The sequence below is a fragment of the Arenimonas sp. genome, from assembly GCF_041913985.1.
GTDB lineage: Bacteria > Pseudomonadota > Gammaproteobacteria > Xanthomonadales > Xanthomonadaceae > Arenimonas.
On sequence record NZ_JAYSEG010000015.1, the window covers coordinates 1 to 56,468 of the forward strand.

The window sequence follows — 56,468 nt, forward strand, 5'->3', positions numbered from 1 at the left end:
ATGGTAGTGTGGCCTAAGCCATGCAAGAGTAGGTCATCGCCAGGGGCTTTTCCCCTAAAACCCCCGCCAATCGGCGGGGGTTTTTCTTTGCGTCGCCGAAAGTGGCGCAAGAAAAAGGCCGCCCAGCGGGGCGGCCTTGGTCGCCGGGACAGCGCCCGGCTCAGCGCAGGGCGTAACCGAACTGCTGGCGGAACTGCTCGGCGAACTCGTCGTAGTCGAAGCGCTGGTTCTGCGGACCCAGGTGCTCGATCTTCAGTGCGCCCATCAGCGAGGCGATGCGGCCGGTGGTGGCCATGTCCATGCCGTTCATGAGGCCGAAGATCAGGCCGGCGCGGTAGGCGTCGCCGCAGCCGGTGGGGTCGACCACGCGCATGGCGTTGGCGGCGGGGATGTGCAGTTCGCCACCCTGGGTATGGACCTCGGAGCCCTTCGGGCCGCGGGTGATGATGTAGGCCTTCACGCGCTCGGCGATGTCCTTCTCGCTGAGCCCGGTCTTCTCCTGAAGCAGGTTCGACTCGTAGTCGTTGACCGTGACGTAGGTGGCCTGCTCGATCATGGTGGTCAGCTCCTTGCCATTGAACAGCGGCATGGCCTGGCCCGGATCGAAGATGAAAGGGATGCCAAGTTCGGCGAACTCGCGGGAATTCTGCAGCATCGCCTCGTAGCCGTCCGGTCCGACGATGCCAAAGCCCACGCCCTGGACGTCGCGCACGTGGTTCTCGTAGGAACGCATCATGGCGCCGGGGTGGAAAGCGGTGATCTGGTTGTCGTCCAGGTCGGTGGTGATGAAGGCCTGGGCGGTGTAGAGGTCTTCGATTTCCTTGACGTGGTCCAGGCGGATCTCGCAGGCCTCGAAATGCTCCCGGTACGGCCCGAAGTCCTGGCCGACGGTGGCCATGGGGATGGGGTCGCCGCCGAGCAGCTTGAGGTTGTAGGCGATGTTGCCCGCGCAGCCGCCGAACTCGCGGCGCATGCGCGGCACGAGGAAGGACACGTTCAGGATGTGGACCTTGTCCGGCAGGATGTGGTTCTTGAACTGGTCCTGGAACACCATGATGGTGTCGTAGGCCAGGGAACCGCAGATCAGGGCAGAAGGCATCGTCTCGACCTCATGGGCTGGGGCGGTGGGACCGCCCCCCGCAAAGGCGCACATGGTAGCGTGGCAAGGGCTGGAAGGCACGGAATAACGGGTTTTTTCCTTGCCGCCACGTAGGGTGGTTGTTACGCTAGCCCACCCCCGAAACCCCACTCTCCACGGGCCTCCCCCAGATGTTCAAGAAGCTCCGCGGGCTGTTTTCGAACGACCTCTCGATCGACCTCGGCACCGCCAACACCCTCATTTTCGTCCGTGGCCAGGGCATCGTGCTCAACGAGCCGTCCGTGGTCGCGGTGCGCCATGGCGCCGGTGGCCGCGAAGTCGCCGCCGTGGGCGCCGAGGCCAAGCGCATGCTGGGCCGCACCCCGGGCAACATCACCACGCACCGCCCGATGAAGGACGGCGTCATCGCCGACTTCACCCACACCGAGGAAATGCTCAAGCAGTTCATCAAGAAGGCGCACACCTCGCGCTTCCTGCGCCCGAGCCCGCGCGTGCTGATCTGCGTTCCCTGCGGTTCGACCCAGGTCGAGCGCCGCGCCATCAAGGAATCGGCCGAAGAGGCCGGTGCCCGCGAGGTCTACCTGATCGAAGAGCCCATGGCCGCCGCGATCGGCGCCGGCATCCCGGTCGACGAGGCGCGCGGTTCGATGGTGATCGACATCGGCGGCGGCACCTCGGAAGTGGCCGTCATTTCGCTCAACGGCATCGTCTATTCGCAGTCGGTGCGCATCGGCGGCGACCGCTTCGACGACGCCATCATCAACTACGTGCGCCGCAACCACGGCACGCTGATCGGCGAAACCACCGCCGAGCGCATCAAGATCGAGATCGGCTGCGCCTTCCCGCAGGCCGTGGTGAAGGAGTTCGAAGTCTCCGGCCGCAACCTCGCCGAAGGCGTGCCGCGCATGATCGTCATCAACTCCAACGAAGTGCTCGAGGCCCTGCACGAACCGCTCAGCGGCATCGTCAGCGCCGTCAAGCAGGCGCTGGAACAGACCCCGCCGGAACTGTGCGCCGACGTGGCCGAGCGCGGCATCGTGCTCAGCGGCGGCGGTGCGCTGCTGCGCGACCTCGACAAGCTGATCTCCGAGGAGACCGGCCTGCACGTGCACGTCGCCGACGACCCGCTCACCTGCGTCGCCCGCGGTGGCGGCCGTGCGCTCGAGCTGATCGACATGCACGGCAACGAGTTCTTCTCGGCCGAGTGAGCCTGCATGCAGGCGCATTCCTCCTACGGATGACGCCGTGGCCTACCCTGGAACCCCGGCGCCCCGCCTGACCGAGGGCGCCGGCGGCACGCTCCCGCTGCTCGCCTACCTGGCCCTGGCCACCGTGCTCATGGTCGCCGACCAGCGCGGCGGCTTCGCCTCGCAGGCGCGTGTGCACCTTTCCGCGCTCGCCGAGCCGGTCTGGTGGCTGGCGTCGTCGCCCGGCCGGCTGGCCGAGGGCGTGCACGACCTGGTCACCACGCGCTCCCGCCTGTTGGCCGACAACGAGCGCCTCACCCGCGAACTACAGGTCAACGCCAGCCGCCTGCACCGCCTGGCCGCGGTTGCCGAGGAAAACCAGCGCCTGCGCGAACTGCTGGGCGGCACGCGCGGCTACCGCCTCGAAGCGAAGCTGGCCGGCATCATCGACGTCGACCTCGATCCCTCGCGCCAGCGCATCCTGCTCGATGCCGGCAGCGACGACGGCGTGCGCGTCGGCCAGGCCATGATCGACGCCGGCGGCGTGCTCGGCCAGGTCATCGAAGTGACGCCGCGCAACGCCACCGCCCTGCTGCTCACCGACCCCGAGCACGCGGTGCCCGTGCAAGTTGCGCGCTCCGGACTGCGCACCATCGCCTTCGGCACCGGCCGCACCGACGCGCTGCGCCTGCCCAACATCCCGCAGAGCGCCGACATCCGCGTCGGCGACCGGCTGGTCACCTCCGGCATCGGCGGCCGCTTCCCGGCGGGCTTCCCGGTGGGCACCATCGAACAGCTGCAGCCGGACGACACCCGCCTGTTCGTGGTGGCCCAGGCCCGGCCCGCGGCACGCCTCGACCGCGGCCTGGAAGTGCTGCTCGTGAACAACACCCTCGACGCCGTCGACGACGGTCCGCCGCTGCCGCCGCCGCCGGCGGAGGCCGAAGCAGAAGACGCCGACGGAGCCGAAAGCAGCGCCGCGACCCCACCCGCCGAACAGGGCACCACGCCGTGAACCGCGCCCCTTCCGGCTGGCTCGTCTACGGCGGCCTGTTCGTCGGCCTGCTGCTGATGGCCGTGCCGCTGCCCGCCGGCATCGAGCTCGCGCGTCCCTACGTGCTGGCCATGGTGCTGTGCTACTGGTTGCTGGAAACGCCCGACCAGGTCGGCCTGGGCACCGCCTTCCTCGCCGGCCTCGCCGCCGACCTCGTCTCGGGCACGCTGCTCGGCGAACAGGCATTGCGCCTGGTCATCCTGGCCTTCCTCGTGCAGCGCTTCCGCGCCCGCCTGCGCTTCTTCCCGCTGTGGCAGCAGGCGCTGGCCGTGTTCGCGCTGCTGGTGAACGACCACCTGGTGGACCAGGCCATCCACGCCGCCGGCGGCGACGGTTGGTTGCCCTGGGCGACGTGGCTGGCGCCGCTCGTGGGCTTCGCGCTCTGGCCCTGGCTGTTCCTGCTGTTCGACGAGCTGCGCCTGCGCTCGCGCGACCGCACCGGCTGACGCCATGCGCAGCCTGCGCCGCACCAAGCTCAAGAACCTGCATGCCGAGGCGGACCAGTTCCGCCGCCGCGCCTTCGTTGGTTTCCTCGCCATCGCGGTGGCCATGCTCGGCCTCGCTGCTGGCTACTTCCGCCTGCAGGTGCTGCAGCACGAGGAATACCAGCTGCGCTCGGAAGCCAACCGCATCAAGCCGCGCCCCATCGTTCCCGCCCGCGGGCTGATCTACGACCGCAACGGCCGCCTGCTGGCCGACAACGTGCCGGCCTACCGGCTCGAGATCGTCGCCGAGCAGGTGCGCGACCTGGACGCCACGCTCGCCGGCCTGTCGGAGCTGGTCGAGCTGGACGAGGAAGACCTGGCGCGCTTCCGCGAAACCCGCCGCGCCACCCGCAGCTTCCGCCCGGTGCCGCTGAAACTGCGCCTGAGCGAAGGCGAACTGGCGCGCCTGGCGGTGAACCGGCACCGCTTCCCGGGCGTCGAAGTGGTTCCCTACCTGACGCGGCGCTACCCCTACGGCGACCTGTTCGCGCACGTGATCGGCTACGTCGGCCGCGTCGACGTGGCCGACCTGGAGGCCATGGGCGACAGCCGCAACGCCGCGCTCACCCACATCGGCAAGGCCGGCATCGAGCGCTTCTACGAAGACCGCCTGCGCGGCGAAATCGGCTACGAGGAAGTGGAGACCAACGTCGAAGGCCGCGCACTCGGCGTGCTGCGCCGGCACGACGCCAAGCCGGGCAACGACCTCACGCTTACCGTCGACGCGCGCCTGCAGCAGGCCATGGTGGATGCCTTCGAGGGCCAGCACGGCGCGGCCATCGCCATCGACCCCAAGACCGGCGAGATCCTGGGCATGGTCAGCCTGCCCAGCTACGACCCGAACCTGTTCATCAACGGCATCGGACACAAGGACTGGCAGGCGCTGCAGGCGCCGGCCCGGCCGCTGTTCAACCGCAACGTGCTCGGCGGCGTGCCGCCCGGTTCCACCATCAAGCCGTTCATGGCGCTGGCGGCGCTGGAAGCCGGCATCCGCACGCCGCAGTACGAAACCCTGTCGACCGGCGAATTCTTCCTTCCGGGCCAGTCGCGCGGTTACCGCGACTGGCGCCCCGGCGGCCACGGCCGGGTGAACCTGCGTGAATCGCTGGCCCAGTCGGTGAACTCCTATTACTTCGAACTCGCGGTCGAACTCGGCGTGGACCGCCTGGACGAATACTTCGACCGCCTCGGCTTCGGCCACCCCACCGGCATCGACCTGGCCGGCGAAATCCCCGGCGTGCGGCCCTCGCGCGCGTGGAAGCGCCGCCAGCTCAACCAGAACTGGTTCCCGGGCGACACCGTCAACGCCGCCATCGGCCAGGGTTACTGGGTCACCACGCCGCTGCAGATGGCCCAGGCCACCGGCCTGCTCGCCAACGGCGGCGTGCGGCATCGCCCGCACCTGCTCAAGGCCACGCAGGCCGGCTTCAACGCGCCGCTGGTGCCCGAGCCGCAGCCGCCGGGCGTGCTGCTGGTGAAGAACCCCGCCGACCTGGCCGCCGTCAACGAAGGCATGGTCGCGGCGATGCATGGGCCCACCGGTTCGGGCCGCGGCGCCGCGCAGGGCATGAGCTACCAGATGGCCGGCAAGACCGGCACCGTGCAGCGCGTCAGCCGCCGCGGCACCGAGCGCATGGACCCGAACCAGCTGCCCTACCACCTGCGCCACCAGGCCTGGTTCATCGGCTTCGCGCCAGCGGAAGCGCCGACGGTGGCGGTGGTGGTGCTGGTCGAACACGGCGGCTCGGGCGCGCGCGCCGCGGCGCCCATCGGCCGCCGCATCCTCGACGCCTGGCTGCTGCCGCCGCCCGAGGACACCACCAAATGATCGCCTTCCTGCGCTGGCTGCGCGAACTGGCGGCGCGCCTGTTCGACAAGGTGGACCTGCCGCTGCTGCTGGCCCTGCTGGCGGTGATGCTGATCAGCCTGGTGGTGCTGGCCAGCGCCTCGGGCGAAAACGCCCGGCTGGTGATGTCCCAGGGCGCGCGTTTCGGCATTGGCCTGGGCGCCATGGTGCTGCTCTCGCGCGTCACGCCCGGCAAGCTCAGGCTCTGGACGCCGGCGGCCTACGCGGCCAGCCTGGTGCTGCTGGGCCTGGTGTTCGTGTTCGGCTCCGGCCGCAGCGCCAACCTGTGGCTGAACCTGGGCGTGTTCTACCTGCAGCCCGGCGAACTGCTGAAGCTGACCGTGCCGATGATGCTGGCCTGGTACCTGCACTCGGTGCCGCTGCCGCCGCGCTGGTCCACCCTGGGCGTGGGCGCGGGCATCATCGGCCTGCCGGTGGGCATGATCATCCTGCAGCCCGACCTGGGCACCGGGATGCTGGTGGCGGCCTCGGGCGTGTTCGCGCTGTTCCTGGCCGGCATCGCCTGGTGGCGCATCGGCCTGTTCGCGGGCCTGGGCCTGGCGTCGCTGCCCGTGGGCTGGCATTTCCTGATGCCCTACCAGCGCGACCGCATCCTCACCTTCCTTGATCCCGAATCCGACCCTCTGGGCGCCGGCTGGAACATCATCCAGTCCAAGATCGCCATCGGCTCGGGCGGCTTCTCGGGCAAGGGCTGGGGGCAGGGCAGCCAGTCGCACCTGGATTTCCTGCCCGAACACACCACCGACTTCATCTTCTCGGTGCTGAGCGAGGAATGGGGCTGGCTGGGCGTCGTCACGCTGCTGGCGCTGTACCTGTTCATCGTCGGCCGCTGCCTGTGGATCGCCACCCAGGCCCGCGACGGCTATGCGCGGCTGCTCGCCGGCACGGTGGCCATGACCTTCTCGGTCTACGTGCTGGTGAATGGCGGCATGGTCGCCGGCCTGCTGCCGGTGGTGGGCGTGCCCATGCCCCTGCTCAGCTTCGGCGGCACCTCGGCGGTGTCGCTGCTGGTCGGTTTCGGCATGGTGATGTCGGTGCACGCGCACCGGAAATTCATGGCGTCCTGAGCGGGCGCCCGCGCCGGGCCGTGGTAAATTGCCGGCAAAACCAGACGGTTGTGTCCATGCGCCGAAACACGCTTCGCCTGTTCCCCCTGCTGTTGGCCCTGGTGGCCGCCGCGCCCGCCGCCATCGCCCAGACCGGCCCCGCGCCCGACCCGGCACTGCGCGCCGCCTTCGTCGCCGAAGCCACCGCGAAGTACGGGCTGGAAGCGTCGGAAGTCGAGGCCTGGCTGGCGAAGTCGAACCACCGCCAGAGCATCGTCGCGGCCATGTCGCGCCCGGCGGAGAAGGTGAAGCCCTGGCGCGACTACCGCCCCATCTTCATCAGCGACCGCCGCATCGCCGACGGCCAGGCCTTCCTGGCGCGCCATCGCGACGAACTGGCGAAGGTCGAGGCCGCCACTGGCGTGCCGGCCGAAGTGATCGTCGCCATCATCGGCGTGGAAACCAGCTACGGCGGCAACACCGGCAGCTACGCGGTGCTCGACGCGCTCTACACGCTCGGCTTCTTCTACCCGGCCAGCGGCGACCCGGCGCAGTTGGAGCGCGAAGCCGCGCGCGGCCGCTTCTTCCGCGACGAGCTCATGCAGGTGATGCTGCTGGCCAAGGAAGAGCAGCTCGACCTGGCCTCGCTCAAGGGCAGCTACGCCGGCGCCATGGGCTACGGCCAGTTCATGCCCTCGAGCTACCGCGCCTACGCCCGCGACGGCAACGGCGACGGCCGCCGCGACCTGTTCGGCGCGCTGCCCGACGTGTTCGCCTCGATCGCCAACTACTTCGTCGCCCACGGCTGGCAGCGCGGCGAACCCGTGGTGGCGCTGGCGCAGGCCCAGGAGGGCGCCGCGCCCTTCGTGCCCGACACGCTGGAAGCGAAGTACAGCCTGGCCGAGCTGGGCGAGAAGGGCTACCGCCCGGCGCTGGCGCAGGGCCACGACCTCAAGGCCACCCTGGTCACGCTCGAAGGCAGCGCCGGCACCGAGTACTGGCTGGGCTTCCGCAACTTCTACGCCATCACCCGCTACAACCGCTCGCCGATGTACGCGCTGGCGGTGTACCAGCTCTCGCGCGAAATCGCCGCCGGGGCGGAGGCCGCCACCGCCCCATGAGCCGCGCGCTGGCCCTGCTTGCCCTGGCCCTGCTCGCCGGTTGCGCCGGCAAGCCGGTGAAGCCGCCGGCGCCGGATGCGCGCGAGGGCGTGTCGCATCGCGCCGCGGCCAAGCCGCGCGCCGGTGGCGAACCGGCCGCCGCGGTGGCCGCCACCCAGGCCGCCTGCCTGCAGGTGCGCGAGCACCGCGACGAGGACTACACGCCCGGCGGCCTTTACGCCCCCGGCGTTTCCGACAGCGCGCCCGAGCACGCGCTCGACATCTCCGGCCTGGTCGAACCCACGCCGCGCCGCGAGCCCCCGGCCGCCTACGGCAACCGTTCGCCCTACACCGTGCTGGGCAAGAGCTACCGCGTGATGCCCAGCGCCGACGGTTACGTCGAGCGCGGCGTCGCGTCCTGGTACGGCCAGAAGTTCCACGGCCGGCAGACCTCGAGCCGCGAGGTCTACGACATGTGCAGCTTCAGCGCCGCGCACAAGACGCTGCCGCTGCCCAGCTACGTGCGCGTCACCCACCTCGACACCGGCGAAAGCGTGGTGGTGCGGGTGAACGACCGCGGCCCCTTCCACTCCGGCCGCATCATCGACCTCAGCTACGCCGCCGCGGTGAAGCTCGGGCTCGACCGCACCGGCACCGCGCGCGTCGAAGTGCGCGCGCTCACGCCCGAAGGCGGGGACGCCGGCCCGGTGCTCGGCGCCGGCAGCACGCCGATGCCGCCGCCGCGCGCGCCGGAACCGCCGCCCGTGGCCGGCTCCGGCCGCCACGTGGTGCAGGTCGGCGCCTACCGCGAACGCGACAACGCCCGCCGCATCGCCCGCCAGCTCGAGGACGCCGGCATCGACGGCGTCGAAGTCGAAGACGCGCGCGTGAACGGCGACAAGGTGTGGCGCGTACGCGTGGGTCCGCTGGCCGCGGAAGCCGCCGCCACCGTCATCGACCGCATCCGCGGCCTGGGCCTGCCCAGCCCGCGGGTATTCAGTGAATAAGGGCTAGCATGCCCCTTCGTTCCCGGCGGGCCGCGCGCCCGCCCATGATTTGGAGTCTCCCCCGGATGTCCGCTTCCCGTTTCCTGTCCTTCGCGCTGGCCGCCTTCGTCGCCGGCGCCGCCTTCGCCCAGACCCCGGTGCCGTCGCCGCAGCCCGCGCCCTCGCCGGCGCCCGCCGCGAACGCCCCGGCGCCGACGCCGCCGGCCCCGGTGCCGCAGGGCGCCAAGGCCTGGATCCTGATGGACCACGTCAGCGGCCAGGTGCTGGCCGGCGAGAACATCGACCAGCCGCTCGAGCCCGCGTCCATAACCAAGGTGATGACCTCCTACGTGGTGGCCGCCGAAATGGCCGCCGGCCGCGTCAAGGCCGACGACCTGGTGCGCATCAGCGAAAACGCCTGGCGCTCCGGTGGCGCCGGCACCGACGGCAGCTACAGCGCGCTGGCGGTGAATTCGCAGGTCAAGCTCGACGACGTGCTGCACGGCCTGGTCATCCAGTCCGGCAACGACGCCGCGATCGCGCTGGCCGAGCACGTCGGCGGCAGCGAAGCCGCCTTCGTGGACATGATGAACAGCTACGCCGCCAAGCTGGGCATGACCGGCTCGCGCTTCGAAAATGCGCACGGCCTGTCGTCCCCGGGCCACGTGATGACGGCGCGCGACATCGCCATCCTCTCGCGCGCGCTGATCTCCCGGTTCCCCGACCACTACGCGCTCTACAAGATCAAGGAATTCAGCTACGGCGGCATCCAGCAGTGGAACCGCAACGGCCTGCTGTGGAAGGACGCCAGCGTGGACGGCCTCAAGACCGGCCACACCTCGGCCGCCGGCTACTGCCTCGCCGCCTCGGCGATGCGCGGCGACCAGCGCCTCATCTCCGTGGTGCTGGGCATCGACACCACCAGCCGCAACGAAGGCTTCCGCCTGCGCGAAGAGGGCAACCTTGCGCTGCTGAACTGGGGCTTCCGCTTCTTCGAAACCCACAGCGTGTACGCCGCCGGCGCCAAGGTGGCCGACCAGAAGGTCTGGCGCGGCGAAGCCGACAGCGTCGAGCTGGGCGTGGCGGAGCCGCTGCTGGTCACGCTTCCGCGCGGCCGCTACGGCGAACTCAAGCCCACCATGGACGTGCCCAGGCAGCTGAGCGCGCCCATCGCCAAGGGCCAGGTCATCGGCACCGTGCGCCTGAGCCTGGACGACAAGGTCGTGGCCGAGCGCCCGCTGGTGGCGCTGCAGGACGTCGCCGAGGGCGGCTTCTTCAAGCGCATGAGCGACGATTTCTGGCTCTGGTGGGAAAGCGAATAAACACCGGCTAGTCTGGATCCCGGACCGGTAGCTGCAGGGGAGTGGACCGGATGAGGGACGAAGGCCAGGACGACGGCACCCCGCGCCTGGCGCGGGAAGTGGCCGACACCGCCCAGCGGGTCGTCACCGGCGGCGTGTTCTACCTGCTGGCCTGGGTGGTCGTGTCGGTGGCCGCCGGCCTGCCGTCGAAGCATCCGGCCGCCACCGTGCTGGTGGGCCTGGCCTTCACGGCCCTGGCGCTGATGCGCATCTGGCCGCGCCCGCCGGGGGCCGGCGCCACGCGCCGCAAGCTCGAGGCCTGGCTGGACCGCGAATGGGGCGTCGTGCTCGCCACCGCCGCGCTCTGGGGCGCGGTGCTGGCCTGGGCGCTGCTCGACGCGCACTTCGAGCCCGGGCGCAGCGCCGCCCTGCTGTGCACCATCGCCTTCGCCACCGCCTTCGCGCACAACTACAGCCTGCGCCGCGAACGCGCGCTGCTGGGCGTGTCGCTGATCTACCTGCCGGCGGCGTTCCTGCTGCCGTACACCGACGAAGGGCTGGCGGTGTCGGTGACGATCGGCGCGTATTCGGTTTACCTCGCCGTGGTGCTGCTGCGCAGCTACCGCGAATACCAGCAGCAGCTCGACCTCTACGACGCCCTGCGGCACCAGCGCGACCAGTACGAGCGCCTGAGCCGCATCGACCCGCTGACCGGCCTGGCCAACCGGCGATTCTTCGGCGGCGCGCTCGAGCACCTGGTCGGCGAATCGCGCCGCCATGGCCGGCCGCTGTCGATGCTGGTGATGGACCTGGACCACTTCAAGCGCGTCAACGACGAATTCGGCCACGACGCCGGCGACGCCTGCCTGGCGCGTTTCGCCGACCGCATGCGCGAAGTGTTCGCCGCGCCCGGCGCGCACCTTGCGCGGCTGGGCGGCGAGGAATTCGGCGTGCTGCTGCCGGGGCTCGGCGCCGGGCCCGCGGCGGAGGTGGCCGAGGCCATGCGCGCCAGCCTGGTCGAGCGCCCGCTGCAGCTGCGCGAAGGGCCGCTGGCCCTGACGGTGAGCATCGGCGTGGCCGGTTTCGACCCGGCCGCCGGTGAAGACGGCAGCGAGCTCTACCGGGCCGCCGACCGGGCCATGTACCGGGCCAAGGGCGACGGCCGCAACCGCGTGCGCGTGGACGGCACCTGAGCCCGGCGCGGGCTTGGGACAGGGGCCCCGCGCCCCCATAATGGACGGCATGAGCATCCGTTCCGACAACCCCGAACACGGCTTCCAGTTCCCCGGCGTCTTCGAGATCAGCGCCATGGGCTCGGCCGAGGCCGACCTGCACCTGGTGGTGCCCATGGTGCTCGAGGCCCTGGGCCTCACCGTGTACCGCGAGCGCCTCACGATCAAGCCGTCGGCCAAGGGCAACTACGTGTCGGTGACGATGGTGTTCGAGGCCCACAGCCGCGAGGACTACGACGCCGCCCACGGCGCCCTGCGCGAGCACCCGGCGGTGAAGTGGACGCTGTAGCGCCTGCCTGCGCCGCCCCGGCCGCCAACGCGGCGCCGATGCGCGAGTGGCGGGTGCGCGAGCTGGGCCGCCAGCCCTACGAGCCGGTGTGGCGCGCCATGCAGCGCCTCACGGACGCCCGCGGCCCCGACACCCCCGACGAGCTCTGGCTGGTCGAACACGACCCCGTGTTCACCCTGGGCCAGGCCGGCAAGCCCGAGCACGTGCTGGCTCCCGGCGACATCCCGGTGCTGAACGTGGACCGCGGCGGCCAGGTCACCTACCACGGCCCCGGCCAGCTGGTGGCCTACCCGCTGGTGGACCTGCGCCGCCTGGGCCTGGGCGTGCGCGAGCTGGTCTGCCGCATCGAGGGCGCCGTGATCGACACGCTGGCCCACTACGGCATCTCGGGCGAGCGCAAGGAAGGCGCCCCGGGCATCTACGTCGGCGGCGCCAAAGTGATGGCCCTGGGCCTGCGGGTCCGCAAGGGCTGCAGCTTCCATGGCCTGGCCTTCAACATCGCCATGGACCTCGAGCCGTTCCGGCGCATCAACCCCTGTGGTTACCAGGGGTTGGAAGTGACCTCGGTGCTAGAATTGGGCGGCCCCGGCGACCCCGCCGTGATCCAGCCCGTGCTGGTCGAGGCCCTGTCCCGGCGCCTCGGCCTGGCCGCCACCGGCGCCCCGCCGCCGGACCTCACCCCCGCCTGATCCGACCCCGCCCATGTCCGATTCCGCCAGCAAGTCCATTCCCCTGCAGGTGCTGGGTTCGCCCCTGGTCGAAGGCCAGAAGCAGCTGGGTGGCGACAAGATCGGCAAAAGCCCGGTCAAGTTCGACGAAAACGCCCCGGTCCTGCGCAAGCCCAGCTGGATCCGCGTGCGCATCCCGTCCGGCAACGCCGTGCAGAAGCTCAAGAGCAAGCTGCGCGAGAACCGCCTGGTGACGGTCTGCGAGGAGGCCAGCTGCCCGAACATCCACGAGTGCTTCAGCCACGGCACCGCCACCTTCATGATCCTGGGCGAGGTCTGCACCCGCCGCTGCAGCTTCTGCGACGTCGCCCACGGCCGGCCCAAGCCGCCCGACGCCAGCGAGCCGGCCAACCTGGCCCGCACCATCGCCGACATGGGCCTGCGCTACGTGGTGATCACCTCGGTCGACCGCGACGACCTGCGCGATGGCGGCGCCCAGCACTTCGTCGACTGCATCCGCGAGGCGCGCGCGCTGTCGCCGAACCTCAAGATCGAAATCCTCACGCCCGACTTCCGCGGCAAGGGCCGCATGGACCGCGCGCTGGAGATCCTGGCCACGAACCCGCCGGACGTGTTCAACCACAACCTCGAGACCGTGCCGCACCTCTACCCGAACGTGCGCCCGGGCGCCGACTACCAGTGGTCGCTGGAGCTGCTCAAGCGCTTCAAGGCCCAGCACCCCGACGTGCCGACCAAGTCCGGCATCATGCTGGGCCTGGGCGAAACCATGGAACAGGTGCTCGAGACCCTGCGCGACCTGCGCGCGCACGACGTGGACATGGTCACCATCGGCCAGTACCTGCAGCCCACGCCGCACCACCACCCGGTGATGCGCTACTGGACCCCGGAAGAATTCAAGCAGCTGGAAGTGGCCGGCCAGGCCCTGGGCTTCACGCACGTGGCCTCCGGGCCGATGGTGCGTTCGTCCTACCACGCCGACCGAATGGCGGCTGAAGCCGGTTTCGTCGCCGACCTCCCCTGAACATCCCCGGGGCTATGCTCGGGCTGCAAGGTGCTGCTATCACTATCGGCACAGGCCCCGGGCCGACCCCGGGGCGCAAGCTGGGCCCCTGAAGAACGGACCTGACCATGCTCAAGCACAAGCTGATCGCCCTCTCCGCCGCGCTGCCGCTGGCCATGGCCATGGCCGCCGGCTCCAGCGCGCCCGCGCCCGGCGCGTCGGCCTACCTCGAGCCCACGGTCGAACAGGCCGCGGCCGCGCGCCTGGTGTACGGCATCCTGTCCGACAGCCGCTACGTCTACCGCGCGAAGCCGCTCGACGACGCCCTCTCGGCCGAGATCCACCGCCGCTACCTGGAGTCGCTCGACGACCAGAAGCTGTTCTTCACCCAGGCCGACATCACCCGCTTCGACGCCTTCCGCCTGCGCCACGACGACGCCATCAAGGCCCAGCAGTTCCAGCCGGCCTTCGACGTGTTCGCCACCTACCAGCGCCGCGTCGCCGAGCGCGTGGCCTATGCGCGTTCGCTGCTGGCCAAGCCCTTCGACTTCAGCACCGACGAGACCTGGCTCTACGACCGCGAGGGCGCCGACTGGGCGGCCAGCTCCGCCGAGCTCGACAGCGCCTGGCGCAAGTACGTCAAGAACGACGCGCTGCGCCTCAAGCTCGCCGGCCGCAGCCAGGAAGAAATCCGCAAGACCCTCGACAAGCGCTACGCCGGCCTGGCCGAGCGCGTGGCCGAGCTGCGCGGCGACGACGTGTTCGAGACCTTCATGAACGCGTACGCCAGCTCGATCGACCCGCACACCAGCTACATGTCGCCGCGCAGCGCCGAGAACTTCAACATGCAGATGCGCCTCTCGCTCGAGGGCATCGGCGCGGTGCTGCAGCGCCAGGAAGAGTTCGTGGTCATGCGCACCATCGTGCCCGGCGGCCCGGCCGCGCTCAGCGGCAAGCTCAAGGTCGGCGACCGCGTCGTCGCCGTGGGCCAGGGCACCAGCGGCCCGATGACCGACGTGGTGGGCTGGCGCATCGACGACACCGTGGCGCTGATCCGCGGCAAGAAGGGCACCCAGGTTCGCCTGGACGTGCTGCCGGCCGACGCCGGCGTGGACGCCAAGCCCGAGCGCGTGGTGATCACCCGCGACAAGGTCAAGCTCGAGCAGCAGGCCGCCCAGAAGCGCATCGTCGAGGTCGGCGACCGCCGCATCGGCGTGGTCGAGCTGCCCACCTTCTACCTTGATTTCGAAGCCCGCCGCCGCGGCGACAAGGACGCGCGCTCGGCCACCGCCGACGTCGCCAAGCTGCTGCGCGAACTGCGCGCCGAGCAGGTGGACGGCGTGGTGGTGGACCTGCGGGACAACGGCGGCGGTTCGCTGCTCGAGGCGGTCGAGCTCACCGGCCTGTTCATCGACGCCGGCCCGGTGGTGCAGGTGCGCGAGACCGGCGGCCGCGTCAACGTCGAGGCCGACGACGAAGCCGGCGTGGCCTGGGACGGCCCGCTGGCCGTGCTGGTCAACCGCGCCTCGGCCTCGGCCTCGGAAATCTTCGCCGCCGCCATCCAGGACTACGGCCGCGGCCTGATCATCGGCGAGCCCACCTTCGGCAAGGGTACCGTGCAGAGCCTGATCGACCTCGACCGTTTCCCGCGCAAGGACGACGTCAAGTTCGGCCAGGTGAAGCTGACCGTCGCGCAGTTCTTCCGCGTCGACGGCGGCACCACCCAGCACGCGGGCGTGGTGCCGGACCTGCAGTTCCCGGTCACGCTCGACGCCAGCGACTACGGCGAGAGCACCTACGACAACGCGCTGCCGGCCACCCGCATCGCCCAGGCGCCGCACGGCAACCTCGGCAACTTCGCCGCGCTGTCGCCGCAGCTGGTGGCCAACCACGAGGCCCGCGTCGCCAAGGACCCCGAGTTCCAGTGGTGGGCCGAGGACGTGGCGCGCTTCCGCGCCGAGCGCGAGAAGAAGAGCATTTCGCTCAACGAATCGGTGCGCCGCGCCGAACGCGACCGCCTCGCGGCCGAGCGCAAGCAGCGCCAGGCCGAGCGCGTGGCCGCCGGCCTGGCCAAGGACGAAGCCGAACGCGTGGTGGACGACGGCCTGAGCTACAACGAGCGCAGCGTCGCCCAGCAGGCCGCCGAGGAAGAAGCCGCCAAGAATGGCCCGGACCCGCTGCTGCGCGAGTCCGCCGCCATCCTGGCCGACGCCCTCGACCTGCTCTCTGCCGACCGCCAGCTCACCGCCCAGGTGCTGCCGGTGACCCGCCAGGCCACCGTCTGGGCCGAATGAGCCCCGGCGCAAGAAGCGGATAGCCGGCCCCCCGGGCGCCGGCTAGCCTGCCTGGCATGGACACGACCCCTCCGCCGATCGACCCCCGCCTCGAACAGGCCCGCCGCCTGCTCGACCGCGAAGACCTGGGCCTGGCCGAGCTCGCCGACGCCGTCGGCCTCAGCGCCACCCACCTGCAGCGCCGCTTCCGCCAGCAGTTCGGGCTGAGCCCGGCCGAATACCGCGCGCAGCGCCGCCTGTCCGGCCTCAAGGCCGGCCTGCGCGCCGGCCACGACGTCACCCGCGCCCTCTACGACGCCGGCTACGGTTCGCCCAGCCGCGTGTACGAACACGGCGCCGCGCGCCTGGGCATGGCGCCGCAGGCCTACCGCCGCGGCGGCGAAGGCCTGGAGCTGCGCTGGTCGCTGGTGCCCACGGCGCTGGGCCAGGCCCTGGTGGCGGTGACCGAGCGCGGCGTCTGCGCGGTGCTGCTGGGCGAAGACGCCGGCGCGCTGGAAGCCGACCTGCGCGCCGAGTTCCCGCGCGCCACCTTGCAGCGCGTGGACGCCGGGCGCGACGAATTCCTGGCGCCGCGCGTGCGCGCCGTGGCCGAGGCGCTGTCCGAGCGCGCCGGCGCCGTGCCGGTGGAGCTGATCGGCACGGCCTTCCAGCAGCGCGTGTGGGAAGCGCTGATGCGCATTCCCGCCGGCGAGACCCGCAGCTACGCCGAACTCGCCGATTCGCTCGGCATGCCGCGCGGTGCCCGTGCCGTGGCGCGCGCCTGCGCCGGCAACCGGGTGGCGGTGCTGGTGCCCTGTCACCGCGTGATCCGCGGCGACGGCAGCCTGGGCGGCTACCGCTGGGGCCTGCCGCGCAAGCAGGCCCTGCTCGATTCGGAACGACGCGGCCACGACGCCGCCGGGAAACGCAGCGCATGAGTTCGCCGCAAACCACGCCCCCGTCCGCGCTCGCGGTCGGGCTGGCGCTGGCCTCGGTCTACCTGGTCTGGGGCTCGACCTACCTCGCCATCCGCGTCGGGCTCGAAGGCTACCCGCCCTTCCTGATGGGCAGCCTGCGCTTCCTGGCCGCCAGCCTGGCCTTCTACGCCTTCCTGCGCTGGCGCGGCCACGCGCCGCCGACCCGCGCGCAGTGGAAGAACGCGGCCTTCATGGGCCTGTTCATGATGCTGCTGGGCAACGGCCTGGTGAATTTCGCCGAGCAGACGGTGTCCTCGGGCCTGGCCGCGGTGGCGGTGGCGTCGATGCCGCTGTGGGCGGGCCTGTTCGGCGTGCTGCGCGGCCAGCACCCGAGCCACGGCGAATGGCTGGGCCTGGCCATCGGTTTCCTGGGCGTGGTGTGGCTGAACTTCGACGGCGAGATGCAGGCCAGCCTGGGCGGCATGCTGGCGCTGCTGGCGGCGCCCGTCGCCTGGGCCTTCGGTTCGGTGTGGAGCCGCGGCCGCGACCTGCCGGCGCCCTTCATGAGCACCGCGGCGCAGATGCTCTGCGGCGGCGTGGCCATGGGCGTGCTGGGCCTGGCCATGGGCGAGCGCATCACCGAAGTACCGCCGCTGTCGGCGACGCTGGCGGTGGGTTACCTGGCGGCGTTCGGCTCCATCGTCGGCTTCAGCGCCTACGTCTGGCTGCTGCACCACGTGCGCCCGGCGCTGGCCACCAGCTACGCCTACGTCAACCCGCCCATCGCGGTGCTGCTGGGCGCGCTGCTGCTGCACGAACGCGTCGGTGCCGACGCCATCGGCGCCATGGCCGTCATCCTGGCCGGCGTGGTGATCATCACCCGCGCCAAGGCGCGCGCTTCGTAGGTTGCATAAAAAGCCTTCAACACGGATGACACGGATAGAAGGCGGATAAACGCGGATAGAGCGGATTGGAGTGGTCCGCGGCAGCTCATGGAGCGCGCGCTGATTGGCTGTTACGGAAAACCACTTCCAATCGCTTTTGCCCTATCCGTGTTTATCCGTGTCAATCCGCTCTTATCCGTGTTCAAAAACCAATCTCACCCACCCACGCGCAGGGGCAGTTCGCGCAGGCGCTGGCCGGTGAGGGCGAACACGGCGTTCGCCACGGCCGGGGCGATGGGCGGGGTGCCGGGTTCGCCGACGCCGCCGGGGCGTTCGGTGCTGGGCACGACGTGGGTTTCCACCACCGGCATCTGGTCGAGGCGCAGCACGCGGTAGTCGTGGAAGTTCGATTCCTGCACGCGGCCGTCCTTGAAGCGGATGCGGCCATGCAGCGCCGCGCCCAGGCCGTAGACGATGCCCGACTCCATCTGCGCGGCGATCATCAGCGGGTTCACCGCCACGCCGCAGTCGATGGCGCAGACCACCCGGTGCACGCGCACCGCGCCGCGCTCCACCGACACTTCGGCCACCTGCGCCACGTAGCTGCCGAAGGACTCGTGCACGGCGATGCCGCGGGCGCGGCCCTCGGGCAGCTTCGAGCCCCAGCCGGCCTTTTCGGCGGCGAGGTTGAGCACGCCGAGATGGCGCGGATGGTCCTTGAGCAGGCGGCGGCGGTAGGCCAGCGGGTCTTCGCCGGCGGCGGCCGCCAGCTCGTCCACCAGGCTCTCCATCACGAAGGCGTTCTGGCTGTGGCCCACCGAACGCCACCACAGCACGGGGATGCCGGTCTTCGGCGAGTGCAGCTCCACGCGATGCGCGGGCGTGCCCTTCACGTACGGCGAATCGGACACGCCCTCCACCGAGGAGCCATCCACGCCGTCCTTGATCGAGCCCTCGAAGGGCGTTCCGGCCATGATCGACTGGCCCACCAGCACCTGGTGCCAGGCGGCGGGCAGGCCGTCCTTGCCCAGCGCCACGCGCGCGCGCTCCAGGAACATGGGGCGGTAGTAGCCGCCGCGGGTGTCATCTTCGCGGGTCCAGACGGTCTTCACCGGCATCCCCGCGGCCTTGGCCACGTGCACGGCCTCGCTGACGAAGTCGCTGGTGGGGTTGGCGCGGCGGCCGAAGGCGCCGCCCAGGAACGTGGTGTTGATGGTCACCTGCTCGGGCTTGAGCCCGGTGATGCGCGCGGCGGCGGCCTGGTCGCCGGTCTGGAACTGCGTGCCGGTCCAGACCTCGCAGTGGTCGGCACCGATGCGCACGGTGCAGTTGAGCGGCTCCATCGCGGCGTGCGCGAGGTAGGGCACGAAGTATTCGGCCTCGATCACCTTGCCTGCGCCGGCCAGCGCCTGGTCCACGTCGCCGGCCGTGGCGGCGACGGCGCCCGGCGTGCCGGCGAGCCCGCCGAACTGCCTGCGCAGCGCGTCGCTGTCGAGCGTGGCGTTCGGGCCCAGGTCCCAGTCCACCTGCAGCGCGTCGCGGCCCTGCTTGGCGGCCCAGAAATGTTCGGCCACCACGGCCACGCCCGAGGGCACCTGCAGCACCTTGAGCACGCCCGGCACCGCCAGCGCGGCGCTGCCGTCGAAGGACTTCACCGAGGCGCCGAACACCGGCGCGCGCGCCACCACCGCGGTCTTGAGGCCCTCGAACTGCACGTCGATGCCGAACACCGCGCGGCCGGTGATTTTCTGCGGCGTGTCGAGGCGGCGCGTGGACTTGCCGATGAGCTTCCAGTCCTTCGGCGCGCGCAGCGCGATTTCGCCCGGTGCCGGCAGCGCGCTGGCGGCTTCGGCCAGTTCGCCGTAGCTGGCGCTGCGCTCGCCGCAGACGACGCGGCCGTTCTCGGTGCGGCAATCACCCGCCGCCACGCCGAAGCGCGCGGCCGCCGCCTGCACCAGCAGCGTGCGCGCGGTGGCGCCGGCCTGGCGGTAGCGGTCGAATTCCGACCATGTGGTGGTGGAGCCGCCGGTCATCTGCGCGCCGAAGGCGGTGTGCGCGTAGGCCGGGGCGGCCGGCGCGTGTTCGACGCTGATCTTCGTCCAGTCGGCGTCGAGCTCTTCGTTGATGAGCATCGGTAGCGTGGTCCAGATGCCCTGGCCCATTTCCGAATGCGCCAGCAGCACGGTGACGCGGTCGTCGCTGCCGATGCGCAGGAAGGCGTTGGGCACCAGCGGGGCACCCGCGGGCGCCTGCGCGAAGGCCAGGCGGCGGCCGCCGGGCACCACGAAGGCCACGACCAGCCCGCCGCCCACCAGGGCGCCGGCCTTGAGGAAGTTGCGGCGGGACAGGGTGTTGTTCTTGTTCACGGGAAGTCTCCGTCGAACGGGCGCGCCCGGGGGCGTCGCGCGCGGATCAGGGTTCGCCGAGCTCGGCGGCGCGGTGGATGGCGGCGCGGATGCGCGGGTAGGTGCCGCAGCGGCAGAGGATGCCGGCCATGGCCTCGTCGATCTCGGCGTCGTTGGGGTTGTTCACCACGCGCAGCAGGGCCGCCGCGGCCATGATCTGGCCGGACTGGCAGTAGCCGCACTGCACCACGTCCAGCTCGGCCCAGGCGCGCTGCACCGGGTGGCTGCCGTCGGCCGAGAGGCCTTCGATGGTGGTGACCGCGCGGCCCGCCACCGCCGACACCGGCAGCACGCAGGAGCGCGTGGGCTGGCCGTCGACGTGCACGGTGCAGGCGCCGCACTGCGCCATGCCGCAGCCGTACTTGGTGCCGGTGAGTCCCACCAGGTCGCGCAGAACCCACAGCAGCGGCATGTCGGGGGTGGCGTCGACCTCGTGCTCGACGCCGTTGACGGTCAGTTTCATGGGCGGCCCTCGCGGCGGCTGGGGAAGGCCCCGAGCCTACTCCTGGGGCGGGTTGCCACCAAGTGAAGCCGGGGTGAGCCAGGCCTGCCTTTGCGCCGGGGTGTCGAGGTCCTGCGCCAGGCCGTTGGCGGGTACGGCGTGAACCTGGTCCGAGTGCTGGCGCAGCAGGTCGCGGGCGCCGCGGTCGTCGGCGCCGGTGGCCAGCGTGGCGAACCAGGACCGCGGCAGCAGCGCCGGCACGCCCAGCACCCCGTCATAGGCGCTGGCGGCGGCGCGGCGCGGGTCGACGCGCCAGGCGTCGCGCAGGGCCAGCAGGTGCGCGAGGTCGAGCGCGGGCTGGTCGCACAGCAGCACCAGGGCGCCTTCCACCTGCTTGCCCAGCGCCTTCACGCCGGTGGCCAGCGAGGTGCCCAGGCCGGCCTGCCAGCCGGCGCAGTCCACCCGCCGCAGCGGCAGGTCGGCGGCTTCGGCGTGCACGGCGTCGGCGTTCGCGCCGCACACCAGCCAGGCTTCCGTGGGCGCGGTGGCCAGGCCCAGGCGGGCGGCGCGGCGCACCAGCGATTCGCCGTCCAGGCGCAGCAGCTGCTTGGTTTCGCCCAGGCGGCGCGACCCACCGGCGGCGAGCACGATCAGGGCGTGGCGGGGCGGGTTCATGGCGGCGCGTGGAAGTGGCGCTGCAGGTCGGCGGCGATGGCCAGCGCGATGGCCTCGGGGCCCTCGCCGCCGAGGAACAGGCCGGCGGGCGCGTGCAGGCGTGGCAGCAGCGCCGCGCGCTGCGTGCCGTCGAGTTCCGCCAGCAGTTCGTCGCGGCGGCCGGGCGGGCCGAGCAGGCCGACGTAGGGCACGGCCAGCGTGGACAGCGCGCGCAGGGCCTCGAGGTCGGCGCTGGCGAGGTGGGTCATCACCAGTGCGGCGTCGGGCGCGCGTGGCGACGCTTCGAGCGTGGCGGCCGGTTTCAGCGCCAGCAGCGCGTGGGCTTCGGGCAGGCGGGCGGCCCGCAGCAGGCCTTCGCGGTGGTCGGCCACCGTGGTTTCCCAGCCCAGGGTGTGGGCCAGGCGCAGCAGCGGCGGCGCTTCGGGGCCGGCGCCCAGCAGCAGCAGGCGCCGCACCGGTGCGATGCGCAGGGGCAGGAAACCCTCGGGCGCGGTGCCGTCGAAGCGGAGCGCGCCGAGCGTGGCGGCTTCCACGCCCACGGCCAGCGACAGGGCGCCGCCGGTGGCGTGCGCCGCCAGCAGCGCATCGAACAGCGCGTCGCCAGGGCCGGGCAGCGGCCAGGCCAGCACGCGCATGCGGCCGCGGCAGCCCGAGCCGGAGCCGAACAGCAGGTCGTCGTCGTCGCGGGTGTCGAACACGGCCACGCCGGGCTGGCCGCGCGCGATCGCGTCCTGGCACAGCGCCTCGAGCGCAGGCTCCAGGCAGCCGCCGGAAATCGTGCCGGTGCGGGTGCCATCGGCGGCCACCAGGGCCAGCGCGCCGGCCTTGCGGTAGGTCGAGCCTTCGGTGTCGGTCACCAGGGCCAGCGCGAAGGGCGTGCCCGCGGCGCGGTGCGCCTGCGCCGCCGCGAGCGCGCCGCGCAGACCGCCGGGCGCGCTCATGCGTCGGTCTCCGGCGCGTCGAGCGCGGCCAGCAGGGCGTCCCAGGGCAGCAGCGCGCAGCGGTGGCGCGAAGGGTAGGGCGCGGCGCCGATCAGCGCGGCGAGTTCGCCGAGCCCGGACTCGTCGCCGCGCGCCAGCGCGTCGCGCAGCGCGTCCGCGAGTGGTGCCACGTCCCGCGGCGGACGGCCCGCCACGCGGCCGGCCATCAGCGAAGCCGAAGCCAGGCAGAGCAGGCAGCCTTCGCTGTCGTGGCGAAGCTCGGCGATGGCGCCGTCGTCGCCCAGGCGCAGCGAGACCGCCACGCGGTCGCCGCAGAGCGCATTGCTGGCGCTGGCGCGGCGCGCGCGGCCGTCGAGCCGACCGGCCTGGCGCGGCTCCCGGCCGTGCGCCAGCACCTGGTCGCGGTAGAGCGCGGAGAAGGCGTCGGAACCCATGCCTCGATTAGGGCATGGCCCCGCGTGACGGACAAGTTACGGCCGTCACGGCAGTGGATCGGCGGGCAGCGCCGGCGCGGGGCAATCGCGTCCGTCGGCCGTGCCAGCGTCACCGAGCCAGTCGCCGATGGGTCTCGAAAGCCAGTCCAGTCGCGCCGGCAGCGTGAAGTGGTCTTCCTCCGGCAGCTCGGCGTAACGCAGCCGCTGCGAGGCCATGGCCAGCGAACGCGCGGCGGCCACCGGCACCAGCTGGTCGCGCGCACCGTGCAGTAGCAGCACGCAGGCGCGCGTGGCGGCAACGGGCCTCGCGGTGTCCAGTGTCCGCAGGTCCACGCCGAGACGCTGGCCCGCGCGGTCGAGCGCCTGCCCGAGATCGTCGTCGTCCACGGTGGCCCGAAGCCACCAGCCCAGCGCGCGCCCGCGCCAGCCGCCACCCGCGCCTGATTTCAGTCGCCCGGCGTAATGACGGATGGAATCGGCGGCATTCGCGAAAGGCTCCATCGCCACCACGCCGGCCACGCTCGCATCGGGCTGCGCGGCGGCATGAAGCGCGGTGACCGCGCCATAGGAAACACCGAACAGGTGCACCGGTTCCGCGATGCGCTTCTGCGCTCGCAGGTGCCCGAGCAGGGCCATCACGTCGGCGGCCTCGTGCGTGCCATAGCCCGCGGGCGCCTCGCCGGACAGGCCGTGGTTGCGGAGGTCCAGCAGCACCGTGCGGTAGCCCCGCTGCGAGAACGCCAGGCTCCAGGGCAGCAGGCTGCCGGCGTCCATGGACCAGCCATGCAGCAAGACCACCGTGCCGCGCACCGGCGGCGGCAGGGCCGGCGCCGGGTGCTTGAATTCAAACGTGAAGCCCATGCCCTCGGGCAGACGAATGAATTCATACGCGAGTTGGTAGTCGGCGGGCTCAACCACCGCGAACGCCAGCCGGGGCCCCTGCGCCGGCTGGAATTGCTCCAGCGGGCTGCCGACGCGCGCCAGCCAATGCAAGTAGTTGTCACCACTGAAGACGGTGTCCGCCCGCGCGGGGTGGGTGATCCAGTCTTCGAGGGCGCGCGCCACGGCGATGGTGGGCGTCAGGGCGACGATGGCCGCGGCCAGCGCCGCGGTCCAGGCAAGGTGGATGCGCATGGCGCGAGTGTGCCGCGCGGCGTGAGTGCCCCGCAAACCTCAGCGCGGCGGCGCGGCGCCGTCGGTGGCGGGCACGGCGTCGTCGCAGTGTTCGGCGGCGGCCCGGGCGGGCTGCCGGCGCGCGCGGCGCCAGCCGTCGGCGGCGTAGATCGCCAGCGCCAGCCAGATGCAGGCGAAGCCCACCGCCTGCGTGCCGCTGAAGGTTTCGCCCAGCAGCAGCACGCCGCTGAGGAGCTGCAGCGTCGGCGCGATGTACTGCAGGATGCCCACCAGCGAGTACGGGATGCGCCGCGCGCCGTAGGCGAAGCCAATCAGGGGCAGCGCGGTGAGAGCGCCGCCGAGCACCAGCAGCGCGTCGGCGCCGAGGTTGCCGTTGAGGAAGGCCGCTTCGCCCTGCCACTGCGCCCAGCCCAGCCAGGCCAGCGCCGGCAGCAGCAGGAACAGGCTCTCGATCGCCAGGCCCGGGATGGCATCCACGTGCGCGGTCTTCCGGATCAGGCCGTAGAAGGCGAAGCTGAAGGCCAGCGCCAGCGCGATCCACGGCGGCTCGCCGTGCAGGAAGGCCAGCCACAGCACGCCGGCCCCGGCGATGGCCACGGCCGTCCACTGCGCCGGATTGAGCCGCTCGCGCAGCACGAGCACGCCCAGCAGCACGTTCACCAGCGGATTGATGAAATAGCCCAGGCTGGCTTCGACCACGCGGCCGTTGGTGACCGCCCAGATGTAGATGCCCCAGTTGAAGCTGATCAGCAGGCTGCTGGCCAGCAGCAGCCGGCCCACGCGCGGCCGCGAGAGCGCGTCGCGCAGCCAGGTGCTGCCGCCGAGCAGGCTGAGGTAGCCCACCACGAACACCGCGCACCAGACGATGCGGTGCGCCACCGTCTGCAGCGAGGGCACGTGCCTGAGCAGCACCCAGTACAGCGGGAACACGCCCCAGAGCACGTAGGAGGCGATGGCGGCCGCGAGGCCCTTGCGGTCGATGGCGGCGGATTGGCTCACGTTGCCTCCGGGGGCTGGGCGGGCATTATCCGCCCGGGCCCCGCCCCATGGCTGCAACGGTGTGTCGTCAGGCCGTGCGCAGCGCCGTGGTCACCTGCATGCGGGCGGCCCGCAGCGCCGGCAGCAAGCCGCCGATGAAGCCGATCAGCATCGCGATCACCAGGCCGTTGAGCACCAGCCGCGGCGTCACCGCGAACTCGAACACCACCTGGGTGAAGCTGGCCTGGCTGAGCGTGGACACCGACAGGCCATTGAACAGCGCGTAGGCGGCGATCGCGCCGACGAGGCCGCCGACCAGCGAGAGCAGCACCGCCTCGACCATCACCGACGCCAGCACCGGCAGGCTGCCGAAGCCGATCGCGCGCAGCGTGGCGATTTCGCGGGTGCGCACCGACACCGCCGCGTACATCGTGTTGAGCGCCGCGAAGACCGCGCCCAGGCCCATGATGAAGGTGACGACGAAGGCCAGGCCCTCGATCGTCTGGCGCACGCCGCGGGTTTGCGCGCTGTAGTAGGCCTGCTCCTCGGTCACGTCGACCGCCAGCCGCGGGTCGGCGGCCAGCGCCGCGCGCAGCGTTTCGATGGCCTCCGGCGATTCGAGCCCGACCCGGACCGCGCTGACCGCATTGCCGCGGTTGAACGACGACTGCGCCGTGCCCAGGTCGACCCAGACTTCGCTGTCGTTGGCGTCGCCGGCTTCGAAGTGGCCGACGATGGTCCAGTCCGAGCCGCGCATCCTGAGGGTGTCGCCCAGGTCCGTGCCGGCGAACTGGCCGGCGACGCCGGCGCCGACGATCACCTCGCGCTTGCCAGGCGCGAACTCGCGGCCGGCGGTGATGCGCAGCTGCGGGCGGATGGCGAACGAGGCCGGCTCGACGCCGCGCAGGGTCACGTTGGCGACGGCGGACGGGTCGTCCTTCCGGCCCAGCTCGGTGATGACCATCAGTTCGCCCGCGGCCAGCGGCTGGCCGTCCGCGCCCTTGCGGATGCCCGGGGCCAGTTTGATCAGCTGCATGCTGTCGCCGCCGAAGCCGGAATTGAGCTCGGCGCCCGACTGGCCGCGCAGCACGATGGCGTTGTCGGCGCGGCCCGCCGACTGCAGCGTCGAGGAGAAGCCGTTCGCCATGGCGAGCAGGGCGGTGAACACCGCCACGACGCCCGCCAGGCCGATCACGATGACCAGCGAAGGACCCCAGCGCTCGGGGATGCTGCGCACGTTCATCAGCGTGATGGAGAGGATCTGGTTGAGCATGGGAGGTCTCCTCAGCGGCCCGCGAGGGCGTCCACGATGCGCAGGCGGCGCGCCCGCAGCGCGGGCATCAGCCCGACCGCGAGGCTCAGCACCACGATGGCCGCGATGCCGGCCAGCCACACCTGCGCGGTCAGGATGATCGGCGGCAGGAAACCGCCGGCCGCCTGCGTGATGCCCTGGCTGAGCACCCAGGCGATCACCAGGCCGAGCACGCCGCCGATGGCGCACAGCGCCAGCGTTTCGGCGAGCACGAAGCCCAGCACCGCGTCGTCGGTGAAGCCCAGCGTCTTGAGCACCGCGAACTGCGGCACCCGCTCGCGCACGCTCTGCGCCATGGTGTTGCCCACCACCAGCAGCAGGGTGAAGAAGACCGCGAACAGGATCCAGCGCAGCATCAGGCCGATGTCGCCCAGCTGCTTGAGGAAGTTCACGTTGAAGTCCTTCTCCGACATGGTGCGGGTTTCGTCGGCGGTGTTCTCGAAGCGCTGGTCGATGGTGCGCGCGATGGCCTCGGCCATGCCGGGGTCCTCGATCTTGATCGAGAACATGCCGGCCAGGCCGCCGCCGAACAGCGAGGCCTCGGCGAAGTAGGCGTGGTTGATGTACATGCCGCCGGTCTGGCCCTGCCACTGCTCGTCGACGCCGTCGTAGATGCCGACGACGTCGAACTCCCAGTCCTTGCTGCCGTTCTTCTCCGGGAAGATGTTCGAGGCCAGCGGGATGCGGTCGCCCACCTTCCAGCCGGTGCGGTCGGCCACCTGGCGGCCGATGATGATGCCGGTGCGCGTGCGCGCGAAGGCCTGCCAGTGTTCCTCCGGCATCACCCACTCGGGGTAGACCTCGTGCAGGCGCTCCGGGTCCACGGCGAAGGTGAAGATCTCGGTGTTGTCGGCCTTGTTCACGCCGCCGAACCATTGCTGGTACATGGCGCGCTGCACGCCCGGGATCGAATCGATCTCCGGCACCATGCGCATCGGCAGCGAGTTGGTGAACGACACCCGCGACTGGGTGACCAGGCGGGTGGTGCCGACGAAGTCGGCGCCGCTGCTAAAGACCACGATCACGGCCTGCAGCAGGCCGAACAGCGTGAACGCCGCCACCACCGACAGCAGGGTGAGCCAGGTGCGCCCCTTGCGGTGGAAGAGGTTGGCGATGACCAATCCGGTGCGGGTCATGGGGGCGTCCTCAGTGCGCCGGCGCGGCGTCGGCCAGCAGGCCCTTGTCCAGGTGCACGGTGCGCGCGGCGAACTCCGCGGCCTTCGGGTCGTGGGTGACCATGATGATGGTCTTGCCATGCTCGCGGTTGAGCACCTGCAGCAGGCGCAGCACCTCGTCCGCGGTGTGGCGGTCCAGGTCGCCCGTGGGCTCGTCGCAGACCAGCAGGGTCGGGTCGGTCACCAGGGCGCGGGCGATGGCCACGCGCTGCTCCTGGCCGCCGGAGAGTTCGCTGGGCTTGTGCCCGGCGCGCTCGGCCAGGCCCACCAGCGTGAGCGCCACCTGGGCGCGCTTGGCCCGCTCGGCAGCGCCCATCTTCGTCAGCAGCAGCGGCAGCTCGACGTTTTTCTGGGCGCTGAGCACCGGCAGCAGGTTGTAGAACTGGAACACGAAGCCCACGTGTTCGGCGCGCCAGCGCGCCAGTTCGCCGGCGCCAAGCTGGTCGATGCGCCGGCCGTCCACGCTCACCGAGCCGCCGCTGGGCGTGTCCAGGCCGCCGATCAGGTTGAGCAGCGTGGTCTTGCCCGAGCCCGAGGGCCCCATCAGCGCCACGAAGTCGCCGCGCGGGATGTCGAGGTCGATGCCGTGCAGGACCTCCACCGACTGCTTGCCGCGGGTGTAGCGCTTGGTCAGCTGGCGGATCTGTACGAGCGACTCAGTCATGGCACACCTCTGTTGTATTCCAACCCTGTAGGAGGGGCTTCAGCCCCGACCGCCCTTCCTCACTCCGAAACCACCACCGCCCCGCCATCGAGCAGCTCCGGCGGCGGCGACAGCACCACCTGCTCGCCCACGGCCAGGCCCTTGGAAACACGACGGCGTCCGTCGCGCACCTCGGCCACCTCCAGCGCGCGCAGGCTGGCGCGGCCGTCGCGCACGACGAAGGCCACGGTGCGGCCGTCGCGCGTGGCCACGGCTTCCGCCGGCACCGACACGCCCACCGGCGCCGCGGCAGCGGCCCCGGCCGGCGGCGCCTCCTCGAGGAAGGCCACGCGCACGCCCATGTCGGGTACCACGCGGGCGTCGCGCTCGAGCAGGGCGATGCGCACCTTCACCGTCGCCTTGCTGCGGTCGGCGGTGGGCACGATGGCGATCACTTCCGCCGGGATCTTCCAGTCGGGGTAGGCATTGAGCACGGCCTGCACCTTCTGGCGCGGCTTCACGCGGCCGATGAAGGCCTCGTTGACGTCCACCTGGATCTCGAGCGACTCCATGTCCACCACGGTGCCGATGCCGGTGCGGGTGAAGCCGCCGCCGGCCGAGATCGGCGAGATCATCTCGCCCGGCTGCGCCGCCTTCACCGTCACCACGCCGGCGAACGGCGCGCGCACGATGGTGTTGTCCACGCCGATCTCGGCCAGGGCCAGCGACTCCTCGGCGACGCGGATGTTGCTCAGCGCGGCCTCGCGCTGCGCGGCCAGCGCGTCGCGTTCGGCCTGGGCCTGGTCCAGCGCCGCGGCGGCCACCAGCTTGCGCGCGGCCAGGTCGCGGCTGCGCACCAGGGTCTGTTCGGCCAGGGTCAGCTGGGCGGCGGCGCGGCTGGCTTCGTTGCGGGCGGCGGCGAGCCGGGCCGCCGCCAGGTCGCGCTGGGCGCGGGCGTCGGTGGCCTCCAGCCGCGCCAGGATTTCGCCGGCTTCGACCGCCTGGCCTTCCTCGATCAGCACTTCCTCGACCTTGCCGGTGATCTTCGAGGACACCGTGGCGATGCGCCGCGCGGTGACGTAGCCGCTGGCGTCGAGCACCGAGGCCGCGCTGGCCGCGCCGGTGGACACGGCCTCGGCGCGCGCCACCTTCACCGCCACCGGCGCCGGCCGCAGCGTCCACAGCCCGCCCGCGACCAGGGCCAGCAGCACCACGCCGCCGGCCACCCAGGGCCAGCGGCCGCCGCCCGTGCGCGGCGGCGGCGGGGCGGAACGGTCGATGCGCAGTTCCTTGATCAGGTCGGACGAAGCGGGCATGGGCGGGGCCGAAGGCAATGGACGGCCGCAAGTCTACCCGCCCCCCCGCGGGGGCCAAGGTGCCGGAAGTTACTTTTTCCGGCGCACCGCGCGTCAGCGGCCGAAGCGCGCCTTCAGCAGGCCCCAGGCCGCGCGCAGTCCCTGCGCCTCGCCACCGGCCGGCTTGCCGGGGCGGTCGCTGTCGTTCCAGGCGTACACGTCCACGTGCGACCAGGCCTGGCCTTCGGGCACGAAGCGCTCGAGGTAGAGCGCGGCGGTGATCGATCCGGCCATGCGCGAGGCGCCGGAGTTGGCCAGGTCGGCCACGTTCGACTTCAGGTAGCTCAGGTAGGGGCGCCACAACGGCATGCGCCACAGCGGGTCGCGGGCGGACTCGCCGGCGGCCAGGTAGTCGGCGGCCAGGCGTTCGTCGTTGGCGTACAGCGCCGGCAGGTCGGGGCCCAGGGCGATGCGGGCGGCGCCGGTGAGCGTGGCGAAGTCCATCAGCAGCGCGGGCCTGGCCTCGGCGGCGTAGGTGAGCGCGTCGCACAGCACCAGGCGGCCTTCGGCGTCGGTGTTGTCGACTTCCACGCTCAGGCCCTGGCGGGTGGCCAGCACTTCGCCGGGGCGGAAGGCGTTCGGGCCGATGGCGTTTTCCACCGCCGGCACCAGCAGCTGCAGGCGCACCGGCAGCTTCAGCGCCATCACCAGCTGGGCCAGGCCCAGGGCGTGGGCGGCGCCGCCCATGTCCTTCTTCATGTTGCGCATGCCGTCGGCGGGCTTGATGTCGAGGCCGCCGGTGTCGAAGCACACGCCCTTGCCGACGATGGCCAGGCGCGGGTGGGCGTCGTCGCCCCAGTTGAGTTCGATGAGGCGCGGCGCGCGGTGGCTGGCGCGGCCGACGGCGTGGATGGCCGGGAAGTTCTGGTCGATGAGCGCGTCGCCCACCACGCTGCGGCACTGGCCGCCATAGGCCTGGGCCAGGCGCACGGCCACGGCCTCGAGTTCGGCCGGGCCCATGTGCTCGGTGGGCGTGTTGACCAGGTCGCGCACCAGGGTGGCGGCCTTGAGCAGGGCGAAGGCTTCGGATTCGCCGGCGTCGGCGCTCTCCAGCACCAGCCGGGCCGGCGTGCGGCCGGGCTTGAGGTAGCGCTCGAAGCGGTAGGCGCCCAGGCCCCAGCCCAGCAGGGCCTGGCCGGCCTCGGGCTTCACCGGGGATTCGGCGGAAAGGCGGTAGCTGCCGGCCGGCAGCAGCGAGGGCAGGTGCGACAGCGCCAGCGGGTCGTGCGCGTCGCTCACGCCGGCCAGGGCGAAGGCCGGGCGGCCGTCGGCGCCGGGCACCAGCAGCGGCGCGCCGGACTTGGGCGAAAAGGCGTGCGCCTCCAGCCAGGCCGCCACCGCCGCCGGCTGCGCGCCGCGCCAGGCCTCGAAGGCGCCGGGGTCCACCAGCACCAGCGGCAGGGCGGCCGGGGCGGTGTCGGGGCTGGCGAAGCAGGCGGGCAGGCTCATCGGGACTCCAGGGCAGCAGCGGGGTGGGACTCCAGCCAGTCGGCCAGTCCCGAAAGGGTAGCGAACTCGAGGTCGGGCCGGGGCAGCCCCAGCGGCCAAGAATCTTTCTTGCGGTTGATCCAGCAGCTGCGCATGCCGGCGCGGCGCGCGCCCACCACGTCCAGCAGCGGGTCGTCGCCGACGTGCAGCACCTCGTGCGGTTCCACGCCCAGGCGTTCGCAGGTGGCCATGAAGATGGGCAGCTCGGGCTTGGCGTGGCCCTGTTCGCGGGCGCTGACGAAGGCGCGGAAATGCGCGCCGATGCCGATGCGCTCGAGGTCGGCGTTGCCGTTGGTGAGCGCCGCCACCGGCCAGCGCGCGGCCAGGCGTTCGAGCGCGGGCAGGGCGTCGGGGTAGAACACCACGTCGTTGCGGCTGGCGTAGAAGGCCTCGAAGGCGGCGTCGGCGTGGGCCACGTCGTCGCCGGACTCGGCCAGCGCGCGCCGCAGCGAAATCATCCGCTGCTCGGTGAAGTCGTGCACCAGGTGCGGGTGCTCGGCCGCCACCTGTTCGCGCAGCCGGCGCATGCGGTGGATGGGGAAGCGCTGCGCGGTGCGCGGGCAGCGCTCGCGCAGGAAGGCGTCGAGCGCCTGTTCGGCGCGCTCGATCAGCGGCCAGATCGGCCAGAGGGTGTCGTCAAGGTCGAGGCTCAGGGCCCGGGGCAGCGTTTCCACCTACGAATGATAGCCCGCGGGCCGGTGCCCCGGCCGTGAAAGCAGGCTATTCGAGCAGCAGCGACCAGCGGTTCCAGGCCTCAACCCGGCTGGCCACGATCTTCAGGCACACCAGCATGGGCACCGCCACCAGCAGGCCGGCCACGCCCCACAGCCAGCCCCAGACCATCAGCCACAGGATGATGGCCAGCGGGTTGATGCGCATGGTGCGGCCCAGGACCATGGGCGTAAGCACCTGGCTTTCGAAGCCGTTGAGCACCAGGAAACCGGCCGCCGGCAGCAGGGCCGCGCCCAGGGTGTCGAACTGCGACAACCCCACCAGCGCCAGCAGCAGCGCCATCAGCAGCGGGCCGACGATGGGCGTGAGGTTCAGCGCCGCCGCCAGCGTGCCCCACAGCACCGGGTCGGGCACGCCCAGCTGCCACAGCAGCAGGCCGGTGGCCACGCCCAGCGCGGCGCTGGTGGCGCTCACCGAGAGCATGTAGCGCGAAAGGTCGCTCTGGATCTGCTGCACGATTTCCTCGGTGAGCTGCTTCTGCGCCCGCGTGGGCCGCAGCATCAGCAGCTTGCGCAGCACGTCGTCGCCGTACACCAGGAAGCTGAAGGTGAGCAGGATCACCGCCAGCACCGGGCCCAGCACGCGCGGCGTGGCTTCGATCAGGTCGGGCTGCGGCGGCTGCACCACCACGGTTTCGCCGGCCTTTTCGCCGGCGCCGGTGAGCCGGCCCAGCGATTCGCGGGCGCGGCTGGCCTGGTTGAAGGTTCCCACCATCTCGCGCAGCTTGGGCGCGGCCTCGCGCATCACGAACGGCACCTTGCGCACCCACTCCGCCGCCGGCGCCGACAGGAACACGCCGGTAGCGCCGAGCGAACCGAGCAGGGCCAGCACCAGCAGCAACGCCGACACGCCGCGCGGCAGCCAGCGCAGCGGCGCGCGCCGCATCAGCGGGCTCAGCAGCAGCGCGAAGAAACCCGCCAGCACGATCGGCAGGATCAGGCTGCTGGCCAGGTAGCAGGTGTAGAGCACCCCGCCGATGACCAGCGTCCAGAGCAGCCGCGCGTTGCCGCGCGCCGCCTCGGCGGGCGTGTCAGGCCGCGCCGCGGGCGGTTTCGGCGTCGTCGCCGGCTTCGCTTTCGTCGGCGGGTTCTTCGGCATCTTCGGTGTCTTCATTCGGTTCCTGCAGGCCGGCGGCCGCGGTGATGCCGGCCACGATGCCCGGCAGCACCGCCTCGAGCACCATCGAGAACAGCGGCCCGCCCAGCACCTTGCCGGCCAGCGAGGGCCCGGCCTTGGGTTCGCGGAAGCCCACCGCGAAGCCCAGCGCCAGGCCCGAGAGCACGATGCGGCCCGGCGTGGCGGTGCGCTTCACTTCCGCCGCCAGGTGCGCGCGCGCTTGAGCGATGGCTTCGCGGCGGCGCTGGCATTCGACTTCCGCGGCCTGCGCGGCGGCGATCTTGTCGGCCAGGCTCACGGCGGCGCGTCCTGGTCGGGCAGGCCCTGCAGGCCCAGCTTGATCTGGCGCCGGGTGCCTTCGAAATCGGCGTGGCGCAGCAGCGACTTCGCCCGCAGCACGCCCAGCCAGGCCAGGCCGGCGCTGAGCAGCAGCGGGATGGCGATGGCCAGCAGCCAGGGCGCGCCCAGCGCGCGGATGCCGGCCACCAGCAGGGCGGTGAGCAGGCCGTAGGCAGTGGCCACCATCACCATGGCCAGCAGCAGGAACACCAGCGCCTGCACCAGGGCGTCGCGGGCCAGGCCCACTTCGGCGGCGAACAGCTGGCGCAGCGCATGCAGCGCGCCGACGTAGGCGCCGGCGGTGTCGCGCGCGGCCTGCAGCACCGCCTGGGTGTCTTCGCCGAGCTTGCCGGCGCCGGCTTCGGCGCCCGGTTCGGTGTCGGCCATGGCCGGGGCTTACTTGCGGCGGGTGAGGGCGGCGACCAGGTAACCGGCCGCGAAGGCAATGCCGAACGAGGCCAGCGGCTTGCTGCGGATCAGGTCTTCGGCCTGGTCGAGCATGCCGCGGCCCTGGTCGAGCAGGCCCTGCAGCTTCTCGTCGAGCTCGGCGCGCGCTTCCTTGGCGGCCGCGGCGCCGGCTTCCAGTGCGTCGGTGACGCCGGACTTGAGCGCGTCGCGCGCTTCGCCGAGGTTTTCCTTGGCCTGGTCGATGTGCCGGGCTTTTTCTTCCGGGGAAGGGCTCATGGCGGGCTCCTTGGGGTCGTTCGCGCCACCTTACACCGTCGCCGTGGCCGGCGGCGGCGTCACTGCATCACCAGGTAGCCCACGCGGCCGCCGCGCACCACGTCGAGCTGCAGCTGGCGGGGGGCGTCGGCGAGGCGGTCGCGGAAGGCCTGCAGGTCATCCACCCGGCGCTGGTTGATGCCGCGGATGTAGTCGCCCGGGCGCAGGCCCGATTCGGCGGCGCGGCTGCCGGGCTCGACCTTGCTGGCCACCACGCCGTACAGGCCCTGCTGGCGCACGCGCTCGGGCAGTTCGGTGAGGGTGGCGCCGGCCAGGCGCGGGTCGATCTGCTTGCCGTCCACCTCGGTGGCGCGGGCCTTGAGCACGGCCTGCACGCTCAGGCGGCGGTCGTCGCGCAGCAGGTCCAGGGCCACCGGCTTGTCCACCGGCAGCAGGCCCTCGAGGTTGCGCAGCGACTGCGCGCCGTCCACGCGCGCGCCGTTGGCCGCCACCACCAGGTCGCCCGGGCGCACGCCGGCGGTTTCGGCCGGCGAACCGCGGTAGACGCGCGTCACCAGCGCGCCGCGCTGGTTGTTGGGCAGGCCCAGTTGTTCGGCCAGGCGCGGGGTCAGGTCTTCGCTGTCCACGCCCAGCGAACCGCGGCGCACTTCGCCGTAGGCCAGCAGCTGGCGCTTGACCTCGTCGGCCAGGTTGGCCGGGATGGCGAAGCCCAGGCCGATGTTGCCGGCGGCGCTGCCGCGCGGGTTGAAGCTGGCGGTGTTGATGCCCACCAGCTCGCCGCGCAGGTTCACCAGCGCGCCGCCGGAATTGCCCGGGTTGATGGAGGCGTCGGTCTGGATGAAGTTCTGGTAGCCCAGGCCCTGCAGGCCGCTGCGGCCCACGGCCGAGACGATGCCGCTGGTGACGGTCTGGCCCAGGCCGAAGGGATTGCCCACGGCCACGACGAAATCGCCCACCCGCAGGTGGCTCGAATCGGCCAGCGGGATGGCCACCAGGTCCTCGGCGGGGATGCGGATGACGGCCACGTCGGTGTCGGGGTCGGAGCCGATGAATTCGGCTTCCAGGGTGCGGCCGTCGGCCAGGGTGACCGACACCGCGTCGGCGTTCTCGATGACGTGGTGGTTGGTGAGCACCAGGCCGCGTTCGGCGTCCACCACCACGCCCGAGCCCAGCGACTGCTGGGTGCGCTGCTGCGGCATGCCGGGCATGCCGAACAGCTCCGCCAGCGGGTTGCGCACCCGCACCACCTGCTGGCTGTAGATGTTCACCACCGCCGGGGTGACCTTTTCCAGCATGGGCGCCAGCGAGGGCAGGGCCACGCCCTCGAGCTGGGCCGGCAGGGCGGCTTCGGCCGTGCGCGGCAGGGCCAGCCGGGCCGCGGTGTCGAGCGCGGCCTCGCCCCGGGTGGGCGGCGCCACCTCGGCCGGGGCGGCGGGCTGGGACAGCCAGTGGCTGGCCCCGGCGCCGGCCAGGGCGGCGGTCAGCAGGGCGGCGGCGGCAGTGGCGGGTCGCATCGGGCGGTCTCCTGGGCGCGGTCGATGAACAAGATGAACGGGATAGCAGATGGGAGCCAAACCGGGGCTGGACAAGGGGGCGGCCGGAGCCGGGCGGGGTGGTTCCACGGGCCCGGGAAGCCCCGGCAACGGGGTCCGGCGGCGTCTCAGGACAACTCTGGGAGTGCCGTGGAACATCTTGAAGCGGCTGCCTTTTCGGGTGGTTTTGTCGTGTTGACAGCCCCCCCGGCGAGGGGTAGTTTTGCTTTCCGCTGCCACTACATCTTGTGTCGGGCAGCGGGGGGCGGCCCCAAGGCTTGGGGTCGCAAGCTTGCACGACGCGACGGCGAGACGGCATGCGGGAACAGGGACGGACAGCACGGTTTGCCCGGGGCCATGCCCCACGGGCCGGCGTCGGCTCCCCGGGGTTCCCGGCCGGCATCACCCGATAAGAACTCAGACAAAGGCGCCCTCCCCGAAGGGCGTCCCGGGAGGAAGAAAGGACTTATGAGCACGGTTCGCCTGGAGGCGGTAAAGACCAACGCGGCGCAGGACATCGAGATGCAGCCGGCGTCCTATGACATCTGGGACAAGAAGTACCGCCTCAAGACCAAGAAGGGCGACCCGGTCGACGCCAGCATCGACCACACCTACCAGCGCGTGGCCAAGGCCCTGGCCGAGGCCGAGCCGACCAGCGAAAAGCAGAAGTACTGGTACGAGCGCTTCCTCTGGGCCCTGCGCCGCGGCGCCATCCCGGCCGGCCGCATCACCTCCAATGCCGGTGCGCTCGAGCACAAGCCGGCCACCAGCACCATCAACTGCACCGTGTCGGGCACCATCACCGACTCGATGGACGACATCCTGGGCAAGGTCCACGAGGCCGGCCTGACGCTCAAGGCCGGCTGCGGCATCGGCTACGAGTTCTCCACCCTGCGCCCCCGCGGCGCCTACGTGAGCGGCGCCGGCGCCTACACCTCGGGCCCGCTGTCGTTCATGGATATCTACGACAAGATGTGCTTCACCGTCTCGTCGGCCGGTGGCCGCCGCGGCGCCCAGATGGGCACCTTCGACGTGGCCCACCCGGACGTGAAGGAATTCATCGGCGCCAAGCGCGAGGACGGCCGCCTGCGCCAGTTCAACCTGTCGCTGCTGGTCACCGACGAATTCATCCAGGCCGTCGAGGCCGACGCCGACTGGCCGCTGGTGTTCCCGGTGAACGTCAAGGAAGCCGGCGACGTCGACGTGAACGACCCGAAGCAGGTGGTCTGGCGCGACTGGCCGCACAGCGAGAACTACGTCACTCGCGAAGACGGCATGGTGGCCTGCAAGATCTACGGCCACATCCGCGCCCAGCAGCTGTGGAACCGCATCATGGCGTCCACCTACGACTTCGCCGAGCCGGGCTTCATCCTGATCGACCGCGTCAACGAGATGAACAACAACTGGTGGTGCGAGACCATCCGCGCCACCAACCCCTGCGGCGAGCAGCCGCTGCCGCCCTACGGCGCCTGCCTGCTGGGCTCGGTCAACCTCACCAAGTTCGTGCGCGACCCGTTCACCGACAAGGCGCGCTTCGACTGGGAGGAATACAAGGAAGTCGTGCGCGTGTTCACCCGCATGCTCGACAACGTGGTGGAAGTGAACGGCCTGCCGCTGCAGCAGCAGCGCGACGAGATCATGCGCAAGCGCCGCCACGGCATGGGCTTCCTGGGCCTGGGCAGCACCGTGACCATGCTCAAGATGAAGTACGGCGAGGCCGATTCGGTGAAGTTCACCGAGGACGTGAGCCGCGAGATGGCCCTGGCGGGCTGGGAAGTGGCGCTGAGCCTGGCCAAGGAAAAGGGCCCGGCCCCGATCATGGACGAGGAGTTCAAGGTCACCGCCGAAATGCTGCGCAAGCGCCCCGAGATGAAGAAGGACGGCTGGAAGGTCGGCCAGAAGATCAAGGGCCGCCAGCTGCACGCGCTGTATTCGCGCTACATGCAGCGCGTGGCCGGCGTGGCCCCGGAGCTGGTGAAGGAGCTGTCGGAAACCGGCGCCCGCTTCACCCACCACAGCTCCATCGCGCCCACCGGCACCATTTCGCTGTCGCTGGCCAACAATGCCTCCAACGGCATCGAGCCCAGCTTCGCGCACCACTACAGCCGCAACGTGATCCGCGAAGGCAAGAAGTCCAAGGAAAAGGTCGAGGTCTTCAGCTACGAGCTGCTGGCCTACCGCACCCTGGTGAACCCGGACGCGATGCCGTTCAGCACCGACGAGAAGACCCGCCTGCCGGACTACTTCATCGCCGCCGACGACATCACACCGAAGGCGCACGTGGACATCCAGGCCGCCTCGCAGAAGTGGATCGATTCGTCGATCTCCAAGACCGCGAACGTGCCCACGGACTACCCGTACGAGGACTTCAAGGACATCTACCTCTACGCCCACAAGCAGGGCCTGAAGGGCTGCACCACGTTCCGCTTCAACCCGGCCGCCTTCCAGGGCGTGCTGGTGAAGGAAGCCGACCTGGAGAACACCACCTACCGCTTCGAGCTCGAGGACGGCACCGTGGTGGAGGCCAAGGGCAACGAGGAAATCGAATACGACGGCGAGCTGCACAGCGCCGCCAACCTGTTCGATGCGCTCAAGGAAGGCTACTACGGCAAGTTCTGAGAACGCGCTAACTTAGGCTTGCGGCGCAGGCCGCGGGGTTCCATGACGAGGAGAGCGGTAATGAGCAACGGCAACGGAGTCACGGCGGCCATTTCCAGCGCCGCCGACAGCGTCAGCGAGAAGGCCCAGGAGATCGGCGGCGCCATCGCCCACCAGGCGGACGTCGTGGTGAAGGCGGCGAAGAAGAAGGCCGCCCCGGTGATCCGCAAGGCCAAGGCGCAGGTGAAGAAGGCCGAGAAGTCCGACGCCGGCAAGGCGGTGAAGAAGGCCGTCGCCGGCGCGAAGAAGAAGGTCAAGGCTGCGGTGAAGGCGGTCGAGGCCAAGGTTGGAGGCAAGAAGGCGGCGCCCAAGAAGAAGGCGGCCCCCAAGAAGAAGGCCGCGGTGAAGAAGGCCGCGCCCAAGAAGAAGGCGGCCGCCAAGAAGGCCCCGGCCCGCAAGGCCGCGGCGAAGAAGGCGGCGCCGAAGAAGAAGGTCGCCGCCAGGAAGGCGCCGGCCCGCAAGAAACCGGCCGCCAAGAAGGCGGCGGCGAAGAAGGTCGCCAGGAAGCCGGCGGCCCGCAAGACGACGGCCCGAAAGGTTGCCAGGAAGCGCTAAAGCCTGAGGCTGTCCCGATTGTCGTACCCCGTCCCCCCGCCGCCCGCGGCGGGGGGCTCCGGGCGAAACTCCCCCCGCACCACATAAGCGAAAAGAACCGAGTATGGCCATCAAGATCAGCAAGAAAATCAAGGGCTACAGCGTCCAGAAGCCGGAAGACAAGGCCAAGGAGGCTGCCGCGCCCGTCGCCGCGCCCGTGGCCGTGCAGGAGCCGGAATCGAACATCATCCACATGCACGAGAAGGTCGAGCGGCCGGAAGTGCTGGTGGGCTCCACCTACAAGATCAAGTCGCCGCTGGTCGAGCACGCCATGTACGTGACGATCAACGACATCGTGCTCAACCCGGGCACGGAACACGAGCTGCGCCGCCCGTTCGAGGTGTTCATCAACTCGAAGAACATGGACCACTTCCAGTGGATCGTGGCGCTGACCCGCATCATGAGCGCCGTGTTCCGCAAGGGCGGCGACGTCACCTTCCTGGTGGACGAGATGAAGGCGGTGTTCGACCCGCGCGGCGGCTACTTCAAGGCCGGCGGCATCTACATGCCGTCCATCGTGGCCGAGATCGGCTCGGTGGTCGAAGAGCACCTCAAGTCGATCGGCATGATCCTCGACCCGGAGCTGGGCGAGGAACAGAAGCGCCTGATCGCCGAGAAGCGCGCCGCCTACGAGGCCCGCGCAAAAAAAAAGTCCAGTGATTCCGGCCTGAGCGGTGCCCCCGCCGGTTCCGGCACCGAAGGCGCCCGCGGCGCCGACGAGGCGGTGCAGGTAACCGGCGAGGGCGCCTCTTTCCCGCCCAGCGCCACCATGTGCTTCAAGTGCAACACCAAGGCCACCGTCATCATGGACGGCTGCGCCACGTGCCTGAATTGCGGCTATTCGAAGTGCGGGTGAGGTGACCCGGCCCGGGGTCCCGTGTGGGGATGTGCGGTAAGCCATAAGGCACTATTTGGGCAGGCATAAGTCACTATCTGGGCTGGCATAAGTCGCTACTCCAGAGCTGTGCCCATATTTCGGCTATCTCGGTGGTCAGATCGCTTGGTCGGAAAAACCGACCTTCGATCTGGCCACTGAAGTTTTTTATGGTTGTAGGAACCAACAACCAGCGACATGCGGGCGCTGGTCGCCTTTGCCCCGTAAATGCCTGACCAGGGGTTCGGGTGTTTACTCCGTAAGCTTTTTATCGCGCCGACTAGTAGCTTTCGGAATCGGCGGGCTTCCGCCTTCGACCCTTAGCGGCCTGCGTGCAGGATCGGCCTCCAACACGAGGCGAACTGAAGCACCTCGGGAAAGTAGAGTCGGGTCGCGCAGGCGGCACGGCGGCGCGCCCCCTCGCCAACCTGGGAAAGGGCGAGCCGCCTGCGTGGCCGGACCGCCAGAATTCGACGTTCGCCCAATAGCAGGCGAAGAAAGACGCAGGGGGCGCCCCTATTGAATTGTGAATGGACCTCCCCATCTTTTACCCAAGGGCATCCTGGCGCCCGGGGGGGGGCAGCGAGGGATTTCGAGCGGGGCGCGGCAAGGTCCGCCTCCATAACCAATAAGAAGAATTCTGGGAGCGGATCATGTTTGACAAGAAATGCGTTTACTTCTGGCCGATCGGTACGGGCGATAGCACAACGTTCGTCGTTCGAGAGAGCGAGATCGTCTTCCAGGTGGACCTTCGCCACAGTCAGAAATCCGAAGACGAGGATACCGACTGTGCGCCGATCATCGACTATCTGGTCGAGCATCTGCCAAAGCGCGATGGAAAGCCGTATCTATCGACCTTCGCCATCACGCACCCAGACAAGGACCATATCCAGGGCTTCGAGGACCTCCTCAAGCGTGTCACTGTGGGAGAGTTGTGGTTCACGCCGCGCATTTTCCGAGAGCATGACGACGACCCGGAGGGTCTGGGTGAGGATGCGCAGGCGTTTCGAAAGGAGGCGCACCGTCGCGTAAAGGCCGCGATCAAAGCGCAAGGGGATCCGGGCGCCGGAAATCGAGTTCGCCTCATTGGCTACGACGACCTGCTTACCGAAGACAAATACCAGGGCTTTCCCATGGAGTTCTTCACCGTGCCCGGCGAGTTCGTTGAATCCCTCGACGGCGAAGGACTTGTTGGCGAGTTCCGGGCCTTCATCCATGGGCCTTTCAAGCCCGACGAAATGGTTGGCGATCGGAACGATACGAGCCTGGCAATGCAGGTGATTCTGGGCTCGAATCCTCATGCTGGTGGCGTCCTGATGTTCGGCGACCACAAGTACCCCACCATTCGGAAGATCTTCGATGTGTCCCGAGCCAATAAGCGGCTCGAGAACCTCAACTGGCAGGTGCTTCTGGCCCCTCATCACTGCAGCAAGAAAGTGATGTACCAGGATGAGGATGGAACGGAGGTCTTCAAGAAGGACATCATGGATGAGTTTGAGGCCAGCCAGATTGGGGCCGGCTACATCATCTCCAGCTCAAATCCGATCCCCGGTTCAAACAAGAGCGGTGACAATCCTCCACACGCCAAGGCCAAGTCGCGCTATCAGGAGATCGCCGTTGGTGGATTCCTGTGCACTCACGATGATGGCGGGCACGCCATGCCACTTTGCTTCAGTGTCGTAGACGAAGATATTGACTACGACGAGCAAGGATCCAAGGAGTTCAAGGATTCTCTGGCCGCGGCGATCAGCCAAGCACGCGGAAGCGCCGAAACGCCGACGACGAAGGTTGGATTTGGATGATAGAGCTGAGTCAAGGCCAGGCGCTTGCGCTCGATCAGCTGATCGACATTGCGGCGAGGTCCGATGGCGCTTTGGAGGTCATAGGCGAGCCCTATCAGAAGGAAGGGGAACGGGAGGTTTGGCTGCGGATTGCGATTGAGACCCGGGGATATCGCCACCCGGGCGGTATGCCCCTGCGTGACCGCGAACCCTTGGCCTTGCGGATTCATCCAGACTTTCCTTTCCGAAAGCCGGAGGTCTACTTCCGGCACAAGCGTTACAAGGGATATCCGCACGTCCAGTGGGGAAGCTACATCTGCCTCTACCAGTCGCAAGGCGAGTACGCTCCCGCCGATGGGATGTTCGGTCTCCTTGAGCGTGTCCGCATCTGGATGCAGGCTGCCGGAAAAGGGGAGCTGGACCCGGTCGATGCGCCGCTTCATCCGCCGGTGGCCTATGTAACGTCACAGACCGCCTTCGTCGTTCGAGCCAATACTCCGGTCGTGGAGCAGGGCGGCCAGATATGGTTCGGTCGGGCAAGCCTCAAACGCCTAGATGAGGGGCGTCGATTCGATCTAGTTGGCTGGTCGCATGTCAGCGAAGACTGGGGCGATGAGCATCGAACAAATGACTTTGCCGGAGCTGTCCTGCTCACTGCCCCCTTGGGTTCGGAATATCCCAAGAAGGTCTCTGACCTAACGGACGCTCTGGAAGGGGCAGGTCTGTCGTTCGGGGACCTATACGTGATGCTACGCATCGTGTCCACGATGACAGCTGACGGCAGCCCGGGGTATTTGGTCCTAGGCGCGCCCATGAGGCGGCGTGCCGCTGGCGAACCTCTGAAACAACACCTTACGGTATGGGAGATCGGTATCGATCCGATGCGTGCCCTGCGTGAGATCATCCGGACAGGCGGAAATGCTGAAGCGGCCAGAGGAGAACTGGTCAAGTGGTTGGTCGAGGCAGATGTCCTGTGGTGCGCCTTGATGGAAGATCGGCAGGAGATCGTGCAACGACGCGATGAGAGCTCCCCGTTGGCTCCCATTAGGGGCAAGCGGATCCTTTTGTTGGGATGTGGGGCGCTGGGGTCTGCAGTCGCAGAGATGCTTGTGCGCGCCGGCGCCTATCAACTGCATCTTGTGGACTACGCCAAGGTCCGGCCGGGAGTTCTGGTACGCCAACGCTACGCGGATTCTGACATTGGACAAATCAAGTCACACGCACTGAAAGGCCGTCTTGACGCCCTAGGCCTTCCCTGCGAAGTGAGTGCCGATGCCCACGATCTGTCGTTGATCGCGCTGCCCCATTTCAATCTTGGCGACTTCGATCTGATGATCGACGCGACTGCGTCCACACAGGTCACGAACCGGCTCGAACGCGACTTGAACAACACGAAACTAGCTATTCCGCTGCTGGCAATGACCATTAGTGCGACGGCGGGTCATGGCTGCGTGGTGGTTCGAATGCCGGAGTTTCTGGGAGGACCCCACGGCCTTCTTCGGCAGGCAAAGTTGGAGGCAGTCGCCCGCAATCCAAACCATCCTCTAATTGCAGCCTTCTGGCCAAAGCCAGGAAGTACGAACATTTTCCAGCCTGAACCCGGCTGCTCGGAGCCGACGTTCATTGCGTCTTCTGCCGATATTGATTATCACGCGTCAGCGATGCTCAACGTAGGCGTGGCACACCTTGCCGAACTTGATTCCAACCAGGCAGCGATGGATCTGATGACGGCGCCATGGGTGCGCCGAACGCCACAAGAACACAGGCCTGGTCGCCTGCAAGGTAAGGGGAAACACCCTGGTCAATTTTCAACGCGCAAAACCCGCATTTGCTGGTCAATTTTCAGCGCGCCTCAACATAATGAGTGCGACTTTGGTCCAAGGCTTTTGATCCGCGACCAATGTTGACCGACCCTGCGCCTTCAAAAATGGACCAGGGCATGGACCGGGGGATTTCAGCCCCGGGGTTGATCTCGAGGTAAGGCCGGCAAGCCGGCCCTCTAATCCGAAGCAACAGGCTATCGCTCGTGAGTACGGGTTTACGGGGCCTGCAGGGAAAGGAAAAGTGGACGCTGTCCCTGCGTAGCTGCTTGGTGCCTACTTTCTGCATCTGCACCGCATGGACAGCAAGGGCCTCAAGCCTTTCCTTAAACTGCCCGATCCCAGCCTGGTGGACCGTCATCGCTTCCCCGCCCCAAGTGGGCAGGAACGGAGGGTCTGAGGCAAGCCATGGGTGCGTCCGTGATCTGCCCATCGGCCCATGCGGAGCTTCACTTCCGAGGCAAATCGCCGGCCGCCTGCGCTCGTCGCCCTGCTTCCCAGCAAATCGCAATCGGGGCGACCCCTCTCGCGAGCTGAAGTGCGTTCAGCCATTGCCCGGCGAGCACTCTTAAGGACAATTTGTCACACCCTTCGAAGGGTGCCTGGGCGCATCGGACGCGCTTGCGTTGGTCCTGAGAACGGAGCATCTTTCGTCGTGGGGACCGTCCCCTATCAGGAGGCTACGTCTATGCGATCGCTCTTGAATGCACTAATGCTGTTTTTCGTTTTGCTTTCTCCTGCCATTGCCGCTGACACAACTCAGCTTCATGTCATTTCTGCACGTGTTCTTGTTGACGGCGAAGAGGTCATGGCTCCGAACATTCGGCTCGCTGCTGGCCATCCCGCTTACATCAGCATCTCCGATGAGAATAAGGAGCCGCTGTACTCGCTTGAGGTCGAAGTTTTCCCTGGATTTCAGATCCAGACGATAGAAGGGACTGCGCTTCAAGCGGTTATCTGGAAAGGGCCGTTCCAACATGGCGTGCAACTGACGGAAGCGACGCTCATCGTCAGTCCAGCATCGGCCGGATCCGGCCCGATGTCCTCGAAGCAAATGGGCCCAGACGGCAAGAGTGTTGAGTTGCAGGTAATCTCATACGCGACCGAAGACGTCGCAACGAGCAGCCTCAACCTCGACCGGAAGTCATGTGTTGACCAGCAGGGCCGAATTGAGGCTGCGCCGCAAACGGCGCAGAACGGTGGCTGTTGCGGCGGGCTTTGTGCGCCTCCTAGCACGAACTGGTATCAGTGCTGCAACGTGACCGGATGTTGCGTATGCGGCCGCTGCTGCATAGTTCCGTGAACTTGGCCGGCCGACGAAGTCTTTGGCTTCGTCGGCCACTTCCGATGCAACATTCCGAACTTGGTATAGCACGCTCCGTGGGAGCTACCTCAGTCGACTCAGAGCGCTTTTACGCGGCGCGGTGCATCGCCTACTAACACCGAAGACGGGATGGCCCGGTATTCGCCACAGGTCGCTAAGCGGAAGACCAAGTGCGCCGGCTTGGGCACTAGTCCAACGTATTGAGTGTCATGCAAAGAGCTTGGGAGATGGTCAGCTCCACAGCACGGGCGGCCAAATGCCGGAGTCCTTGATCTTGCTATCCCACACTAGAATCCGGATACCCAATTAAAACCACGTTATCTTTAACTCATTGGCGAAAAAACGGTGTTCCGTGCTTTTACGGAAATCCGTATCTACGGATTCCAACAGAACCGGGGAATCGCATCCGTGTCTTTCCGGCTTCCTACAATTGCGCTTCTGCGCTTGCGTTCTTCCAAGGATGCGATGGCTTGCGCATCCGTGCTTGCGCACGAAAGCACGGAGACGGTTTGGCGGTTCCGTGCTTCGACGCACAAGCGCATCCGCGCATCCTCGGTTTCGTGGAGGTTCCGGCCATGACCCTGCCACTTGTCACCGCTGACGAACGTGCCCGGCTGCTCGCCCACGGAGCGGCGCTCGCCGCTGGCCAGCACCTCGACCCGCTGCCCGTAGTGCGGCTGTTCACCCCCGACGCGCATGTGACCTGGCTGCTGGTGTCGCTCGACCCTGCGGATGACGACACGGCCTACGGGCTGATCGACCTCGGTATCGGGATGCCCTCGCTGGGCACGGTCAAGCTCTCCGACCTAGCCGGCATCGTCGGCCCGCGCAAGCTGCCGGTGCGGCGGGATCGGTATTTCCAGGCGCTGCGCCCACTGTCGGAGTACGTCCGGCTGGCGCAGGAGAACGGCGCGATCACGGACTGATGAAGGCCAGCGCAGCCCGGCCAGCCGGGGCGCATTGTGACTATTTCGGTCTTACCCAAGACCTGTACGGTCTCAATCGGCATTGATGCACCGAAGCGGTGCCAGCATGATGCAAACAGTCATGATCTTTGGCGCGGCCTGCGGCACGGTATCCGGTGCCGCGCACCATTTCCGGGTTGCGCAGCCGTCGCATTCAGACGATTGCCGCAACACGCCGGAGCCAAACGGTCTTGACACCGACAGTTACAGCTTAACCTTTTTTGATGACGACCTGATGGCGTTTCGATAGCTCCCGCACGGCGGAATCCGTGGCGACGCACCCCAAGCACAGGGAGGTCTCGCCATGACTGATCGCAGCGCCGAACACTGGTATCCGACAGCGGCTTATCTCTACGTCCTGCACCTCGACGGCCCCGCACTGGCGTGGGAATACTTGCGCCGAAACCCCGGCTACCGCCGCGACTGGCGGCGCCGTCGCCGGCGGCCGGACGCGGCGCTGGCTTGGGGCCTGCGCCTGCTGGAAGATCCCGCTCTGGATGCGCGCGACGCGCATCCGGCCTGGTTCCCCGATCATGATGCCGTGGTGCAGCTTGTTCCCGATGCCGACCCGCCGCCCGAAGCCGCTGCCTTCGAGTTCTGGCGCGTGCCTGGCCGCAAGCAACTGATCCATGATGGCAAGCGCCTGGTGCTGGTGTCGCACTGGCCCGGCTGCTGCCTGCGGCTCGCGCTCGCGCCCGGCCTGGAAGACGGCATGGCCTACCTGTACGCCACCCGTGCCTGCGCCGCGCCTTGCGCGCGCTACCGCACGCTGGCGACCGAGCTGGATGCGCTGTCCGCCGCGACCGTGGCCGCGCCTGCGGCAGCGGCGCGCTCCCGGCCCACGCCGGCCGCGGTGCTGGAACTGCACACCTTGCAGGCGCTCGACGCGACCCTGGCGGGCGCGTCCTTGCGCGAAGTCGCCGAAGGACTGTTCGGCGCGGATGCCGTCGTGGCCGACTGGCACAAGGACAGCGCCTTGCGTGCCCGCGTGCGGCGGCTGGTCAGGCGTGGCGAGGCGCTGATGCGCGGCGGCTATCGCAGTCTGGCGCAGGTCTCGCCAGTTGCATCGTAGTAAGGGGGGACGTTTTGCAGTCCCTGCAATTCGTCCCTTAGCAAGAAGCCCATCTTTCTTGAAAGTGCCTCTATCCGGCCGCGTGGTGTGGCCGGGCTTGATGGAGGTACATCCCATGCGACCCGCTCCCTTGCGGCCTGCCGCCGCTGCTGTCCCTGCGCCCGCGCAGCCCCAACGCTACCTGACCAACGACGAGGCCGCCGACTACCTGCGCCTGTCGCCGCGCACGCTGGAGAAGCAGCGCGTGATCGGCGGTGGCCCGAAGTTCCGCAAGTTCGGCCGCCGCGTCATGTATGCGGTGAGCGACCTCGACGCCTGGGCCGATGCGCGCAGCTACGCGGCCACTTCCGACCCGGAATATGCCGAACGGCATGCGGGCGACTACCGTGACGGCCGCTGACCATCGGCGCGTGGGTGGCCTTCGCCATGTCCAGCCCGCCAGGGCAAGCCTTGCAGCAGCGCGAACAGCTCGACCTGTTCCGCGCGCTGCCGGGCGACATGGCGCCACGCGACAGCCAGGACTTGATGGCCTTTCCGTTCTTCTCGCTGGCGAAGTCGCGCCGCACGGCGCCGATCGACTTCCGGGCAGGCGGCATCACCATCCGCGTGGAGGGGACGCAGGAGCATGGCATAGCGACCATTTGGGATGCCGACATCCTGATCTGGGCGGCCTCGCAGATCGTGGAAGCCCGCGACGCGGGCATCCCGACCTCGCGGCTGATGCAGGTGCGCCCTTACGAAATCCTGCGCTTCATCGGGCGCGGTACGTCGCTGCGCGACTACCAGCGCCTCAAGGCCGCGCTCGACCGGCTGCAATCGACCACGGTGGCCACGTCCATCCGCGAAACCACGGGAAGGCGACTGCATCGCTTCTCGTGGATCAACGAGTGGAAGGAACTGGCCGATGCCAGCGGCACGCCGCTGGGCATCGAGCTGATCCTGCCGGACTGGTTCTACGCGGGCGTGGTGGACGCGGCCCTGGTGCTGACCATCGACCCGACGTACTTCCGGCTCACTGGTGGCATCGAGCGGTGGCTGTACCGCCTGGTGCGCAAGCACGGCGGACGGCAGGAACACGGCTGGCAATTCGATTTCCAGCACCTGTACCGCAAGTCGGGCAGCGTGGCGCGTTTCTACGACTTCGCCGCCGACCTGCGCGCGCTGGTGGCGCGGCAGTCGCTGCCCGGCTACGTCCTGGGCATCGAGCGGATGCCTGGCGAGAAAACCGAACTGCTGACCTTCCGGCCCGTGCTGCATACGGCACGGGGATAAGTGCGGGAAAACCTGTTAATTCACTCGTGCTATCAGGCAACAGTGGACTCGTGCTATCAGGCAACAAATCCTCGTGCTATCAGGCAACAAAATCGGCCGCAAACCCGCGCCGCTGCTGGGTTTTCTCGCCCCTTAACTTCCCTAACAGTAAATACATAACTTTTAGTAGAAGCGCGCCGTTTCGGTGGACAACCACCCAACGGCACGAAATGCAGGAGCGAAAGACCGGCTTTCCAGCAGGGAGGGCCGCGCCATGATCCTTGCTCTGCTCAACCAGAAAGGCGGCGTCGGCAAGACCACGCTCGCCACGCACATCGCCGGCGAGCTGGCGATGCGCGGCCAGCACGTCATCCTGCTCGATGCCGACCCGCAGGGTTCATCGCTGGATTGGACGCAGCGCAGAAGTCAGCAAGGCTTGCCGCGGCTGTTCAGCGCCGTCGGCCTCGCCCGCGAAACGCTGCATCAGGAAGCGCCAGAACTCGCCAGGCGGGCCGATCACGTCATCATCGACGGCCCGCCGCGCATCGCGGCCTTGGCGCGCTCCGCACTGCTGGCGGCCGAGCGCGTGCTGATCCCGGTGCAGCCCAGCCCCTACGACGTGTGGGCCAGCGCCGAGATGGTTTCGCTGATCCGCGAGGCACAGGTGTTCCGGCCTGCGCTGCGCGCGGCCTTCGTCATCAATCGGCGCGTCAGCACCACCATCATCGGGCGTGAGGCACGGCAATCGCTGGCCGAACAGCCGTTGCCCGCGCTGCGCTCGGAGGTGCATCAGCGCATCGTGTTCGCCGACAGCGTGGCCGCTGGCCGGCTCGCCCGCGAGACAGCGCCCGACAGCGCCGCCGCCCGCGAAATCACCGCCCTGGTGGATGAACTGCTGCGGTGGCCGACATGACGGCGAAGCCACCACCACGCGGCAAGCGTGTCGGCATCGGCGCACGTCCGCCCGCGAATCCGCACGCAGAAGCGTGGATTCGCCAGGGCGATGCCGATGCGCTGGGCAAAGGCGACCTCTACACCGCGCGCCTGACCCTGGACATCACGCCCGCCATGCGGGCGCGCATCAAGGTGTCGGCCTTCACGCAAGGCGTGACCGTGGCCGACCTGCTGCGCGGCCTGCTGGAGCGGGAGTTTCCCGATCACCACAGGGAGAACACACCATGACCGCATCCGCTTTGCCTGCCGCGAACGCGGCACCGGCTATGCCGCTGCCTGCGCTTTCGGCACTCGCCGGACAGGCCGGCAACGTGCCGCTGACGCGCGTTTCGCTGGCCTACATCGAGGCCCGTTTCAAACTCTACCTGCGCTTTGGAGAACCTGCGCGCACACTCCAGCTAGACCGCTGGCGGCGCTGCGCAGTGTTCCTGCCGGGCGCGATGCTCTGCCGCATCCGCTGGCAGGCCAACGATTACGGCACGATCCGATGGCAGCTCATGGTGATGCAAACGTGCACGCCGCTCGATGCCGTGCAGCGCATCCCAGGCGTGCAGCCAGGCGCGCGCCTGCTGCTGCACGCAGAAGGCGATGCCAATGTGCGCGCCGTGCTGGAACGCATCGACGCCATCGAAGCGCTGGGCATCGCCGCCATCGACGTGTCGCCCGCGTACTGGCGCACGCTGGGCAACCGTCTGGCGGCCCGCCTTGCGCTGCCCGAATACACCGCCGAGCGGCACGCCGCTTGGCTGGCCGGGAAGGTGCTGCCATGACGGCCCCGACCAACACGGGCGGCGCGTCGGCCGTTGCGCCGCGTCCTCGCTTGTACCCACGTTCACGTTTGCGCGCTCGCGTCGTCGTGGCGACACTGGCCGCCATCGGTCTCGCTGCGCTGGCCTGGGCGGCTTTCGTGCAACCACCGCCGCGCCTGATCTACAACCCGTCCGACAGCGTGGCGGTCGGCTGGTATCGCATAGAACCGTTCGCCCCGCGCACCGCCTCGCTGCCACGTCCGTTGTCCGTGGACAGCATCGTGCTGGTGCCACTGCCCGACAGGGCCGCCATGCTGGCTGCGCAGCGCGGCTACCTGCCGACGCGCGTGCCGCTGCTCAAACGTGTGGGCGCGGTCGCGCCGCAACACGTCTGCATCGTCGCCGGGCAGGTACGCATCGACGGCGTGCCTGCGGCCGCCGTGCTGCCTGCCGACCGGCTGGGCCGGCCGCTGCCATCCTTGCAGCTTTGCCGCCGCCTCGAACCGGGCGAGCTGTTCCTGTTGAGCGTGACCAACCCGGCATCGTTCGACAGCCGGTATTTCGGCCCGGTCAGCGCATCCGCCGTGATCGGCGTCGCGCATCCGGTCTGGCTGGAGACACGCCCATGATGGCCGCCAATTCGCTGCGCTCCGGCGTGCCATCGGGCATGTCGTTCTACTGTTCGTCGCCGTGTCGTCGCGCCTGCCGTGCCGGTGCATTCGCACCGCACGTCGCGCTGCCTTCGGCGAAGCCGTCCAACGTGCAGGCGTCTTGCCTCGAACGCGCCCGGCCTGCGGCCTTCATAGCGTCAGTTCGCGCGTTCGCCGGCGCGCTGGCTGCTCCCGCAGCAGCGCCGCCGGGCCGCCGGTGCCTGGAGCGACAGCGGAAGGCAAAGGAGGAAGGCAAGATTGAAGGGTGCGGCACCAGGGTGCGCGCAAAGCCAGTCTGCACGTGGGGGTGGCGCGGCACGCGCCTTATGGCGGCTTCGTGCCGCGACAGCAGCCAATGCCTTGCAGCCATTGGAGAATCCGCGTGCCTCGCCCGCCAGGGTGCGACGGGCTTGCCTGGAGCCACGCCATGAACCAGCGCGGAAACTCCCCCGGTGACGACCATTTCCGCATCCGGCCCGGCAAGCCCAAGCAGCGCGGCGACACCTTTGTTTCGCAGGTGCTGCGCCAGGCCGGCAAGGCGGCCAACGCGACCGGCGGCAAGCGGGGCAAGGCGCCCGGTTCACGCCTGGGACGCGGCCATGTGGCGGCCCGCTTCACCGGCCAGTCGCTGACGGCAAACTCACGCCGCGCCACGGTCAAGGTGCGGCTGGTGTATCTCCAGCAGGCCAGCGGCCGCTCCACCGTCCAGCACCTGCGCTACATCGAGCGCGAGGGCGTGGACAGGCAGGGCGGGCCGGGCCATGCCTACGGGCCGGCGACCGACGAGGCCGACACCGCCGCCTTCGAGGAACGCGGCCGGGGCGACCGCCATCAATTCCGCTTCATCGTCTCCCCCGAAGACGCGGAACAACTCGACGACCTGCGCACCTACACCCGGCACCTGATGCAACGGATGGAGGCCGACCTGGGCACGCGACTGGACTGGGTGGCGGTCGATCACTGGAACACCGACAACCCGCACACCCACGTCGTGCTGCGCGGCAAGGACGACACCGGCAAGGATCTGATCGTCTCGCAGGACTACATCACGCGCGGCATGCGCGAGCGGGCGATGGAACTGGCGACCGAGTGGCTGGGGCCGCGCACCGAGCTGGAGATACAGCGTACCCTGGCCCGCGAGGTGGAACAGGAGCGATGGACAAGCCTGGATCGCACCTTGCAGCGTGAAGCCGTCGATGGCCTGGTTCACACGGAACGGCTTGCCGAACCCAGGCTGCAACGCCGGCGCCTGCTGCTCGTCGGTCGCCTGCAACACTTGCAGCGCATGGGACTGGCGACGGAAACGGCGCCGGGCACCTGGGCCATTCATGCAGAAGCTGAATCCACCCTGCGGGCGATGGCCGAGCGCGGCGACATCATCCGCACCATGCAGCGGGCGATGGGCGGCAGGCAGCGCGAGCTGGCCGTGTTCCAGCCCGGCCAGGACGATGGCGAAAACGGCCACACCATCGTGGGCCGTGTCGCAGGCAAAGGGCTGGCCGACGAGTTGTACGACCGAGGCTATCTGGTCATCGACGGCGTGGACGGCAAGGCGCACTACGTGGCGCTGCCGCCGCGCACCGAGCTGGAGCAGTACCCGGCCGGCGCCATCGTGGAAGTGAAGGGTTCGACCGAGGTTCGCGCCGCCGACAAGAACATCGCCGCGCTGGCGAGTGATGGCCTGTACCGTGCCGACCATCACCTTGCCATCGAACAGGGCCGGGCCAAGCCCGGACGCGACCCGCAGGAGGTTGTCGCCGCCCACGTCCGCCGGCTGGAAGCCCTGCGCCGGGCCGGCATCGTGGAGCGCGTGGCCGAAGGGCTATGGAAGGTGCCAGACGATCTGGCCGAGCGTGGTCGCCAGTACGACGCGCAGCGCCTGGGTGGCGTGGCGGTGGAGCTGAAATCGCATCTGTCCATCGAGCGGCAGGCCCGCGTCATCGGCGCGACCTGGCTTGACCAGCAACTGATCGGCGGCGACCGTGGGCTGGGCGACCTGGGCTTTGGCGGCGAGGCCAAGCAGGCCATCCAGCAGCGCGCCGACTTCCTGGCCGAACAGGGGCTGGCCGAGCGGCGCGGGCAGCGCATCATCCTGGCGCGCAACCTGCTTGGCACGCTGCGCAACCGGGAACTGGCGCAGGCCGCCAAGGACATTGCCGCCGAAACCGGACTGGCGCATCGCCCGGCGGCGGATGGGCAGCGGGTCGCCGGTATCTACCGGCGCTCGGTCATGCTGGCGAGCGGGCGCTACGCGATGCTCGATGACGGCATGGGGTTCAGCCTGGTGCCGTGGCGACCCGTGATCGAGCCACGGTTGGGGCAGCAGATCGCGGCGACGGTGCGTGGCGGCGGGGTGTCGTGGGAGATCGGAAGGCAGCGAGGGCCGACAGTTGGATGATCAATGCTCAGCCGGTAATCCATTCGCCTGGCTCGGCCCGCGGACGCTGAGGTCGATCACGTTGACGGCAAGCGGTCAATTGATTTCGCAGACTGGTCGGTGTCCAGGCTGTCGAACGACGGCGCTCAGCCTCGCCATATCGGGATCATTAACGAGGCAAGAGCAGTTCCAGAAACAACTTCTTGTGAAGCTCGTGCATTTTTTTCAGCGACAGGCCCGTTTCTTCAGCGCGCTCGCCCAGCAGCACGCATTTGGCCAGCCAATACACGACAGGGCAAAGCACGATCTCGAAATGTTCTGTCAGCGCGCTTTGACGCATCACTCCCCGGCGTACGCATTCGTCGACCAAGGCCTGCGAACTCGCGCGCATCTTCAACAGGATGTTGGCGTGCCATCGTTCGATGAGGCCGGGTACCCGCTTGCTCTCCGCGATCAGCAACTGGAAGGTCGGAACGGCAAGCGGACTGTCCAGGCGTGCATAGAGCTTGTCGATGTAGGCCTCTGCTATCTCCTGGATCGAGCCATTGGCCTCGGACAGAAACACGCTGAAAGAATCTTCCGTCGTAGGCAAGGCTGCCATCAACAGTTCTTCGAAGACCTGATCCTTGCTGCCGAAGTGCGCATAGACCCCTGACTTCGACATGCCTGCGCGTATGGCGATTCCCTCGACAGTGGTCTTGGTAAACCCATGTGCGAGGAACTCGATCAGTGCAGCATCCAGGATTTCCCGCTTTCGCTCGGCTCCTGGCAAATAACGGCGCCGCCGACCGCCTCGGTGAGACGAGCTACTCAAGATATCTCCCGGCCTAGGCCTGCTTCAACACGCTGCGAAATTGTTGCGGCAATTCTAACGCGGCTCGCCTGGCGCAGTCTCGCCATTCTGCTTTCAGAGCTGCAATCAAGGCAGCACGGAGCTTCACTTCAACGCCCACCCGTGCCGCACCCCTTGTCGTAGAGCGGCCCATGCGTACGCCCACGTGACCGATCGAGCCGCGGATAAGCGCTTCGCATTTGGGGAATTGATGCTATAGTCCAAAACGACGCACGGATCGTTTCTTGCGTAATTCATTGATCGTCATAGGAAGAGGACGCGTTTTGATGGCGAATGAAGGTGAAGTCTCGATACAGATGGATGCGTTGGCCCGCGCTGTCCAGGCCGCTGCCAGCGCGTCCATCTCGCCGCAGTCTCTCCTGCTGGCGTGGACGGATTGGGCTTCGCATCTGGCCTCCTCGCCGGGCAAGCAGTCCGAGTTGATGTCACTGGCGGCCGAACAGGCGTCCGCGCTTGCCGGCTATCTGCGCGAATGCCTTCTGGCCGGCACGGGAGAAGCCCGCGATTGCATCGAGACACCGGTGCAGGATCGGCGCTTCGCTGCCCCGGAATGGCGCCATTGGCCGTTCAACCTGTTGCATCAGGTCTTTCTGCTCAACCAGCAGTGGTGGTCGCAGGCCACCCATGGCGTATCCGGCGTGGACAAGCACCACGAGAACGTGGTGGCCTTCGCGGCCAGGCAGTGGCTGGACATGCTCTCTCCCGGCAACCACCTGCTGACCAATCCAGAGGCGCTGGCACGTACCGTCGCCGAGGATGGCGCGAACCTGCAGCGCGGCCTGGCGCATCTGCTTGACGACATCGAGCGCTCGCTGGCCAAGCTGCCGCCCGCAGGAGCGGAGGCGTTCGTGGTCGGTCGCGATGTGGCCGCCACGCCGGGCAAGGTGGTGCTGCGCAACCAGTTGATGGAGCTGATCCAGTACGCGCCCTCGACCGAAACGGTGCACCCGGAGCCGGTGCTGGTGATCCCCGCCTGGATCATGAAGTACTACATCCTCGATCTTTCTCCGCACAACTCCCTGATCAAGTATCTGGTAGGCCAGGGCTATACGGTGTTCTGCATCTCCTGGAAGAACCCGGGCCAGGCCGAGCGCGATCTGGGCATGGACGAGTATCTGGAGCAGGGCTTCCATGCAGCGCTGCAGGCCGTCAACGCGATCGTTCCCAAGCGCAAGGTGCACGCCACCGGTTATTGCCTGGGCGGGACGCTGCTGGCGATTGCCGCTGCGGCGATGGCGCGCGATGGCGATGAGCGTCTGGCCTCGTTGAGCCTGTTCACGGCGCAGACCGACTTCAGCGAACCCGGCGAACTCGGGTTGTTCATCGACGAAAGCCAGGTGTCCATGCTGGAAGCGCAGATGGCCGAGGCCGGTTATCTGCGCGGCGACCAGATGGCCGGCGCCTTCCAGATGCTGCGCTCCTATGACCTGCTTTGGTCGAAGATGGTGCAGGAATACCTGCTCGGCGACCGCAGGCCGATGAACGACCTGATGGCCTGGAATGCCGATCTGACCCGGATGCCGGCGAAGATGCATTCGCAGTACCTGCGGCGGCTGTTCCTGGACAACGATCTCAGCGAGGGGCGCTACCCGGTCGGCGGCCGTCCGGTCTCGCTGGGCGACATCGGTCTGCCGACGTTCGCCGTCGGCACGCTCACCGACCACGTCGCGCCCTGGCGCTCGGTGTACAAGCTGCATTACCTCACGCCCACCGAGATCACCTTCGCGCTGACCAGCGGCGGGCACAACGCCGGCATCGTCAGCGAACCGGGCAGGCCCAGACGCAGCTACCGGATCGGTACGCGTGCGGCCGGCGCCAGCTACGTGCCCCCCGACCGTTGGCTGGAGCAGACGCCGGTACAGGACGGGTCGTGGTGGCCGGCCTGGATCGCGTGGCTGCAGGAACGCTCGGGAACGCCCGTCAAGCCGCCCGCGATCGGGGCGCCCTCCAAGGGCTACAAGCCGCAGTACGCGGCGCCGGGCCACTACGTGCTGGAGACATGACATGAACGATATGCCAGCCGTCGCCACAGGTGGCAAGCGCCGTCCGCCGCCGCTGCGGGCCCGGCCGATCCTGGCCAGCACCGCGCTGGCGCTGCTGGCCGGCTGCGCCAGCCTGGCGCCGGAGTATGAACCGCCCGTCGCGCCGGTACCGCAGAGCTATGCGTCCGCCGTGGGCGCATCGACGCCAGGGCGCGAGGATCTGCCGCCCTGGCGCGACTACTTCACCGATCCGCTGCTGCAGCGCCTGATCGAGACGGCGCTGGGCAACAACCGCGACCTGCGCGTCGCCGCGCTCCGGGCCGAGGAAGCCCGGGCCGCATTCCAGATCCAGCGCGCCGATCAATTCCCGGGCCTGGGCCTGGGCGTGCAGGGCGCGCGCGCGCGGGTGCCGGGCGATCTCAACTACTATGGGCAGTCCGTGGTCGGCAGCGAATACCGCGCCGAAGTCGGCCTGAGCAGTTGGGAACTGGACCTGTGGGGCCGCATACGCAACCTGAAGGATGCGGCACTGCAGCAGTGGCTGGCCACCGATGCCGGCCGTCAGGCGGTCGAACTGGCGCTGATCGTCCAGGTCGCCGATGGCTACCTGGGGCTGCGTGAACTGGACGAGCGCGTGGCGATCGCGCGCCGCACCGTGGATTCGCGCGCGGAGTCCTACCGCATCTTCCAGCGCCGCCAGGAAGTCGGCTCGACCTCCCGGCTGGACCTGACCCAGGTGCAGACCCTGTTGACCCAGGCGCAGGCGCTGCTGGCCCAGCTCGAACGCGCGCGCGCCAGCCAGTACCACGCACTGGCCCAGTTGGTCGGCGCCGATCCCGGCGCACTCCCAGCCCGCGCGCCGTTCGACGAGGACACGGTGCTGGCGGCGCTGCAGCCAGGGCTGCCTTCGGACCTGCTGGTCCGTCGCCCAGACCTCATCGCCGCCGAGCATCAGCTGCGTGGCGCCCATGCCAACATCGGCGCCGCGCGCGCGGCGTTCTTCCCGCGCATCGCCCTGACCGGCAGTTGGGGCACGGCCAGCGCCGAGCTCGATGGCCTGTTCGATTCCGGCAGCCGCGCGTGGACCTTTCTGCCGACGCTGTCGCTGCCGATCTTCGACGCGGGCCGTCGCCGCGCCAACCTGGAGCTCAGCGAAGTGCGCCGCGACATCGCGGTGGCCCAGTACGAGAAATCCATCCAGACCGCGTTCCGCGAGGTCGCCGACGCGCTGGCGGCCCGCCACTGGCTGGCCGAGCAGTTGCAGGTGCAGACCGTCGCGCGCCAGGCCCTGGCCGAACGCTCCCGGCTGGCCCAACTGCGCTACGACAACGGCTCGGCCGCCTATCTCGAAGTCCTCGACGCGCAGCGCAACCTGCTGGACGCCGAGCAGCAACTGGTGCAGGTGCGCCGTGCGCTGCTGTCCAGCCAGGTCGCGCTGTACGGCGCGCTCGGAGGCGGGCCTGGCCAGCGCTCCGGTGGCGCTGAAGCAGGCCTTTCCACCCATTCGCAACGGGCGTCGGACATACCATGAGCAAAGCATCGTCCCTTTTTTCCAAGAAACGCATCGTCCCCGCCACGCTGGTCGTCGCCGTCGCGGTGCTGGCCTGGTGGGGCTGGCAGCGCTGGTCCGACCACGGTCCGGGCGAGGGATTCGCCAGCGGCAACGGGCGCATCGAGGCCACCGAGATCGACGTGGCCACCAAGTTGCCCGGCCGGGTGGAGGAGATCCTGGTGCGCGAGGGCGACTTCGTGCAGGCCGGGCAGACGCTG

The 56,468-nt window shown here is 69.2% G+C and carries 53 protein-coding genes (1 of these 53 running past the window's edge); 33 read left to right on the forward strand and 20 right to left on the reverse strand.

All coding sequences use genetic code 11. From position 1 onward, the window contains the following. Nucleotides 1-160: 160 nt before the first annotated feature. Complete coding sequence (locus tag ACE3Q2_RS06885) at nt 161-1,099, reverse strand: carbohydrate kinase family protein (RefSeq protein ID WP_231696504.1); 939 nt, start codon at nt 1,097-1,099, stop codon at nt 161-163. A gap of 170 nt (nt 1,100-1,269) precedes the next feature. Between ACE3Q2_RS06885 and ACE3Q2_RS06890 the strand changes: the two genes are divergently transcribed. From ACE3Q2_RS06890 to yedA, 15 genes are all read left to right on the forward strand, one after another. Further along, on the forward strand, nt 1,270-2,307 hold the full coding sequence (locus ACE3Q2_RS06890) for a rod shape-determining protein (RefSeq protein WP_231696503.1): 1,038 nt from the start codon (nt 1,270-1,272) through the stop codon (nt 2,305-2,307). Between the two features lie 37 nt (nt 2,308-2,344). Then, nucleotides 2,345-3,301, forward strand: a complete 957-nt coding sequence (gene mreC / locus ACE3Q2_RS06895) for a rod shape-determining protein MreC (RefSeq protein ID WP_231696502.1) — start codon at nt 2,345-2,347, stop codon at nt 3,299-3,301. Continuing rightward, nucleotides 3,298-3,786 (forward strand): rod shape-determining protein MreD, encoded by a 489-nt coding sequence (gene mreD / locus ACE3Q2_RS06900; protein ID WP_231696501.1) that lies wholly within the window; start codon nt 3,298-3,300, stop codon nt 3,784-3,786. Before mreC ends, mreD begins: the two co-directional genes overlap by 4 nt. 4 nt (nt 3,787-3,790) lie before the next feature. Next, nucleotides 3,791-5,653, forward strand: a complete 1,863-nt coding sequence (mrdA, locus tag ACE3Q2_RS06905; RefSeq protein WP_231696500.1) for a penicillin-binding protein 2 — start codon at nt 3,791-3,793, stop codon at nt 5,651-5,653. Continuing rightward, on the forward strand, nt 5,650-6,759 hold the full coding sequence (gene rodA, locus ACE3Q2_RS06910) for a rod shape-determining protein RodA (RefSeq protein ID WP_231696499.1): 1,110 nt from the start codon (nt 5,650-5,652) through the stop codon (nt 6,757-6,759). The genes mrdA and rodA overlap by 4 nt, the downstream gene beginning before the upstream one ends. A 56-nt stretch (nt 6,760-6,815) precedes the next feature. Further along, nucleotides 6,816-7,859: a lytic murein transglycosylase B gene (gene mltB / locus ACE3Q2_RS06915; protein ID WP_231696498.1), complete on the forward strand. Its 1,044-nt coding sequence runs from the start codon at nt 6,816-6,818 to the stop codon at nt 7,857-7,859. Further along, nucleotides 7,856-8,845 (forward strand): septal ring lytic transglycosylase RlpA family protein, encoded by a 990-nt coding sequence (locus ACE3Q2_RS06920; RefSeq protein WP_374473522.1) that lies wholly within the window; start codon nt 7,856-7,858, stop codon nt 8,843-8,845. Before mltB ends, ACE3Q2_RS06920 begins: the two co-directional genes overlap by 4 nt. 65 nt (nt 8,846-8,910) lie before the next feature. After that, entirely contained in the window at nt 8,911-10,146 is a 1,236-nt protein-coding gene (locus ACE3Q2_RS06925) for a D-alanyl-D-alanine carboxypeptidase family protein (protein WP_374473523.1), read from the forward strand. Between the two features lie 50 nt (nt 10,147-10,196). Further along, nucleotides 10,197-11,318 (forward strand): GGDEF domain-containing protein, encoded by a 1,122-nt coding sequence (locus ACE3Q2_RS06930; RefSeq protein ID WP_231696497.1) that lies wholly within the window; start codon nt 10,197-10,199, stop codon nt 11,316-11,318. Nucleotides 11,319-11,367: 49 nt separating this feature from the next. Then, nucleotides 11,368-11,646, forward strand: coding sequence for a DUF493 family protein (locus ACE3Q2_RS06935; RefSeq protein ID WP_231696496.1), 279 nt, complete (start codon nt 11,368-11,370; stop codon nt 11,644-11,646). Then, a complete protein-coding gene (gene lipB, locus ACE3Q2_RS06940) occupies nt 11,634-12,335 on the forward strand; it encodes a lipoyl(octanoyl) transferase LipB (RefSeq protein WP_374473524.1) in 702 nt (233 codons plus the stop codon). The genes ACE3Q2_RS06935 and lipB overlap by 13 nt, the downstream gene beginning before the upstream one ends. 13 nt (nt 12,336-12,348) lie before the next feature. Continuing rightward, nucleotides 12,349-13,356 (forward strand): lipoyl synthase, encoded by a 1,008-nt coding sequence (lipA, locus tag ACE3Q2_RS06945; protein ID WP_231696495.1) that lies wholly within the window; start codon nt 12,349-12,351, stop codon nt 13,354-13,356. A gap of 107 nt (nt 13,357-13,463) precedes the next feature. After that, nucleotides 13,464-15,629: a carboxy terminal-processing peptidase gene (locus tag ACE3Q2_RS06950; protein ID WP_374473525.1), complete on the forward strand. Its 2,166-nt coding sequence runs from the start codon at nt 13,464-13,466 to the stop codon at nt 15,627-15,629. 56 nt (nt 15,630-15,685) lie between these two features. Then, nucleotides 15,686-16,546 carry a methylated-DNA--[protein]-cysteine S-methyltransferase gene (locus ACE3Q2_RS06955; RefSeq protein WP_231696493.1) on the forward strand — a complete coding sequence of 287 codons (861 nt, stop codon included), beginning with the start codon at nt 15,686-15,688 and terminating at the stop codon, nt 16,544-16,546. Further along, a complete protein-coding gene (yedA, locus tag ACE3Q2_RS06960; protein WP_374473526.1) occupies nt 16,543-17,430 on the forward strand; it encodes a drug/metabolite exporter YedA in 888 nt (295 codons plus the stop codon). The genes ACE3Q2_RS06955 and yedA overlap by 4 nt, the downstream gene beginning before the upstream one ends. A 194-nt stretch (nt 17,431-17,624) precedes the next feature. On the opposite strand, the gene ACE3Q2_RS06965 is transcribed toward yedA, so the two are convergent. The 18 genes from ACE3Q2_RS06965 to ACE3Q2_RS07050 form a co-directional block, all read right to left on the reverse strand. Next, nucleotides 17,625-19,775 carry a molybdopterin cofactor-binding domain-containing protein gene (locus tag ACE3Q2_RS06965; RefSeq protein WP_374473527.1) on the reverse strand — a complete coding sequence of 717 codons (2,151 nt, stop codon included), beginning with the start codon at nt 19,773-19,775 and terminating at the stop codon, nt 17,625-17,627. Between the two features lie 46 nt (nt 19,776-19,821). Then, entirely contained in the window at nt 19,822-20,277 is a 456-nt protein-coding gene (locus tag ACE3Q2_RS06970) for a (2Fe-2S)-binding protein (protein WP_374473528.1), read from the reverse strand. A 36-nt stretch (nt 20,278-20,313) separates the two neighbouring features. After that, a complete protein-coding gene (locus tag ACE3Q2_RS06975) occupies nt 20,314-20,931 on the reverse strand; it encodes an NTP transferase domain-containing protein (protein WP_374473529.1) in 618 nt (205 codons plus the stop codon). Beyond that, nucleotides 20,928-21,872: an XdhC family protein gene (locus tag ACE3Q2_RS06980; protein WP_231696488.1), complete on the reverse strand. Its 945-nt coding sequence runs from the start codon at nt 21,870-21,872 to the stop codon at nt 20,928-20,930. Before ACE3Q2_RS06980 ends, ACE3Q2_RS06975 begins: the two co-directional genes overlap by 4 nt. Further along, complete coding sequence (locus ACE3Q2_RS06985; RefSeq protein ID WP_231696487.1) at nt 21,869-22,306, reverse strand: iron-sulfur cluster assembly scaffold protein; 438 nt, start codon at nt 22,304-22,306, stop codon at nt 21,869-21,871. The genes ACE3Q2_RS06980 and ACE3Q2_RS06985 overlap by 4 nt, the downstream gene beginning before the upstream one ends. A gap of 45 nt (nt 22,307-22,351) precedes the next feature. Beyond that, the gene (locus ACE3Q2_RS06990; RefSeq protein WP_374473530.1) at nt 22,352-23,440 is read right to left on the reverse strand and encodes an alpha/beta hydrolase; all 1,089 of its coding nucleotides are present in this window, start codon (nt 23,438-23,440) and stop codon (nt 22,352-22,354) included. 39 nt (nt 23,441-23,479) lie between these two features. Further along, entirely contained in the window at nt 23,480-24,439 is a 960-nt protein-coding gene (gene rarD / locus ACE3Q2_RS06995; protein ID WP_231696485.1) for an EamA family transporter RarD, read from the reverse strand. Nucleotides 24,440-24,506: 67 nt separating this feature from the next. Further along, entirely contained in the window at nt 24,507-25,691 is a 1,185-nt protein-coding gene (locus ACE3Q2_RS07000; protein ID WP_231696484.1) for an ABC transporter permease, read from the reverse strand. An 11-nt stretch (nt 25,692-25,702) separates the two neighbouring features. Continuing rightward, nucleotides 25,703-26,866: an ABC transporter permease gene (locus tag ACE3Q2_RS07005; protein ID WP_374473531.1), complete on the reverse strand. Its 1,164-nt coding sequence runs from the start codon at nt 26,864-26,866 to the stop codon at nt 25,703-25,705. Nucleotides 26,867-26,876: 10 nt separating this feature from the next. Next, nucleotides 26,877-27,569: an ABC transporter ATP-binding protein gene (locus ACE3Q2_RS07010; RefSeq protein WP_374473532.1), complete on the reverse strand. Its 693-nt coding sequence runs from the start codon at nt 27,567-27,569 to the stop codon at nt 26,877-26,879. Between the two features lie 59 nt (nt 27,570-27,628). After that, nucleotides 27,629-28,864 carry an efflux RND transporter periplasmic adaptor subunit gene (locus ACE3Q2_RS07015; protein WP_231696481.1) on the reverse strand — a complete coding sequence of 412 codons (1,236 nt, stop codon included), beginning with the start codon at nt 28,862-28,864 and terminating at the stop codon, nt 27,629-27,631. Between the two features lie 93 nt (nt 28,865-28,957). Beyond that, nucleotides 28,958-30,352 (reverse strand): M17 family metallopeptidase, encoded by a 1,395-nt coding sequence (locus ACE3Q2_RS07020; RefSeq protein WP_374473533.1) that lies wholly within the window; start codon nt 30,350-30,352, stop codon nt 28,958-28,960. Further along, nucleotides 30,349-31,065: an HAD family hydrolase gene (locus tag ACE3Q2_RS07025; protein WP_374473534.1), complete on the reverse strand. Its 717-nt coding sequence runs from the start codon at nt 31,063-31,065 to the stop codon at nt 30,349-30,351. Before ACE3Q2_RS07025 ends, ACE3Q2_RS07020 begins: the two co-directional genes overlap by 4 nt. Before the next feature lie 46 nt (nt 31,066-31,111). Then, on the reverse strand, nt 31,112-32,236 hold the full coding sequence (locus ACE3Q2_RS07030) for an AI-2E family transporter (protein WP_374473535.1): 1,125 nt from the start codon (nt 32,234-32,236) through the stop codon (nt 31,112-31,114). Next, nucleotides 32,154-32,537 (reverse strand): hypothetical protein, encoded by a 384-nt coding sequence (locus ACE3Q2_RS07035; RefSeq protein WP_374473536.1) that lies wholly within the window; start codon nt 32,535-32,537, stop codon nt 32,154-32,156. Before ACE3Q2_RS07035 ends, ACE3Q2_RS07030 begins: the two co-directional genes overlap by 83 nt. Continuing rightward, entirely contained in the window at nt 32,534-32,965 is a 432-nt protein-coding gene (locus ACE3Q2_RS07040) for a hypothetical protein (RefSeq protein WP_374473537.1), read from the reverse strand. Before ACE3Q2_RS07040 ends, ACE3Q2_RS07035 begins: the two co-directional genes overlap by 4 nt. 9 nt (nt 32,966-32,974) lie before the next feature. Further along, the gene (locus ACE3Q2_RS07045; RefSeq protein WP_374473538.1) at nt 32,975-33,262 is read right to left on the reverse strand and encodes a hypothetical protein; all 288 of its coding nucleotides are present in this window, start codon (nt 33,260-33,262) and stop codon (nt 32,975-32,977) included. A gap of 59 nt (nt 33,263-33,321) precedes the next feature. Next, nucleotides 33,322-34,776 carry a Do family serine endopeptidase gene (locus ACE3Q2_RS07050; RefSeq protein ID WP_374473539.1) on the reverse strand — a complete coding sequence of 485 codons (1,455 nt, stop codon included), beginning with the start codon at nt 34,774-34,776 and terminating at the stop codon, nt 33,322-33,324. 486 nt (nt 34,777-35,262) lie between these two features. Between ACE3Q2_RS07050 and ACE3Q2_RS07055 the strand changes: the two genes are divergently transcribed. The 15 genes from ACE3Q2_RS07055 to ACE3Q2_RS07125 all read left to right on the forward strand — a co-directional run bounded on the left by ACE3Q2_RS07055 (nt 35,263) and on the right by ACE3Q2_RS07125 (nt 51,884). Beyond that, on the forward strand, nt 35,263-37,413 hold the full coding sequence (locus tag ACE3Q2_RS07055; protein ID WP_374473540.1) for an adenosylcobalamin-dependent ribonucleoside-diphosphate reductase: 2,151 nt from the start codon (nt 35,263-35,265) through the stop codon (nt 37,411-37,413). 60 nt (nt 37,414-37,473) lie between these two features. Next, nucleotides 37,474-38,007, forward strand: a complete 534-nt coding sequence (locus tag ACE3Q2_RS07060; protein WP_374473541.1) for a hypothetical protein — start codon at nt 37,474-37,476, stop codon at nt 38,005-38,007. 103 nt (nt 38,008-38,110) lie between these two features. Further along, nucleotides 38,111-38,902 carry a hypothetical protein gene (locus tag ACE3Q2_RS07065; RefSeq protein WP_231696471.1) on the forward strand — a complete coding sequence of 264 codons (792 nt, stop codon included), beginning with the start codon at nt 38,111-38,113 and terminating at the stop codon, nt 38,900-38,902. Between the two features lie 671 nt (nt 38,903-39,573). Beyond that, nucleotides 39,574-40,722, forward strand: coding sequence for a hypothetical protein (locus tag ACE3Q2_RS07070; RefSeq protein ID WP_374473542.1), 1,149 nt, complete (start codon nt 39,574-39,576; stop codon nt 40,720-40,722). After that, on the forward strand, nt 40,719-42,608 hold the full coding sequence (locus tag ACE3Q2_RS07075; protein ID WP_374473543.1) for a ThiF family adenylyltransferase: 1,890 nt from the start codon (nt 40,719-40,721) through the stop codon (nt 42,606-42,608). Before ACE3Q2_RS07070 ends, ACE3Q2_RS07075 begins: the two co-directional genes overlap by 4 nt. A 625-nt stretch (nt 42,609-43,233) precedes the next feature. Then, on the forward strand, nt 43,234-43,824 hold the full coding sequence (locus tag ACE3Q2_RS07080; RefSeq protein WP_374473544.1) for a hypothetical protein: 591 nt from the start codon (nt 43,234-43,236) through the stop codon (nt 43,822-43,824). A 596-nt stretch (nt 43,825-44,420) separates the two neighbouring features. After that, nucleotides 44,421-44,771, forward strand: a complete 351-nt coding sequence (locus ACE3Q2_RS07085) for a DUF2958 domain-containing protein (RefSeq protein ID WP_033474905.1) — start codon at nt 44,421-44,423, stop codon at nt 44,769-44,771. 343 nt (nt 44,772-45,114) lie between these two features. After that, complete coding sequence (locus ACE3Q2_RS07090; RefSeq protein ID WP_033474828.1) at nt 45,115-45,882, forward strand: DUF2285 domain-containing protein; 768 nt, start codon at nt 45,115-45,117, stop codon at nt 45,880-45,882. A 115-nt stretch (nt 45,883-45,997) separates the two neighbouring features. Then, nucleotides 45,998-46,282: an AlpA family transcriptional regulator gene (locus ACE3Q2_RS07095; RefSeq protein ID WP_033474906.1), complete on the forward strand. Its 285-nt coding sequence runs from the start codon at nt 45,998-46,000 to the stop codon at nt 46,280-46,282. Between the two features lie 26 nt (nt 46,283-46,308). Continuing rightward, nucleotides 46,309-47,154, forward strand: a complete 846-nt coding sequence (locus ACE3Q2_RS07100) for a replication initiator protein A (RefSeq protein WP_033474907.1) — start codon at nt 46,309-46,311, stop codon at nt 47,152-47,154. 253 nt (nt 47,155-47,407) lie between these two features. Further along, nucleotides 47,408-48,046 carry a ParA family partition ATPase gene (gene parA, locus ACE3Q2_RS07105; protein WP_033474829.1) on the forward strand — a complete coding sequence of 213 codons (639 nt, stop codon included), beginning with the start codon at nt 47,408-47,410 and terminating at the stop codon, nt 48,044-48,046. Further along, a complete protein-coding gene (locus tag ACE3Q2_RS07110) occupies nt 48,043-48,315 on the forward strand; it encodes a hypothetical protein (RefSeq protein WP_033474908.1) in 273 nt (90 codons plus the stop codon). The genes parA and ACE3Q2_RS07110 overlap by 4 nt, the downstream gene beginning before the upstream one ends. Continuing rightward, a complete protein-coding gene (locus tag ACE3Q2_RS07115; RefSeq protein ID WP_033474830.1) occupies nt 48,312-48,857 on the forward strand; it encodes a DUF2840 domain-containing protein in 546 nt (181 codons plus the stop codon). Before ACE3Q2_RS07110 ends, ACE3Q2_RS07115 begins: the two co-directional genes overlap by 4 nt. Beyond that, nucleotides 48,854-49,465 (forward strand): S26 family signal peptidase, encoded by a 612-nt coding sequence (locus ACE3Q2_RS07120; protein WP_033474831.1) that lies wholly within the window; start codon nt 48,854-48,856, stop codon nt 49,463-49,465. Before ACE3Q2_RS07115 ends, ACE3Q2_RS07120 begins: the two co-directional genes overlap by 4 nt. 448 nt (nt 49,466-49,913) lie before the next feature. Next, the gene (locus ACE3Q2_RS07125) at nt 49,914-51,884 is read left to right on the forward strand and encodes a relaxase/mobilization nuclease and DUF3363 domain-containing protein (RefSeq protein ID WP_033474832.1); all 1,971 of its coding nucleotides are present in this window, start codon (nt 49,914-49,916) and stop codon (nt 51,882-51,884) included. Between the two features lie 148 nt (nt 51,885-52,032). On the opposite strand, the gene ACE3Q2_RS07130 is transcribed toward ACE3Q2_RS07125, so the two are convergent. Next, entirely contained in the window at nt 52,033-52,635 is a 603-nt protein-coding gene (locus tag ACE3Q2_RS07130; protein ID WP_033474833.1) for a TetR/AcrR family transcriptional regulator, read from the reverse strand. A gap of 347 nt (nt 52,636-52,982) precedes the next feature. On the opposite strand from ACE3Q2_RS07130, the gene ACE3Q2_RS07135 reads away from it, so the two are divergent. The 3 genes in view from ACE3Q2_RS07135 to ACE3Q2_RS07145 are tightly spaced (at most 1 nt apart) and all read left to right on the forward strand, a layout consistent with a single transcriptional unit that may run on beyond the window. Further along, nucleotides 52,983-54,719 carry a PHA/PHB synthase family protein gene (locus tag ACE3Q2_RS07135; protein WP_374473545.1) on the forward strand — a complete coding sequence of 579 codons (1,737 nt, stop codon included), beginning with the start codon at nt 52,983-52,985 and terminating at the stop codon, nt 54,717-54,719. A 1-nt stretch (nt 54,720) separates the two neighbouring features. After that, entirely contained in the window at nt 54,721-56,229 is a 1,509-nt protein-coding gene (locus ACE3Q2_RS07140) for an efflux transporter outer membrane subunit (RefSeq protein ID WP_237761518.1), read from the forward strand. Continuing rightward, on the forward strand, nt 56,226-56,468 hold the start of the coding sequence (locus tag ACE3Q2_RS07145; RefSeq protein ID WP_374473546.1) for an HlyD family secretion protein. 846 nt of this gene lie beyond the right edge of the window; the window shows 243 of its 1,089 coding nt (coding positions 1-243); it begins with the start codon at nt 56,226-56,228; the stop codon falls past the right edge of the window. The genes ACE3Q2_RS07140 and ACE3Q2_RS07145 overlap by 4 nt, the downstream gene beginning before the upstream one ends.

Coding starts and splice junctions, on each gene's coding strand:
- ACE3Q2_RS06885 (WP_231696504.1), bottom strand. CDS start 1,099: ATGCCTTCTGCCCTGATCTGCGGTTCCCTGGCCTACGACACCATCATG.
- ACE3Q2_RS06890 (WP_231696503.1), top strand. CDS start 1,270: ATGTTCAAGAAGCTCCGCGGGCTGTTTTCGAACGACCTCTCGATCGAC.
- mrdA (WP_231696500.1), top strand. CDS start 3,791: ATGCGCAGCCTGCGCCGCACCAAGCTCAAGAACCTGCATGCCGAGGCG.
- rodA (WP_231696499.1), top strand. CDS start 5,650: ATGATCGCCTTCCTGCGCTGGCTGCGCGAACTGGCGGCGCGCCTGTTC.
- mltB (WP_231696498.1), top strand. CDS start 6,816: ATGCGCCGAAACACGCTTCGCCTGTTCCCCCTGCTGTTGGCCCTGGTG.
- ACE3Q2_RS06920 (WP_374473522.1), top strand. CDS start 7,856: ATGAGCCGCGCGCTGGCCCTGCTTGCCCTGGCCCTGCTCGCCGGTTGC.
- ACE3Q2_RS06925 (WP_374473523.1), top strand. CDS start 8,911: ATGTCCGCTTCCCGTTTCCTGTCCTTCGCGCTGGCCGCCTTCGTCGCC.
- ACE3Q2_RS06930 (WP_231696497.1), top strand. CDS start 10,197: ATGAGGGACGAAGGCCAGGACGACGGCACCCCGCGCCTGGCGCGGGAA.
- ACE3Q2_RS06935 (WP_231696496.1), top strand. CDS start 11,368: ATGAGCATCCGTTCCGACAACCCCGAACACGGCTTCCAGTTCCCCGGC.
- lipA (WP_231696495.1), top strand. CDS start 12,349: ATGTCCGATTCCGCCAGCAAGTCCATTCCCCTGCAGGTGCTGGGTTCG.
- ACE3Q2_RS06950 (WP_374473525.1), top strand. CDS start 13,464: ATGCTCAAGCACAAGCTGATCGCCCTCTCCGCCGCGCTGCCGCTGGCC.
- ACE3Q2_RS06955 (WP_231696493.1), top strand. CDS start 15,686: ATGGACACGACCCCTCCGCCGATCGACCCCCGCCTCGAACAGGCCCGC.
- yedA (WP_374473526.1), top strand. CDS start 16,543: ATGAGTTCGCCGCAAACCACGCCCCCGTCCGCGCTCGCGGTCGGGCTG.
- ACE3Q2_RS06970 (WP_374473528.1), bottom strand. CDS start 20,277: ATGAAACTGACCGTCAACGGCGTCGAGCACGAGGTCGACGCCACCCCC.
- ACE3Q2_RS06975 (WP_374473529.1), bottom strand. CDS start 20,931: ATGAACCCGCCCCGCCACGCCCTGATCGTGCTCGCCGCCGGTGGGTCG.
- ACE3Q2_RS06980 (WP_231696488.1), bottom strand. CDS start 21,872: ATGAGCGCGCCCGGCGGTCTGCGCGGCGCGCTCGCGGCGGCGCAGGCG.
- ACE3Q2_RS06985 (WP_231696487.1), bottom strand. CDS start 22,306: ATGGGTTCCGACGCCTTCTCCGCGCTCTACCGCGACCAGGTGCTGGCG.
- ACE3Q2_RS06990 (WP_374473530.1), bottom strand. CDS start 23,440: ATGCGCATCCACCTTGCCTGGACCGCGGCGCTGGCCGCGGCCATCGTC.
- ACE3Q2_RS07000 (WP_231696484.1), bottom strand. CDS start 25,691: ATGCTCAACCAGATCCTCTCCATCACGCTGATGAACGTGCGCAGCATC.
- ACE3Q2_RS07005 (WP_374473531.1), bottom strand. CDS start 26,866: ATGACCCGCACCGGATTGGTCATCGCCAACCTCTTCCACCGCAAGGGG.
- ACE3Q2_RS07010 (WP_374473532.1), bottom strand. CDS start 27,569: ATGACTGAGTCGCTCGTACAGATCCGCCAGCTGACCAAGCGCTACACC.
- ACE3Q2_RS07015 (WP_231696481.1), bottom strand. CDS start 28,864: ATGCCCGCTTCGTCCGACCTGATCAAGGAACTGCGCATCGACCGTTCC.
- ACE3Q2_RS07020 (WP_374473533.1), bottom strand. CDS start 30,352: ATGAGCCTGCCCGCCTGCTTCGCCAGCCCCGACACCGCCCCGGCCGCC.
- ACE3Q2_RS07030 (WP_374473535.1), bottom strand. CDS start 32,236: ATGAAGACACCGAAGATGCCGAAGAACCCGCCGACGAAAGCGAAGCCG.
- ACE3Q2_RS07040 (WP_374473537.1), bottom strand. CDS start 32,965: ATGGCCGACACCGAACCGGGCGCCGAAGCCGGCGCCGGCAAGCTCGGC.
- ACE3Q2_RS07045 (WP_374473538.1), bottom strand. CDS start 33,262: ATGAGCCCTTCCCCGGAAGAAAAAGCCCGGCACATCGACCAGGCCAAG.
- ACE3Q2_RS07050 (WP_374473539.1), bottom strand. CDS start 34,776: ATGCGACCCGCCACTGCCGCCGCCGCCCTGCTGACCGCCGCCCTGGCC.
- ACE3Q2_RS07055 (WP_374473540.1), top strand. CDS start 35,263: ATGAGCACGGTTCGCCTGGAGGCGGTAAAGACCAACGCGGCGCAGGAC.
- ACE3Q2_RS07060 (WP_374473541.1), top strand. CDS start 37,474: ATGAGCAACGGCAACGGAGTCACGGCGGCCATTTCCAGCGCCGCCGAC.
- ACE3Q2_RS07065 (WP_231696471.1), top strand. CDS start 38,111: ATGGCCATCAAGATCAGCAAGAAAATCAAGGGCTACAGCGTCCAGAAG.
- ACE3Q2_RS07070 (WP_374473542.1), top strand. CDS start 39,574: ATGTTTGACAAGAAATGCGTTTACTTCTGGCCGATCGGTACGGGCGAT.
- ACE3Q2_RS07075 (WP_374473543.1), top strand. CDS start 40,719: ATGATAGAGCTGAGTCAAGGCCAGGCGCTTGCGCTCGATCAGCTGATC.
- ACE3Q2_RS07080 (WP_374473544.1), top strand. CDS start 43,234: ATGCTGTTTTTCGTTTTGCTTTCTCCTGCCATTGCCGCTGACACAACT.
- ACE3Q2_RS07085 (WP_033474905.1), top strand. CDS start 44,421: ATGACCCTGCCACTTGTCACCGCTGACGAACGTGCCCGGCTGCTCGCC.
- ACE3Q2_RS07090 (WP_033474828.1), top strand. CDS start 45,115: ATGACTGATCGCAGCGCCGAACACTGGTATCCGACAGCGGCTTATCTC.
- ACE3Q2_RS07095 (WP_033474906.1), top strand. CDS start 45,998: ATGCGACCCGCTCCCTTGCGGCCTGCCGCCGCTGCTGTCCCTGCGCCC.
- ACE3Q2_RS07100 (WP_033474907.1), top strand. CDS start 46,309: ATGTCCAGCCCGCCAGGGCAAGCCTTGCAGCAGCGCGAACAGCTCGAC.
- parA (WP_033474829.1), top strand. CDS start 47,408: ATGATCCTTGCTCTGCTCAACCAGAAAGGCGGCGTCGGCAAGACCACG.
- ACE3Q2_RS07110 (WP_033474908.1), top strand. CDS start 48,043: ATGACGGCGAAGCCACCACCACGCGGCAAGCGTGTCGGCATCGGCGCA.
- ACE3Q2_RS07115 (WP_033474830.1), top strand. CDS start 48,312: ATGACCGCATCCGCTTTGCCTGCCGCGAACGCGGCACCGGCTATGCCG.
- ACE3Q2_RS07120 (WP_033474831.1), top strand. CDS start 48,854: ATGACGGCCCCGACCAACACGGGCGGCGCGTCGGCCGTTGCGCCGCGT.
- ACE3Q2_RS07125 (WP_033474832.1), top strand. CDS start 49,914: ATGAACCAGCGCGGAAACTCCCCCGGTGACGACCATTTCCGCATCCGG.
- ACE3Q2_RS07135 (WP_374473545.1), top strand. CDS start 52,983: ATGGCGAATGAAGGTGAAGTCTCGATACAGATGGATGCGTTGGCCCGC.
- ACE3Q2_RS07140 (WP_237761518.1), top strand. CDS start 54,721: ATGAACGATATGCCAGCCGTCGCCACAGGTGGCAAGCGCCGTCCGCCG.